Annotated in this window: 51 protein-coding genes, 1 pseudogene and 1 riboswitch (1 of these 53 only partly in view); of the genes and pseudogenes, 36 read left to right on the top strand and 16 right to left on the bottom strand. The window is 73.4% G+C overall.

Annotated features, from left to right (window positions below; genetic code table 11):
• A protein-coding gene (locus tag OP86_RS04355) for a glycosyltransferase family 4 protein (RefSeq protein ID WP_030257259.1) crosses the window boundary here: on the top strand, positions 1-577 show its 3' portion. 560 nt of this gene lie to the left of the window's left edge; the window shows 577 of its 1,137 coding nt (coding positions 561-1,137); its start codon lies beyond the left edge, outside the window; its stop codon occupies positions 575-577.
• A gap of 91 nt (positions 578-668) precedes the next feature.
• Here the strand turns inward: OP86_RS04355 and OP86_RS04350 are convergent, their stop codons facing one another.
• Positions 669-2,462 carry an AMP-dependent synthetase/ligase gene (locus OP86_RS04350; RefSeq protein WP_030257257.1) on the bottom strand — a complete coding sequence of 598 codons (1,794 nt, stop codon included), beginning with the start codon at positions 2,460-2,462 and terminating at the stop codon, positions 669-671.
• Positions 2,463-2,928: 466 nt separating this feature from the next.
• Here OP86_RS04350 and OP86_RS04345 point away from each other — a divergent pair, with 466 nt between their 5' ends.
• From OP86_RS04345 to OP86_RS04325, 5 genes are all read left to right on the top strand, one after another.
• Complete coding sequence (locus tag OP86_RS04345) at positions 2,929-3,363, top strand: SRPBCC family protein (protein ID WP_030060193.1); 435 nt, start codon at positions 2,929-2,931, stop codon at positions 3,361-3,363.
• 24 nt (positions 3,364-3,387) lie between these two features.
• Positions 3,388-4,560, top strand: coding sequence for an ArsA family ATPase (locus OP86_RS04340; protein ID WP_030060192.1), 1,173 nt, complete (start codon positions 3,388-3,390; stop codon positions 4,558-4,560).
• Between the two features lie 93 nt (positions 4,561-4,653).
• On the top strand, positions 4,654-5,142 hold the full coding sequence (locus OP86_RS04335) for a DUF5304 family protein (protein WP_051829669.1): 489 nt from the start codon (positions 4,654-4,656) through the stop codon (positions 5,140-5,142).
• Positions 5,143-5,334: 192 nt separating this feature from the next.
• On the top strand, positions 5,335-6,279 hold the full coding sequence (locus OP86_RS04330; RefSeq protein ID WP_030060190.1) for an ROK family glucokinase: 945 nt from the start codon (positions 5,335-5,337) through the stop codon (positions 6,277-6,279).
• 228 nt (positions 6,280-6,507) lie between these two features.
• Positions 6,508-7,314, top strand: a complete 807-nt coding sequence (locus OP86_RS04325; RefSeq protein ID WP_106973325.1) for an endonuclease/exonuclease/phosphatase family protein — start codon at positions 6,508-6,510, stop codon at positions 7,312-7,314.
• A gap of 39 nt (positions 7,315-7,353) precedes the next feature.
• On the opposite strand, the gene OP86_RS37375 is transcribed toward OP86_RS04325, so the two are convergent.
• Positions 7,354-8,097 carry a hypothetical protein gene (locus OP86_RS37375; RefSeq protein WP_051829668.1) on the bottom strand — a complete coding sequence of 248 codons (744 nt, stop codon included), beginning with the start codon at positions 8,095-8,097 and terminating at the stop codon, positions 7,354-7,356.
• Between the two features lie 10 nt (positions 8,098-8,107).
• The gene (locus tag OP86_RS04315) at positions 8,108-8,902 is read right to left on the bottom strand and encodes an alpha/beta hydrolase (protein ID WP_030060187.1); all 795 of its coding nucleotides are present in this window, start codon (positions 8,900-8,902) and stop codon (positions 8,108-8,110) included.
• Positions 8,903-9,078: 176 nt separating this feature from the next.
• Between OP86_RS04315 and OP86_RS04310 the strand changes: the two genes are divergently transcribed.
• From OP86_RS04310 to OP86_RS04300, 3 genes are read left to right on the top strand one after another with little or no spacing between them, the layout of a single operon-like run.
• Positions 9,079-9,915 (top strand): lysophospholipid acyltransferase family protein, encoded by an 837-nt coding sequence (locus OP86_RS04310; RefSeq protein ID WP_033330951.1) that lies wholly within the window; start codon positions 9,079-9,081, stop codon positions 9,913-9,915.
• A gap of 30 nt (positions 9,916-9,945) precedes the next feature.
• A complete protein-coding gene (macS, locus tag OP86_RS04305; protein WP_234434921.1) occupies positions 9,946-11,157 on the top strand; it encodes a MacS family sensor histidine kinase in 1,212 nt (403 codons plus the stop codon).
• Complete coding sequence (locus OP86_RS04300; RefSeq protein ID WP_030257252.1) at positions 11,157-11,837, top strand: response regulator; 681 nt, start codon at positions 11,157-11,159, stop codon at positions 11,835-11,837. Before macS ends, OP86_RS04300 begins: the two co-directional genes overlap by 1 nt.
• Before the next feature lie 48 nt (positions 11,838-11,885).
• Here OP86_RS04300 and OP86_RS32760 read toward each other — a convergent pair.
• A pseudogene (locus tag OP86_RS32760) lies at positions 11,886-13,791 on the bottom strand (anthranilate synthase family protein).
• A gap of 304 nt (positions 13,792-14,095) precedes the next feature.
• Here OP86_RS32760 and OP86_RS04290 point away from each other — a divergent pair.
• The gene (locus OP86_RS04290; RefSeq protein ID WP_030060182.1) at positions 14,096-15,445 is read left to right on the top strand and encodes a class II 3-deoxy-7-phosphoheptulonate synthase; all 1,350 of its coding nucleotides are present in this window, start codon (positions 14,096-14,098) and stop codon (positions 15,443-15,445) included.
• Between the two features lie 197 nt (positions 15,446-15,642).
• Positions 15,643-15,954 (top strand): (2Fe-2S)-binding protein, encoded by a 312-nt coding sequence (locus OP86_RS04285; protein ID WP_030060181.1) that lies wholly within the window; start codon positions 15,643-15,645, stop codon positions 15,952-15,954.
• A 4-nt stretch (positions 15,955-15,958) separates the two neighbouring features.
• Here OP86_RS04285 and bfr read toward each other — a convergent pair whose 3' ends face one another.
• Positions 15,959-16,438, bottom strand: coding sequence for a bacterioferritin (bfr, locus tag OP86_RS04280; protein ID WP_030060180.1), 480 nt, complete (start codon positions 16,436-16,438; stop codon positions 15,959-15,961).
• A 245-nt stretch (positions 16,439-16,683) separates the two neighbouring features.
• Between bfr and OP86_RS04275 the strand changes: the two genes are divergently transcribed.
• Positions 16,684-17,313, top strand: a complete 630-nt coding sequence (locus OP86_RS04275) for a sulfite oxidase-like oxidoreductase (protein ID WP_030060179.1) — start codon at positions 16,684-16,686, stop codon at positions 17,311-17,313.
• Between the two features lie 16 nt (positions 17,314-17,329).
• Here OP86_RS04275 and pknB read toward each other — a convergent pair whose 3' ends face one another.
• From pknB to thiO, 4 genes are all read right to left on the bottom strand, one after another.
• Positions 17,330-19,108 (bottom strand): Stk1 family PASTA domain-containing Ser/Thr kinase, encoded by a 1,779-nt coding sequence (gene pknB, locus OP86_RS04270; RefSeq protein ID WP_106973324.1) that lies wholly within the window; start codon positions 19,106-19,108, stop codon positions 17,330-17,332.
• A gap of 139 nt (positions 19,109-19,247) precedes the next feature.
• Positions 19,248-20,045 carry a thiazole synthase gene (locus OP86_RS04265; protein ID WP_030257246.1) on the bottom strand — a complete coding sequence of 266 codons (798 nt, stop codon included), beginning with the start codon at positions 20,043-20,045 and terminating at the stop codon, positions 19,248-19,250.
• A gap of 1 nt (position 20,046) precedes the next feature.
• Positions 20,047-20,256: a sulfur carrier protein ThiS gene (gene thiS, locus OP86_RS04260; RefSeq protein ID WP_030060176.1), complete on the bottom strand. Its 210-nt coding sequence runs from the start codon at positions 20,254-20,256 to the stop codon at positions 20,047-20,049.
• Positions 20,253-21,425, bottom strand: a complete 1,173-nt coding sequence (gene thiO, locus OP86_RS04255) for a glycine oxidase ThiO (protein ID WP_033330950.1) — start codon at positions 21,423-21,425, stop codon at positions 20,253-20,255. Before thiO ends, thiS begins: the two co-directional genes overlap by 4 nt.
• A gap of 3 nt (positions 21,426-21,428) precedes the next feature.
• Positions 21,429-21,541: riboswitch (TPP riboswitch) on the bottom strand.
• Between the two features lie 129 nt (positions 21,542-21,670).
• Between thiO and OP86_RS04250 the strand changes: the two genes are divergently transcribed.
• From OP86_RS04250 to thiE, 3 genes are read left to right on the top strand one after another with little or no spacing between them, the layout of a single operon-like run.
• Complete coding sequence (locus tag OP86_RS04250; protein WP_030257242.1) at positions 21,671-22,879, top strand: NAD(P)/FAD-dependent oxidoreductase; 1,209 nt, start codon at positions 21,671-21,673, stop codon at positions 22,877-22,879.
• A 42-nt stretch (positions 22,880-22,921) separates the two neighbouring features.
• The gene (locus OP86_RS04245) at positions 22,922-23,287 is read left to right on the top strand and encodes an Rv2175c family DNA-binding protein (RefSeq protein WP_030060172.1); all 366 of its coding nucleotides are present in this window, start codon (positions 22,922-22,924) and stop codon (positions 23,285-23,287) included.
• Positions 23,287-23,937 carry a thiamine phosphate synthase gene (thiE, locus tag OP86_RS04240; protein WP_030257238.1) on the top strand — a complete coding sequence of 217 codons (651 nt, stop codon included), beginning with the start codon at positions 23,287-23,289 and terminating at the stop codon, positions 23,935-23,937. The genes OP86_RS04245 and thiE overlap by 1 nt, the downstream gene beginning before the upstream one ends.
• A gap of 22 nt (positions 23,938-23,959) precedes the next feature.
• Here thiE and OP86_RS04235 read toward each other — a convergent pair whose 3' ends face one another.
• The gene (locus OP86_RS04235; protein ID WP_030257235.1) at positions 23,960-25,075 is read right to left on the bottom strand and encodes a polyprenyl synthetase family protein; all 1,116 of its coding nucleotides are present in this window, start codon (positions 25,073-25,075) and stop codon (positions 23,960-23,962) included.
• Between the two features lie 172 nt (positions 25,076-25,247).
• Between OP86_RS04235 and metF the strand changes: the two genes are divergently transcribed.
• Entirely contained in the window at positions 25,248-26,162 is a 915-nt protein-coding gene (metF, locus tag OP86_RS04230) for a methylenetetrahydrofolate reductase [NAD(P)H] (protein ID WP_030060169.1), read from the top strand.
• Positions 26,163-26,380: 218 nt separating this feature from the next.
• Positions 26,381-27,235: a hypothetical protein gene (locus tag OP86_RS36415; RefSeq protein ID WP_051829666.1), complete on the top strand. Its 855-nt coding sequence runs from the start codon at positions 26,381-26,383 to the stop codon at positions 27,233-27,235.
• Between the two features lie 22 nt (positions 27,236-27,257).
• Here OP86_RS36415 and OP86_RS04220 read toward each other — a convergent pair whose 3' ends face one another.
• Both OP86_RS04220 and OP86_RS04215 read right to left on the bottom strand, forming a co-directional pair.
• Entirely contained in the window at positions 27,258-28,751 is a 1,494-nt protein-coding gene (locus OP86_RS04220; RefSeq protein ID WP_030257232.1) for a phytoene desaturase family protein, read from the bottom strand.
• A 24-nt stretch (positions 28,752-28,775) separates the two neighbouring features.
• Positions 28,776-29,408 (bottom strand): DUF4126 domain-containing protein, encoded by a 633-nt coding sequence (locus OP86_RS04215; RefSeq protein WP_030060166.1) that lies wholly within the window; start codon positions 29,406-29,408, stop codon positions 28,776-28,778.
• A gap of 526 nt (positions 29,409-29,934) precedes the next feature.
• Here OP86_RS04215 and OP86_RS04210 point away from each other — a divergent pair.
• The 3 genes from OP86_RS04210 (at position 29,935) to OP86_RS04200 (ending at position 32,198) form a co-directional block, all read left to right on the top strand.
• Entirely contained in the window at positions 29,935-30,501 is a 567-nt protein-coding gene (locus OP86_RS04210) for an SAV_6107 family HEPN domain-containing protein (protein WP_157849661.1), read from the top strand.
• Between the two features lie 84 nt (positions 30,502-30,585).
• Positions 30,586-31,338 (top strand): methyltransferase domain-containing protein, encoded by a 753-nt coding sequence (locus tag OP86_RS04205; RefSeq protein WP_033330949.1) that lies wholly within the window; start codon positions 30,586-30,588, stop codon positions 31,336-31,338.
• Positions 31,339-31,808: 470 nt separating this feature from the next.
• Positions 31,809-32,198 (top strand): DUF3040 domain-containing protein, encoded by a 390-nt coding sequence (locus OP86_RS04200; RefSeq protein ID WP_030060163.1) that lies wholly within the window; start codon positions 31,809-31,811, stop codon positions 32,196-32,198.
• A 97-nt stretch (positions 32,199-32,295) separates the two neighbouring features.
• Here the strand turns inward: OP86_RS04200 and OP86_RS04195 are convergent, their stop codons facing one another.
• The 4 genes from OP86_RS04195 to OP86_RS04180 form a co-directional block, all read right to left on the bottom strand.
• Complete coding sequence (locus OP86_RS04195; RefSeq protein ID WP_030257227.1) at positions 32,296-34,725, bottom strand: transglutaminase TgpA family protein; 2,430 nt, start codon at positions 34,723-34,725, stop codon at positions 32,296-32,298.
• Positions 34,722-36,044, bottom strand: a complete 1,323-nt coding sequence (locus tag OP86_RS04190; protein ID WP_030257224.1) for a DUF58 domain-containing protein — start codon at positions 36,042-36,044, stop codon at positions 34,722-34,724. The genes OP86_RS04195 and OP86_RS04190 overlap by 4 nt, the downstream gene beginning before the upstream one ends.
• A gap of 1 nt (position 36,045) precedes the next feature.
• Positions 36,046-37,017 (bottom strand): AAA family ATPase, encoded by a 972-nt coding sequence (locus OP86_RS04185; RefSeq protein ID WP_033330965.1) that lies wholly within the window; start codon positions 37,015-37,017, stop codon positions 36,046-36,048.
• Between the two features lie 317 nt (positions 37,018-37,334).
• Entirely contained in the window at positions 37,335-37,877 is a 543-nt protein-coding gene (locus tag OP86_RS04180; RefSeq protein ID WP_030060158.1) for a beta-class carbonic anhydrase, read from the bottom strand.
• 539 nt (positions 37,878-38,416) lie between these two features.
• Here OP86_RS04180 and rsmH point away from each other — a divergent pair.
• The 16 genes from rsmH to OP86_RS04100 all read left to right on the top strand — a co-directional run bounded on the left by rsmH (position 38,417) and on the right by OP86_RS04100 (position 57,071).
• Complete coding sequence (gene rsmH, locus OP86_RS04175) at positions 38,417-39,391, top strand: 16S rRNA (cytosine(1402)-N(4))-methyltransferase RsmH (RefSeq protein ID WP_030257221.1); 975 nt, start codon at positions 38,417-38,419, stop codon at positions 39,389-39,391.
• A 156-nt stretch (positions 39,392-39,547) separates the two neighbouring features.
• Positions 39,548-40,048, top strand: coding sequence for a cell division protein FtsL (gene ftsL / locus OP86_RS37370; RefSeq protein WP_063832290.1), 501 nt, complete (start codon positions 39,548-39,550; stop codon positions 40,046-40,048).
• Positions 40,049-40,121: 73 nt separating this feature from the next.
• Positions 40,122-42,299 carry a peptidoglycan D,D-transpeptidase FtsI family protein gene (locus OP86_RS04165; RefSeq protein WP_078588660.1) on the top strand — a complete coding sequence of 726 codons (2,178 nt, stop codon included), beginning with the start codon at positions 40,122-40,124 and terminating at the stop codon, positions 42,297-42,299.
• Between the two features lie 6 nt (positions 42,300-42,305).
• Positions 42,306-43,958 carry a UDP-N-acetylmuramoyl-L-alanyl-D-glutamate--2,6-diaminopimelate ligase gene (locus OP86_RS04160; RefSeq protein WP_078588658.1) on the top strand — a complete coding sequence of 551 codons (1,653 nt, stop codon included), beginning with the start codon at positions 42,306-42,308 and terminating at the stop codon, positions 43,956-43,958.
• Complete coding sequence (locus OP86_RS04155; RefSeq protein WP_030060153.1) at positions 43,955-45,358, top strand: UDP-N-acetylmuramoyl-tripeptide--D-alanyl-D-alanine ligase; 1,404 nt, start codon at positions 43,955-43,957, stop codon at positions 45,356-45,358. Before OP86_RS04160 ends, OP86_RS04155 begins: the two co-directional genes overlap by 4 nt.
• Positions 45,355-46,419: a phospho-N-acetylmuramoyl-pentapeptide-transferase gene (gene mraY, locus OP86_RS04150; RefSeq protein WP_078588656.1), complete on the top strand. Its 1,065-nt coding sequence runs from the start codon at positions 45,355-45,357 to the stop codon at positions 46,417-46,419. The genes OP86_RS04155 and mraY overlap by 4 nt, the downstream gene beginning before the upstream one ends.
• Positions 46,416-47,906: a UDP-N-acetylmuramoyl-L-alanine--D-glutamate ligase gene (gene murD, locus OP86_RS04145; RefSeq protein WP_030257213.1), complete on the top strand. Its 1,491-nt coding sequence runs from the start codon at positions 46,416-46,418 to the stop codon at positions 47,904-47,906. The genes mraY and murD overlap by 4 nt, the downstream gene beginning before the upstream one ends.
• Positions 47,907-47,974: 68 nt before the next feature.
• On the top strand, positions 47,975-49,345 hold the full coding sequence (gene ftsW / locus OP86_RS04140; RefSeq protein WP_051829665.1) for a putative lipid II flippase FtsW: 1,371 nt from the start codon (positions 47,975-47,977) through the stop codon (positions 49,343-49,345).
• A gap of 6 nt (positions 49,346-49,351) precedes the next feature.
• A complete protein-coding gene (gene murG, locus OP86_RS04135; RefSeq protein ID WP_030060149.1) occupies positions 49,352-50,458 on the top strand; it encodes an undecaprenyldiphospho-muramoylpentapeptide beta-N-acetylglucosaminyltransferase in 1,107 nt (368 codons plus the stop codon).
• Positions 50,451-51,227: a cell division protein FtsQ/DivIB gene (locus tag OP86_RS04130; RefSeq protein WP_051829664.1), complete on the top strand. Its 777-nt coding sequence runs from the start codon at positions 50,451-50,453 to the stop codon at positions 51,225-51,227. Before murG ends, OP86_RS04130 begins: the two co-directional genes overlap by 8 nt.
• A 363-nt stretch (positions 51,228-51,590) precedes the next feature.
• A complete protein-coding gene (ftsZ, locus tag OP86_RS04125) occupies positions 51,591-52,826 on the top strand; it encodes a cell division protein FtsZ (RefSeq protein ID WP_030261099.1) in 1,236 nt (411 codons plus the stop codon).
• Complete coding sequence (gene pgeF, locus OP86_RS04120) at positions 52,823-53,554, top strand: peptidoglycan editing factor PgeF (RefSeq protein ID WP_030060146.1); 732 nt, start codon at positions 52,823-52,825, stop codon at positions 53,552-53,554. Before ftsZ ends, pgeF begins: the two co-directional genes overlap by 4 nt.
• Entirely contained in the window at positions 53,554-54,360 is an 807-nt protein-coding gene (locus OP86_RS04115; RefSeq protein WP_106973323.1) for a YggS family pyridoxal phosphate-dependent enzyme, read from the top strand. The genes pgeF and OP86_RS04115 overlap by 1 nt, the downstream gene beginning before the upstream one ends.
• Positions 54,361-54,670: 310 nt before the next feature.
• Positions 54,671-55,285 carry a cell division protein SepF gene (locus OP86_RS04110; RefSeq protein WP_030060144.1) on the top strand — a complete coding sequence of 205 codons (615 nt, stop codon included), beginning with the start codon at positions 54,671-54,673 and terminating at the stop codon, positions 55,283-55,285.
• A 98-nt stretch (positions 55,286-55,383) separates the two neighbouring features.
• On the top strand, positions 55,384-55,665 hold the full coding sequence (locus tag OP86_RS04105; protein WP_030060143.1) for a YggT family protein: 282 nt from the start codon (positions 55,384-55,386) through the stop codon (positions 55,663-55,665).
• A 59-nt stretch (positions 55,666-55,724) separates the two neighbouring features.
• Complete coding sequence (locus tag OP86_RS04100) at positions 55,725-57,071, top strand: DivIVA domain-containing protein (protein ID WP_030261095.1); 1,347 nt, start codon at positions 55,725-55,727, stop codon at positions 57,069-57,071.
• Positions 57,072-57,168 lie beyond the last annotated feature (97 nt).

Genomic DNA, 57,168 nt, shown 5'->3' with positions numbered 1-57,168 from the left:
CCGCCGGCTCGGGCTGGCGAACCGGCCGGTGGTGGTCTGCGTCTCCCGGCTGGTGCCGCGCAAGGGCCAGGACACCCTGATCGAGGCGATGCCGCAGATCCTGGCCGACGTGCCGGACACGGTGCTGCTGATCGTCGGCGGCGGCCCGTACCGGGCGGGCCTGGAGAAGCTGGCGGACGCCAAGGGCGTACGGGACTCGGTGCGGTTCACCGGCTCGGTGCCGTGGGAGGAACTGCCCGCCCACTACGGGGCCGGGGACGTCTTCGCGATGCCCTGCCGGACCAGGCGCGGGGGGCTGGACGTCGAGGGCCTGGGCATCGTCTACCTGGAGGCCTCGGCGACCGGCCTGCCGGTGGTCGCGGGGGACTCCGGCGGCGCGCCGGACGCGGTGCTGGAGGGCGAGACCGGGTACGTGGTGCCCGGCGGCTCGGCCGCGGCGGCCGCCGAGCGGATCGTCCGGCTGCTGCGCGACGAGGAGCTGCGCCGGCGCCTCGGCGAGGCCGGGCGGCGGTGGGTGGAGCGCTCCTGGCGCTGGGACCTGCTGGCCGGGCGGCTGACCTCGCTGCTGGCGGGCTGACGGAGCGGGCTGACGTCATGCCGGAAGGGCCCCGCCGTGCTCGGCGGGGCCCTTCCGGTACGGCGGCTTGCGGTACCTGCTTGCGGTACGGCTACTTCTGGTAGAGGGCCTCGACGTCGGCGGCGAAGTCCTTCAGCACGACGTTGCGCTTGAGCTTGAGCGAGGGCGTCAGGTAGCCGCTCTCCTCGGAGAACTCGACGTCCAGCAGGCGGAACTTCTTGACCGCCTCGGCGTGCGAGACGGCCGCGTTGCCGTCGTCCACCGCGGACTGCAGGGCGGCCAGCAGGTCCGGGTCCTGGGCGAGGTCGGCGACGGTGGCGCCGGCGGGCTTGCCGTTGAGCTCCTTCCACTTGGGGAAGAAGTCCGCGTCGATGGTGATCAGGCAGGCGACGAAGGGCTTGCGGTCGCCGACCACCATGACCTCGCCGACCAGGGCGTGGGCCCGGATCCGGTCCTCGATCACGGCCGGGGCGACGTTCTTGCCGCCGGCGGTGACGATGATCTCCTTCTTGCGGCCGGTGATGGTCAGATAGCCCTCGGAGTCCAGCGAGCCGAGGTCGCCGGTGGCGAACCAGCCGTCCCGGAGGGCGTCCGCGGTGGCCTGCGGGTTGTTCCAGTAGCCGGTGAAGATCTGCGGGCCCTTCAGCAGCACCTCGCCGTCCTCGGCGATCCGCACGGCCGAGCCGGGCAGCGGCTGGCCGACGGTGCCGATCTTCGGCTTGTCGTGCGGGTTGAAGGCGGTGGCCGCGCAGGTCTCCGTCAGGCCGTAGCCCTCCAGGACGGTGAAGCCGATGCCCCGGTAGAAGTGGCCGAGGCGCTCGCCGAGCGGGGCGCCGCCGGAGATGGCGTGGGTGGCCCGGCCGCCGAGGGCGGCGCGCAGCTTGCTGTAGACCAGCTTGTCGAAGACCGCGTGCTTGATCCGCAGGACCAGGCCCGCGCCGCCGGCGTCCAGCGCCCGGCTGTAGGCGATCGCCGTCTCGGCGGCCTTGTCGAAGATCTTGCCCTTGCCGTCGGCCTGGGCCTTGGCGCGGGCGGTGTTGTAGACCTTCTCGAAGACTCTCGGCACGCCCAGGATCAGCGTCGGCCGGAACGAGGCGAGTTCGGCCGTGACGTCCTTGACGTCCGAGACGTGGCCGAGCTTGATGGGGGCGATCGCGGCGGCGATCTCGGCGATCCGGCCGAGCACGTGCGCGAGCGGGAGGAACAGCAGGACGGAGCCCTCGCCGGTCCGGAACAGCGACTCCATCCGGGCCGTCACGTTTCCGAGCTCGGCGAGGAAGTTGCCGTGGGTCAGCTGACAGCCCTTGGGGCGGCCGGTGGTGCCCGAGGTGTAGACGATGGTGGCGATCGAGTCGGCCGTCGCCGTCGAGCGGCGCTCGTCGACGGTGGCGTCGGAGACCTGCTGCCCCGCCTCGGCCAGCGCGGCCAGGGCGCCCGCCTCGATCTGCCAGGTGTGCTGCAGCTCCGGCAGCCGCTCGCGGACCTGCTCGACCACCTCGGCGTGCTTGCCGGTCTCGGTGAGCACGGCCACCGCGCCGGAGTCGCCGAGGATCCACTCGACCTGCTCGGGGGAGGAGGTCTCGTACACCGGCACGGTGATCGCGCCGGCCGACCAGATCGCGAAGTCCAGCAGTGTCCACTCGTAGCGGGTCCGGGACATGATGCCCACTCGGTCGCCGGGGCGGATGCCGGCCGCGATCAGGCCTTTGGCGGCGGCCCGCACCTCGACCAGGAACTGGGCGGCGGTCAACTCCTGCCACTGGCCGTCCACCTTGCGGCTGAGCACCACGACGCCCGGGTGCCGGTCGGCGTTCTGGTGCACGAGGTCGGAGAGGTTACCGCCGCTCGGTACCTGGTAGAGGGCCGGAAGGCTGAAGTCGAGCAAGACTGCTCCTCGTTCGCGACGCTGCGGGACGGCAGGACGTTACTGCCCGGTAGGCAGCTTCGACCAGGGGGGTCGGCCCCGGTGTTCGAAGTGTCACACCCGGCCGGGTCCGACCAGGCCGTGACCAGGTCGTTCGAATGGCACCCTACGGCAGCGCCGCGGTGACCGGTCGGTAGCCCGCTGCTATTCGCCCGCTCGCCTCCGGGGCGCTCTGACCCGGTGCCGACGGTCGGCGCTCCCTCGCTCCTGCGTCGCTCCCTCGCGCTCTCCCTTTCGGCACCGGCGCGCCCCTTCGGCTCGGGGCGGGGACTCGCCGGCTCGCGGATGCCCGGGCTCGGGGCGGGGCGTCGGGTGCGGCCCGCGCCTTCGGGGGGACGGCCGGGCGCGATAGCCTGCTCCGGGCGGACCGGGCCGAGGGCGCCCCGGCCGGACCGGCAGGCAGAGGGACGACGCGGAGGGCCATTCCATGGCGGAGCACACCAGGTCGAGCATCACCATCGACGCGACCCCGGCCACGGTCATGGCCGTGATCGCCGACTTCGCCGCCTACCCGGCCTGGACCGGCGAGGTCAAGGAGATCGAGGTCCTGGAGACCGGCGAGGACGGCCGCGCCACCCAGGTCCGGCTGCTGCTCGACGCCGGCGCGATCCGCGACGAGCACGTCCTCGCGTACACCTGGGACGGCGACCGCGAGGTCGGCTGGACCCTCGTCCGCAGCCAGATGCTCCGCTCGCTGGACGGCTCGTACACCCTCGCCGCGCTGGCCGGCGGCCGCACCGAGGTCACCTACCAGCTCGCCGTGGACGTCAAGATCCCGATGCTCGGCATGATCAAGCGCAAGGCCGAGAAGGTCATCATCGACCGCGCCCTGAGCGGGCTGAAGAAGCGCGTCGAGGACTGACACCGCGGAACGGGGGCCGACGGCATGACGGCGACACGCACCATCCTGGTCAGCGGCGACGCGGGCGCACCCGCGGTGGCCGCCGGCACCGCCCTGCACGCCGCCCGGCGCGGCCATCGCACCTGGCTGCTGGCGGCCGACGACCCGCACCGCGCGCTGGACTCCGTCCTCGGCACCCGCCTGGAGCCCGAACCGCTGCAGTACGCCCCGGGCCTGACCGTCTCCCGGATCGACGAGCAGGCCGCGTTCCGCTACGCCGTCGGCGAGCTCACCGGCCGGCTCAAGCCCGCCCTCGACCTGCTCGGCGCCGAACAGCTCGACCCCGAGGAGCTCACCGCCCTCCCCGGCATCGCCCGGCTCGCCCTGCTGCGCGCCCTGCCCGCCGCCGACCAGGACGTCCTGGTCGTGCTCGCCCCGCCGCCCGCCGAGCTGATCGCCACCCTCGCCCTGCCCGAACAGCTGGCGCGCTACCTGGACCGCCTCGTCCCCGAGCAGCGGCAGGCCGCCCGGGCGCTGCGCCCGCTGCTGGCCGGGCTGGCCGGGGTCCCGATGCCCGCCGAGTGGCTGTACGAGGGACGCACCAAGGCCGCCGCGGCGCTCGCCGAGTCCGGCGCCGCGATCACCGACCCCGGCACCAGCGTCCGCCTGGTCGTCCCCGCCGACGGCCACCCGTACCGGGAACTGCGCCGGATCCGGGCCGGACTCGCGCTGTACGGGCACCGGCCGGACGCCGTGGTCGTGCACGGCGTGCTGCCCGAGGCCGCCGCCTCCTCGCCCGACCCCTGGCTGGCCGCGCTGGCCCGCCGCCGGGAGGAGGAGCTGGCCGGGCTCGCCGCCGCGACCGACGCCCCCGTCCTGGCCACCGGCCTGGCCGACGCCACCCTGGAGGCCGTCGCCGACAGCCTGTACGGGGACGGCCCGGGGCCCGAGCGGCTCGCCCCCGCGCCCTGGACGGTCGAGGACCGGCTCGCCGAGGACGGCCTGCTGGTCTGGCACCTCGACCTGCCCGGTGCCGACCGGGCCGAACTGGACCTGGTCCGCCGGGGCGACGACCTGGTGGTCGGGCTCGGCACCCACCGCCGGGTGCTCACCCTGCCCTCCGCGCTGCGCCGCTGCACGGTCGCCGGTGCGGGGCTGCTCGACGGGGTGCTCTCGGTGCGGTTCGCACCCGACCCTTCGCTCTGGCCGCAGGGCTGACGGGCCGTCTGGCCTTTCCGGGCCGTACCGGAAGTCGGGTAGCGTCGGGCCGGAGGGCCGCGGGGTGCGGCCACGGCTGAGGAGGCGCCCGCGATGACCAGCACCGACGACCGCACCGAGCCCGTCGACGACCGTACGGAGACCGCCGGGGACCGTACTGAGCCCGTCGGCGATCGTACGGAGGCGCGCGACGGGCAGGCGGGGGCTCAGGCTGACGGGCAGGCCCACCCGTTCGGGCCGGAGCTGGGCCCGCTGGTGGACGAGGTGCGCCGGTTCGCGGGCGCGCTCGGCGAGAAGGCCCAGGAGGCGAGTGCCACCACCCTGATCACCCTCTCCGGCCTGGCCGACCGCCTGCGCACCCAGCAGCCGGAGGTCTACACCCACCTCACCGCCGCCGGCTCCGGGATCGCCGCCGCGGGCGCCGAACTGCTGGCCGCCTACCGTGCCGCCGTGGCCGGGCACGAGCGCCGCTGGACCGCGGGGCAGGGGGCGGCCGCCGAGAAGATCGACCTCGACGGGCCCGAGGGGCCTGCGGGCTTCGCGGGTTCCGAGGGGCCTGACGAGCCGTCCGCCAAGCAGTGAAACCGTAACTTTCGGAGCGTGATCGCGTTGCTCTCGTACGTCACGAAGGAGGAGATTAGATAAGACTTTTGAAGTGTCCCGGCCCGGTTTTCCCAAAATTGTCTTCGGTTAATGTATGCGAGGCTGTGTACGGGGACAGGGTTGGGCGGTACCGTTCCGTCCAGCGGGAACGAGTGAATAGCTGAGGGACACATGGCTCTGACCATCGGCGTCGATGTCGGCGGGACCAAGATCGCGGCAGGCGTGGTCGACGAGGCGGGCGAGATCCTGGCCCGGACCAGGGTGCCCACCCCGGCCGACCCGCAGTGGGCGGTCGACGCCATCGCGCAGGCCGTGCGCGAGCTCAAGGAGCAGCACCCCGGCGTCACCGCGGTCGGCGTCGGAGCCCCCGGCTTCGTCGACAGCAACCGCTCCACGGTGATCTTCGCCCCCAACATCGACTGGGAGAACGAGCCGCTGCGCGGCCGGGTCGAGGAGCTCACCGGCCTGGACACCGTCGTCGAGAACGACGCCAACTGCGCCGCCTGGGCCGAGTTCCGCTTCGGCGCGGCCACCGACTACCAGGACATGGTGCTGATCACCGTCGGCACCGGCATCGGCGGCGGCATCGTGCTGGACGGCCGGCTGCACCGCGGCCGCTTCGGCGTGGCCGGCGAGATCGGCCACCTCAACATGGTCCCGGACGGCCTGGCCTGCGGCTGCGGCGGCAAGGGCTGCTGGGAGCAGTACGGCTCCGGGCGTGCGCTGCGCCGCTACGGCCGGGAGAAGGCCGCCGCCGACACGGTGCGCGGCCGCCGGATGCTGGAGCTCAACGACGGCGTCGCCGAGACCATCCGCGGCATCCACATCACCCAGGCCGCCGAGGAGGGCGATCCGCTCGCCCTGGAGTGCTACGCGGAGCTGGCCGACTGGCTCGGCCGCGGCATGGCCGACCTCGCCGCGCTGTTCGACCCGGGCGTCTTCGTGCTCGGCGGCGGCGTCTCCGACTCCGGCCGCCTGCTGCTCGACCCGGTCGCCAAGGCCTTCGAGCACTACCTGACCGGCGGTGTGCACCGCCCGCGCGCCGAGGTCGTCCTGGCCTCGATGGGCTCCGCCGCCGGCATCGTCGGCGCGGCGGACCTGGCCCGCGTGCCCTGATCCGCCTGCCCTGATCCACGCGCTCTGACCCCAGCCGTGTGACACCCCTCCAAGCCCGCCGGCGGCGGTGCGACCGGGCCCCGACCACTCCCGGACGCACCGCCGCCGTCGCACGTCCCGGCCCCGCCACGTACGGTCGGACCCAGTGAGGACCCAGTCAGGACCCAGTGAGGACGCCATCCGGCGACGGCGCTTCCGGCGGCCGCCGCCCAGGGGAGGACGAGGACCATGACCGCCGCGCCAGCCGACAGCGCGACCGCCGCCGCGCCCGTCGAACCGCCGCCGTCCGGCCCGCGCCGACTGCGGCTGCTCAGCTACAACATCCGCTCGCTGCGCGACGACCGGCGGGCGCTGGCCCGGGTGGTCCGGGCCTGTGCCCCCGACCTGGTCTGCATCCAGGAGTCACCGCGCTACTGGCGGCCCGAGGGGCAGGCCGGTTGGCTGGCCCGGAGCACCGGGACGGTCGTCCTGGCCGGTGGCGGCCGTACCGCGGCCGGTCCGCTGCTGCTCGGCCGGCCCGGCGCGGTGGAGGTGCTGGGGGTGTACGACCGGCTGCTGCCCAAGACCCGCGGCCTGCACGCCCGGGGCTTCGCCACCGCGCTGCTGCGGCTGCCGGGCGCGGCGCCGTTCACCGTCACCAGCTGCCACCTCAGCCTGGATCCCGAGGAGCGGTACGGGCAGTTCGAACTGCTGCCGGAGCAGCTGGGGATCGCCGAACACGGCATCGTGGCAGGGGACTTCAACGAGCACCCGGACGGTCCGGGCTGGCAGCTGCTGGCCTCCCGGCTGCAGGACGGCTACCCGACCGCGCCCTGGGGCGGCGAGTTCACCTCCGTACCGGAGCGCCCGTACCAGCGGATCGACGCCGTCTTCGCCACGCCCGGGATCACCGTCCTCGGCTGCGGGGTGCCGCACGGGCTGCCTGGCATCACCGACCCCGACCTCCGGGCCGCGACCGACCACCTGCCGGTGCTCGCCTTCCTCGAACTGCCCGAACGCGAAGCCCCCGAACCGCCCGAGCGCGAAGCCCCGTAACCGCCCGAACGTTGAAGCCCCCGAACCGCCGGACGAGCGCTAGACGACCGCGCCGTGGTCCGGGTCCTCCGGCTCGTCCTCGTCACGGTCCTTCATCCGGGCGACCAGGGTGACGAAGCCGCCGAGGAAGGCGGTGATCCCGACCCAGGCCGGCCAGCCGGAGATCTCCCGCCAGACCACCGCGTCGACCAGCAGCAGCGCGGGGCCGCCGAGCACGGCCAGCCAGGCGAACTTGGCGGTCACGTCGGCCTCGGGCAGCGGCGGGGGCTCCGGCGGGACGAAGTGGCCCTCGTCGGTGTCCTCAGCCAGCTCGAAGTCGCGCGGGCCCGATTCGGCGGCCGGCAGCACCGGCCGGCCGGAGCGGGGGCGGGGCTGCGGGGCGAGGTCGGAGAGGTCGTCCTGGTCGCCGCGGGTGCCGTCCTTGTAGCCGCCCTTGAGCTCGTTCTGGGCCCGGAGGTTCTCGACCTCCGGCCAGTTGGGGTTGTTGAGGTCGACCGGGTCGTCGAACTGGGCGACCAGGGCGGCGAAGATCTCGTCCTGTTCGGCCTGGCTGCGCTCGGGCGCGCGGCGCGGCCGGGGCTCGGCGGGGGCCTCCGGTGCGGTGGAGTCCTCGGCGTCGTCGGCGGGGTCCTGCGCGGGCGGGGGCGTCGTGGCGCCGCCCGCGCCGGTGCGGTCCGTCGGGGCTCCGCCCGGGGCAGCGGCGCCCGTGGCCCCGCCGTCCTTCGTCGCGCCGTCCTCGCGGGGAGCCTCGTCCCCGCCGCCCGCCGTGCTGCTCTCGTGCACTTCCGGCCCTTCAGCCATGGTGATCGTCGGATTCGACCCGGGTGGCGCCCGCCGAGTGTGCGGGAACCAGCCGTCGGATGAAGTCCTGGCCGGCCGCGAATATTTCCGCCGCGTCGTGGTCCAGCGTCGCGACGTGGAAGCTGCGCCGGCACAGCCGCTCCGTCACGTCGGTCGAGGATATCCGGGCCAGCACCAGTTCCGAGTTGGCCGGCGAGACGACGTGGTCCTGCGGGCTGTGGAAGAGCAGCACCGGCTGGGTCACCTCCGGCAGGCGGTGCTGGACCTCCCGCCACAGCCGGCTCAGCGACCAGGCGGCGTGCAGCGGCGTCCGGTCGTAGCCGACCTCGGTCGAGCCGGCCAGGGCGATGTCGTTCGCGATCCCGGGCAGGCTCGGGACGAGGTGGCGCAGCACCGGAAGCAGCACACTCGCGGGGGTGTCCGAGCGCACCGACGGGTTGACCAGCACCAGCCCGGAGACCGTCGGGCCGTGCAGCGCGGCGAGCCGCAGCGCCAGCGCGCCGCCCATCGACAGCGCGAAGACGAACACCTGCTCGCACTCGTCGGCGAGGGTCAACAGCTCGCGTTCGACCTCGGCGTACCAGTCCTCCCAACGGGTGAGCTGCATGTCCTGCCAGCGGGTGCCGTGCCCCGGCAGCAGCGGCAGCGACACCGTGTACCCGGCCGCGGCCAGGTCCTCGGCCCACGGCCGCAGCGACTGCGGCGACCCGGTGAAGCCGTGGCAGAGCAGCACGCCCACCGGTCCGCCGCGGTGGCGGTACGGTTCGGCACCGGGCAGCAACGGCATGGCGGGCTCCTTCGCGGGCGGGTGGCGCTGGGGGAGGGGACGCTGGAGGGGTGGCTGCGGGGATCCGCATCGTCCCACGCCCCGCGCCGGGCCGTACACCCCCTTCGGCGGGGCCGGGCGCAGCGGACGCCCACGGGGCATTAGGATCGACCGGTCCGCATAACAGGAGGCCCGGGTTGTTCTACCGACTGATGAAGATGATCGTCGCGCCACTGCTTCGGATCTTCTTCCGGCCGTGGATCGAGGGTGAGGAGAACATCCCGACCGAGGGTGCGGCGATCATCGCGAGCAACCACCTGTCCTTCTCGGACTCCTTCTTCTTCCCCGCGCTGATCAAGCGCCGGGTCACCTTCATCGCGAAGGCCGAGTACTTCAACACCCCCGGCCTCAAGGGCCGGCTGACCGCCGCCTTCTTCAAGGGCGTCGGCCAGCTGCCGGTGGACCGCTCGGGCGTGCGCGGCGCCGGTGAGGCCGCGATCCGCAGCGCCATCGCGGTGCTGGAGCGCGGCGAGCTGTTCGGCGTCTACCCCGAGGGCACCCGCTCGCCCGACGGCAAGCTGTACCGCGGCAAGGTCGGCGGTCTGGCCCGCGTCGCGCTGGCCACCGGCGCCCCGGTGATCCCGGTCGCCATGATCGACACCGAGAAGGTGCAGCCGCCCGGCCAGGTCGTCCCGAACTTCGGCATCCGCCCCGGCATCCGGATCGGCCGCCCGCTGGACTTCTCCCGCTACCACGGCATGGAGAACGACCGCTTCATCCTCCGTTCGGTGACGGACGAGGTGATGTACGAGATCATGCGGCTCTCCGGCCAGGAGTACGTGGACATCTACGCGACCGCCGCCAAGCGGCAGATCTCGGACGAGAAGAAGAAGGCCGACGCCGAGCGCCGTGCGGCGGCCAAGGCGGAGAAGGCCGAGGCCGCCGAAGCCGAGAAGGCGGAGAAGGCGGCCGCGGCCGAGGCGGAGAAGGCGGAGAAGGCCGCTGAGGCGGACAAGGAGTCCGGCTCGGCCTGACGGCCCGGCCGGGCCCGGGGGAGGGGCGGGATGACGCACGGCGACAGAGCCGGCGCGGTGGGAGGAACGGTGGCGGCCGGCGGCATGTCCGTCGAACTCCCGCTGTGGAAGGCCATCTCCTACTTCCGGGTGCTGGCCCTGATCTACGCCCTGCTGCGGTACTTCAACTCGTACCTGCACTTCCTGCACCCCGTCGCCGGCTGGATCTTCCTCGGCGCGCTCACCCTCTGGACCCTCGCCACCACCCGGGCCTTCGCCAACCCGCAGCGCTGCACCTGGTACGTCCTGGGCGTCGACCTCGCCCTCGTCGTCACCGGCGTCGTGATGAGCGGTATGACCGACGCCCCGGCCCGGATCAGCCACGGCGCGCCCACCCTGCCGACCATCTGGGCCGCCGGCACGGTGCTCGGCTGCGCCGCGAAGGGCGGCTGGCGCCCGGCGGCGGCCTCGGGCTCGGTGATCGGCGTCGCCAACATCCTCGGCCACGGCGGGCCGACCGGCGACAACATCCACAACATCGTGCTGCTGATGGTGGCCGGGTGCGCGATCGGCTACGTGATCGAGCTGGCCCGGGCCAGCGAGGCCACGCTCACCCGGGCGCTGCAGGTCGAGGCGGCCACCCGGGAGCGCGAGCGGCTCTCCCGCGACATCCACGACGGTGTGCTGCAGGTGCTCGCGCTGGTCCAGCGGCGCGGCGCGGAGCTGGGCGAGGGGACGGTCGGCGCCGGCGGCGGGGCCGGTTTCGCCGAGCTGGGGCGGCTGGCCGGCGAGCAGGAGCGAGCGCTGCGGACCCTGATGACCGGCGGGCCGATCCCGGCCCAGCGCCTGCCGGAGCCCGACGCCGCCGAGCCGCGCGACCTCACCGCGCTGCTGTGCCCGTACGCCGACGAGCGGATCACGCTCTCCGCCCCCGGCACCCCGGTGCTGCTGCCCGGACCGGCCGCGGGCGAGCTCGCCGCGGCGGTCGGCGCGGCCGTCGACAACGTCCGCCGGCACGCCGGTGAGGAGGCCAGGGCCTGGATCCTGGTCGAGGACGAGCCGGAGGCCGTCACGGTCAGCATCCGCGACGACGGCCCCGGGTTCGCCCCCGGCCGGCTCGGCGAGGCTGAGCGGGCGGGCCGGCTGGGCGTCTCCCAGTCCATCCGCGGCCGGCTGCTGGACCTCGGCGGCACGGCCGAGCTGTACTCGGCGCCCGGCGAGGGCGTCGAGGTCGAACTGCGCGTCCCGAGAAAAGGTGCTTGATGACGGATCAGCCGACCACCGACCGGCCGGTGCGGGTGATGGTGGTGGACGACCACCCGATGTGGCGGGACGCCGTCTCGCGCGACCTCGCCGAGGCCGGGCTGGACGTGGTGGCCACGGCGGGCGACGGCGAGGAGGCCGTCCGCCGCGCCCGGGCCTGCTCGCCGCAGGTCGTCGTGCTGGACCTCAACCTGCCCGGCCTGCCCGGCGCCGAGGTGTGCCGTCAGGTGGTCGCGCACGACCCGGCGGTGCGGGTGCTGGTGCTGTCGGCCAGCGGGGAGCACCAGGACGTGCTGGAGGCGGTGAAGTCCGGCGCGACCGGGTACCTGGTGAAGTCGGCCGGCCGGGAGGAGCTGCTGGACGCGGTGCGGCGCACGGCCGTCGGCGACGCGGTGTTCACCCCGGGCCTGGCCGGCCTGGTGCTCGGCGAGTTCCGCCGGCTGGCGGCCGAGCCGGCCCCCGCCTCGGCGCCGGCCGCCCCGCAGCTGACCGCCCGGGAGACGGAGGTGCTGCGGCTGGTGGCCAAGGGCCTGTCGTACCGTCAGATCGCCGACCGGCTGGTGCTGTCGCACCGCACGGTGCAGAACCACGTGCAGAACACGCTGGGGAAGCTGCAGCTGCACAACCGGGTGGAGCTGGTCCGGTACGCGATCGAGCAGGGCCTGGACGACGAGATCTGACGGGCCCCGGGCGGGGTGGGCCACCCCGCCCGGGACGCCGCCGACTGCTCAGCGCCGGACGGGCGAAGCCTCGCGCAGCAGCTCCGCCACGATGTCCACGCCCTCGCGGGTGAGCACCGACTCGGGGTGGAACTGGAGGCCCGCGAAGCCGGCCCCGCGCAGGGCGTGGACGTCACCGGTCACGGCGTCCCGGGCGACCTCGACGCCCTCGGCGGCGAGCCGGGCCGCGTCGGCCTCCGAGCAGCGCGCGGTGAAGGTGTTGTAGAAGCCGACCGTCCGCTTGGTGCCGAACAGGTCGATGCTCTCCTGCGCCCCCTGGTACGGGACGGGCTTGCGGCCGAGCGACAGCCCGAGTTCGGCGGAGAGCAGCTGGTGGCTGAGGCAGACCGCGAGCAGCGGCGCGGTGCGGGCGCCGGAGCGGACGGCGGCCAGGGAGTCCGCGACGATCGGCCGCAGCAGGGCCATCTTGGGGTCGTCGGCGAGCGCCGGGTCGCCGGGCCCGGGGCCGAGCACCAGCGGGCCGCGGTGCGCCGCGACCAGCTCGCGCAGGCCCGGCGCGTCGTAGCGGACCACCGTCACCTGGTGGCCGAGCGAGCCGAGCAGGTGGGAGAGCATCGAGGTGAAGGTGTCCTCGCCGTCCACGACCAGGGTCGGCTCGGCCTCGGTGATCCGGGTCGACGTCTGCATCCGCAGCCAGAACGGTGCGAGGCCGGCCCGGCGGGCGTCGAGGGCGGCCTGGACCCGGTGGTCGTCGGCGAGCCGCGGGCCGGGAGCCGATCGCGGTGAGCACCCCGGCGGCCTTGGCGTGCGTCTCGGCGACCTCGGACTCCGGGACGGAGTGGCGCACCAGCGTGGCGCCGACCCGGACGACCAGCCGGCCGGTGGCCGGGTCGATGTCGGCGGTGCGGATGCAGATCGGAGAGTCCATCAGCTGCCCGCCGCTGGCGGAGCGTCCGATCAGCGCGAGCGCGCCGGAGTAGTAGCCGCGCCCGGTCGGCTCGTAGCGGCGGATGACCCGGGTGGCGTTCTCGACCGGGCTGCCGGTGACGGTGGCGGCGAACATCGTCTCGCGGAGCACCTCGCGCACGTCCAGCGAGGTGCGCCCGCGCAGCTCGTACTCGGTGTGGGCGAGGTGGGACATCTCCTTGAGGCGGGGCCCGAGCACCTGGCCGCCGAGGTCGCCGACCGTGCACATCATCTTGAGTTCCTCGTCCACGACCATGGTCAGCTCCTCCAACTCCTTGGGGTCGTGGAGGAAGTCGAGCAGCGAGTCGATGTCGGAGCCGCCCGCCGGATAGCGGTAGGTGCCGGAGATCGGGTTCATCACGACGGTGCCGCCGCTCTGGCGGACGTGCACCTCGGGGGAGGCGCCGACCAGCACCCGGTCGCCGGTGTGCACCAGGAAGGTCCAGTACGCGCCGCGCTCCTGCTCCAGCAGCCGCCGGAAGAGCGTCAGCGCGAGCTCGGGCGAGAAGTCTTCGAGTGTGGCGTGGAAGTCGCGCCGGATCACGAAGTTGGCGCCCTCGCCGTTGCCGATCTCCTCCTCGATCACCCGGCGGACGATCGAGGCGTACGAATCGTCGTCCACGTCGAACGCGCCACCGGCAAGGGCGACCGGCAACTGTGGCAGGAGGGAGAGGAATTCGGCCAAGGGGAGGACGTGCTGTTCGGCCACCGAAAGGGCCTGCAGCGGGGTGCCGTCGTCGTGTGTCTCGAAACCGCGCTCGCGGATCTGTCGGTACGGGACGAGCGCGAGCAGGTCGTGCACGGGGGTGCCGCCGGCCGGGACGCCGCTGCGCACCGGGAGGTCGGCGAGGTGCTCGTAGCTGTCGACGGTGCCCACCAGTACCTCGACGGTGTCCGGGGCGAGACGCGGGGTGCGGCGGTGCAGCAGGGCGAATGCGGGCGCGTTCGGGGAGGTGAGACGGGTGAGCAGGTCGGCGGTCGTGGTCACGGTTACGGCTTCCTTCCGAATGGCTGGACGAGGGCTGTGCTCGATCCGCTCCGGGAGGGCCGTCTGCTCGGATGCCGACGGCCGCCCCTCAGGGCGGCCGTCGTGTTCGCTTCAGGAACGCGCGATCGGTGGGCCACCCTCGGGGGAGGCCCACCACCAGGAGGAGTTGTGGTGCGCGTGCATGAGTTCGAGAGTAGCGGATCATGTGGGACTGGTGAGGCCGATCACGTCAGATGTCCGAGATGCGTCTCACCCATCGGGCAATGGTCACGATTCGTCCGTGTCACCCCGTAGCCTTGGCGGTGTGACCGCTACGACTGAGACATCGAGGGCTGCCCACTCCTGGCAGTCCCTGCCCGCGGCGCAGCAGCCTGAGTGGCCGGACCAAGAGGCTCTGCGCAAGACCCTTGCCGAGCTCGCCTCCTATCCGCCGCTCGTCTTCGCCGGTGAGTGCGACCAGCTGCGCGCCCGGCTCGGAGCCGTGGCACGCGGGGAGGCGTTCCTCCTCCAGGGTGGTGACTGTGCCGAGGCCTTCGACGGTGTTTCGGCGGAGCACATCCGCAACAAGCTGAAGACCCTGCTGCAGATGGCCGCCGTGCTGACGTACGCGGCCTCGGTGCCGGTGGTGAAGGTCGGCCGCATCGCCGGTCAGTACTCCAAGCCGCGCTCCAAGTCGACCGAGACCCGCGACGGCGTGACCCTGCCGGTCTACCGCGGCGACTCGGTGAACGGCTTCGAGTTCACCCCCGAGTCCCGCATCCCGGACCCGGAGCGCCTGAAGCGGATGTACAACGCGTCCGCCGCGACGCTCAACCTGGTGCGCGCCTTCACCACCGGTGGCTACGCCGACCTGCGTCAGGTGCACGCCTGGAACCAGGACTTCGTGCGCAACTCGCCGGCCGGCCAGCGCTACGAGCAGCTCGCCCGGGAGATCGACAACGCCCTGGCGTTCATGAGCGCCTGTGGCGTGGTGCCGGAGGAGTTCAAGGCGGTCGAGTTCTTCTCCTCGCACGAGGCGCTGGTGCTCGACTACGAGACCGCGCTGACCCGCGTGGACTCGCGCACCGGCGAGCTGTACGACGTCTCCGGCCACATGGTGTGGATCGGCGAGCGCACCCGGCAGCTGGACCACGCGCACATCGAGTTCGCCTCGAAGATCCGCAACCCGATCGGCGTCAAGCTCGGCCCGACCACCTCGGTGGACGACGCGCTGGCCCTGATCGAGAAGCTGGACCCGGAGCGCGAGCCCGGCCGCCTGACCTTCATCACCCGGATGGGTGCGGGCAAGGTCCGCGAGCACCTGCCCACCCTGCTGGAGAAGGTCACCGCCTCCGGCGCCAAGCCGGTGTGGATCTGCGACCCGATGCACGGCAACACCTTCGAGGCCTCCAGCGGGCACAAGACCCGTCGCTTCGACGACGTCCTGGACGAGGTCAAGGGCTTCTTCGAGGTGCACCGCGCGCTCGGCACCCACCCGGGCGGCATCCACGTGGAGCTGACCGGCGACGACGTCACCGAGTGCGTCGGCGGCGGCGACGAGGTCCTGGTGGACGACCTGCACCAGCGCTACGAGACGGCCTGCGACCCGCGGCTCAACCGCAGCCAGTCGCTGGACCTGGCGTTCCTGGTGGCGGAGATGTACCGGGGGCAGTGAGCCCCGGGCGATACCCGCCCCCCCGGGCGGTGCCGGCCCTCAAGCAGGGTCGAATGTGACGAAGGCCCCTCCGGATTCGGGATTCCCGAGCCCGGAGGGGCTTTTTCGCACCCGGATCGCCGGGTAAGGTGAGGCTTAGTGAACTAAGGCAAGCCTTAGTCAAGATCCACTCCGCTTCACCCCCGGGAGATTCCGCGATGTACGTGTGCATGTGCCATGCGGTCACCGAGGACCAGGTGAAGAAGGCGATCGACGGGGGTGCCAACACCCCGCGCCAGATAGCGAAGGGCTGCAAGGCCGGCACCGACTGCGGGTCCTGCGTGCGCCGGATCCAGGCGCTGCTCGGCGAGCACGGCGCCCGGCCCTGCCCGACCGCCCGGCTGGCCGCGAAGCTCGGCCTGGCCGACCCGGAGCCGCAGACCGCGCCCGCGGCCCCGGCCGCTCCGGCGCTGCCGGTGGTCCGGGCCACGGCCCCGATCGCCCCGGTGGTCCCGCTGCGCGTGGCCTGAGCCCTCAGGACTCCGGCTGCTCGATGAGCTGGGCGAGGTAGAGCGCCTCACCGAGCTTGTCCAGCAGCTCCAGCTGGGTGTCGAGGTAGTCGATGTGGTGCTCCTCGTCGGCCAGGATGTCCTCGAAGATGTTCGCCGAGGTGACGTCGTTCTTGGCCCGCATCACCACGATCCCGCGCTTGAGCCGGTCGATCGCCTCGACCTCGACCTGGCGGTCGGCCTCGAACATCTCCTGGACGGTCTGGCCGATCCGGACGTGGAACAGCCGCTGGTAGTTGGGCAGCCCCTCCAGGAACAGGATCCGGTCGGTGAGCGTCTCGGCGTGCTTCATCTCGTCGAAGGACTCGTGCCGGGTGTACTTGGCGAGCTTCGTCCAGCCGAAGTTCTCCTGCATCTTGGCGTGCAGGAAGTACTGGTTGATCGCGGTCAGCTCGGCGGTGAGCTGTTCGTTGAGGAACTCGATGACCTCGGGATCGCCCTGCATGGCGGTGCCTCCTGCGCTCGTCCTGCGATGGGTGCTGCGCTGCGATGGGTGCTGCGCTGCGCATCCTGGCACCGCGCTGGGAAGAATTTCCAGTAAGTTCACACTCACTAGGACATGTGTCGGAATATCCGATTTGGGTGGAACTCCGATGGTGGGCGATCGACCGTTGGTCCGTACGGGCGGGGCGTGAATCAGCCCAAAGGGGCGCGCGTCGGCGCTCGTCCGCCGTCTGTCACCATGGATCCATGGGTCAGTCCAGAAACGAACCGCTTCCGCCGTCTGACCCGAGGCTCCCCCCGGGCCAGCGCGCGCAGCGTGGCTGGCCCGCCCTGCACTACGGGCCGGTGCCCCGCTTCAAGCCGCTGACCTGGGACCTCCAGGTGTTCGGCGCCACCGCCTCGGCGGAGAAGCACAGCTTCGACTTCGAGGCCTTCAGTGCCCTGCCGCGCACCACCGTCGTCGCGGACCTGCACTGCGTCACCAAGTTCTCCGTGCTCGGCAACGAATGGACGGGCGTCCCGGCCGCCGCTGTGCTCGACCTGGTGCCCCCGGCACCCGGCGTCACCCACGTGATGGTCTGGGCCGAGTACGGCTACAGCGCCAACCTGCGGCTGGCCGACTTCGCCGACCCGCACACCCTGCTCGCCACCCACCGCAACGGCGAGGCGCTGACCGCCGAGCACGGCTTCCCCGTCCGGCTGGTCGTGCCCCGGCTGTACGCCTGGAAGGGCCCCAAGTGGGTCCGCGCGGTGGAGTACATGCGGGCCGACCGGCGCGGCTTCTGGGAGGAACGCGGCTACCACAACCTCGCCGACCCCTGGCGCGAGCAGCGCTACTCCTACCAGGAGGAGCCCGGCGACGGGCCGCTGCGCTGAACCGGCGCGGACGGCCTCAGAACAGCGAGAACTTCACCGTCACCGTGCTGCGCTGCGGCCGCCGCTCGCCGGCCGCCGGGGACTGGCCGGAGGCCTTGACCGCGCCGAACACGTCCCAGCCGCTGGTCTGCATGGTGAAGCCCGCCGCCTGCAGCGCCTTCTGCGCCTCGTCCTTGGTCATCCCGGAGACGTCCGGCACCGGCACCATGCCCTTGCTGACCACCAGCGAGACCGCCGCGTTCTCCTGCAGCAGCTGCCCGGCCGCCGGCGAGCTGCTGATCACCGAGCCCTCCGGCACGCCGTCGTTGTAGGTCTCCGTCACCCCGCCCTTGGTCAGGGAGGCGCCGGCCAGGGCCGCGGCGGCGTCGGCGGCGCTCTTGCCGGTGAGGTCCGGCACCGCGATCCGCTTGGGGCCCTTGGACACCGTCACGGTGATGCTGTCGCTCCGGCGGGTGCGTGCGCCCACCCCGGGGTCGGTGGAGATCACCTGGCCGGACGGGACGGACTCGCTGAACGCCTCGACGAACCTGCCGTGCAGGCCCTGCGTGTCCAGGATCCGCTGCGCCTCGGCCCGGTCCTTGCCGAGCACGCCGGGCACCGAGCCGTACAGCCCCTCGGAGAGCCCGTAGGTGGCGCCGCCGACCGCCAGCACCAGGGCGGTCAGCGCGGCGGCCCAGATCAGCGGCTTGCGGGGGAGGCGGCGCAGCAGGCCCGGCCGGCGTTTGCGGGCCGGGGCCGGTTCGTCGTACGGGCGCGGCTCGGTGAGCAGCTGGTCCATCAGCTCCGGCGGCACGTCCAGCACGCTGGTGCGCTCCGGCGGCGGGGCGTCGCCGGGCCGCGGCAGCGGCTGGATCACCGAGGTCGGCTCGCTGGTCGGGTACTGCGGGCTGGGCCGGGTGGAGGCCGGCGGCTCGGCGTCCAGCTCCTCCGGGCCCAGGGTGCGGCGGAGCCGCTGGAGGGCGGCGAGCAGTTCGACCGCGTCGTACGGGCGGGCGTCGGCGGTCCGGGCACAGGCTGCGGCCACGATCGCGTCCAGCTCGGGGCCGACGGCGGGGGCGACCAGAGAGGGGGCGGGGACGTTCTCGTGCAGGTGCTTGTACATGACCTGGACGGGGTTGTCGCCGGTGTGCGGGCGGCGGCCGGTCAGCATCTCGTACAGCAGGATGCCGGCCGCGTAGACGTCGACCCGCTGGTCGGTCGGGGCGTCCGGGAGGATCTGCTCGGGCGCCAGGTAGGAGACGGTGCCCATGACCGTGCCGCCGGTGGCGGTGCTGGTGGACGTGGGTGCGCCGTCGGCGGTGCCGAGCACCCGGACCAGGCCGAAGTCGGCGACCTTGACCAGGCCGCCCTCGGTGATCAGCACGTTCTCCGGCTTGACGTCGCGGTGGACCAGCCCGGCCCGGTGGGCGGCGCCGAGGGCGGCGAGCACCGGCTCCAGGACGTCCAGCGCGGCCCGGACGGAGAGCGCGCCGCGGTCGCGCAGCAGGTCGCGCAGGGTGCGGCCGGGCACGTACTCCATGGCGAGGAAAACGTTTCCGCCGTCCGCGCCCTGGTCGAAGACGTTCACCACGTTGGGGTGGGTGAGCTTGGCGACCGCCTTGGCCTCGCGGATGAAGCGGGCGGTGAAGCCCTCGTCGCCGGCCAGCGAGGGGTGCATCACCTTGAGGGCGACCACCCGGTCCAGCCGGGTGTCGGTGGCCCGGTAGACGGTGGACATCCCGCCGGTCGCGATGCGCTGCTCGACCCGGTACCGGTTGTCGAGCAGCGCGCCGATCAGGGGGTCGTGCAATGCCATGTCCACCCGGCGAGTCTAGTGCCGGGCCGGGCGGCCGGACCCTGAGGACAGTGCCCCGGGGCCCGGCTGTGCCCTGCTTGTGACACGGGCCGCGGGCTACGGGCTACGGGCTACGGGCTACGGGCCGCGGGCTACGGGATCAGAACGCCGGCCGCTCCCGGGTGTCCAGGTCGGCCCGGCCGGCCATCGCCGAGGAGGCCTCGGCGTGGAAGCGGCGCGGGATGCGGCCGGCCCGCTGGGCGAGCCGGCCCGCCTCGGCGGCGTGCCGCATCGCCTCGGCCATCAGCACCGGGTCCTGAGCCCTGGTCACCGCGGAGGCGAGCATCACCGCGGAGCAGCCCAGCTCCATCGCCAGCGCGACGTCGGAGGCGGTGCCGGCGCCCGCGTCCAGGATGACCGGGACGCCCGCGCTCTCCACGATCAGCTGGAAGTTGTGCGGGTTGCGGATGCCGAGGCCGGAGCCGATCGGCGAGCCCAGCGGCATGATCGCGGCGCAGCCGACGTCCTCCAACTTGCGGGCCAGCACCGGGTCGTCGTTGGTGTACGGCAGCACCGTGAAGCCGTCGTCGACCAGGGTCTCGGCGGCGTCCAGCAGCTCGATCGGGTCCGGCAGGAGGGTCCGTTCGTCGGCGATCACCTCCAGCTTCACCCAGTCGGTGCCGAGTGCCTCGCGGGCCAGCCGGGCGGTCAACACGGCCTCGCCGGCGGTGAAGCAGCCGGCCGTGTTGGGGAGCACGCGGATGCCGTTGCGGGTCAGCACGTCCAGGACGGAGCCCTGGGTGGTGGCGTCGACCCGGCGCATCGCGACGGTGGTCAGCTCGGTGCCGGAGGCGAGCAGCGCGCGCTCCAGGACCTCCAGGCTCGGCGCGCCGCCGGTGCCCATGATCAGCCGGGAGGAGAAGCTCGCCCCGGCGATGGTCAGCAGGTCGTCAGCCATCTCAGCCTCCCTGCACGGCGGTCAGGATCTCGATCCGGTCGCCCGCCGACAGCGGGGTGTCGGACCACGAACTGCGCGGCACCACGGCCTCGTTGAGCGCCGCGGCGACGCCGCTGTTGGCGGCGCTGACGGTCGCCACCACCTCGGCGAGGGTGGACGTGCCGGGCACCTGGCGGGGCACGCCGTTGACGGTCAGTGCGATCTCGGTCATGCGGAGGCCTTCGTGGTGGAGCGGTCGGGGGAGAACCGGGTGGGGGTGAACGGCTGTGCTAGGTCCGGGAGTTCGCCGGTGGCCAGGTACTCGGAGACCAGGTCGGCCGTCACCGGGGTGAGCAGGACGCCGTTGCGGTAGTGGCCGGTGGCGGCGACCAGGCCGGGCAGTGCGGTCGGGCCGAGCAGCGGGGCGTTGTCGGGTGAGCCGGGGCGCAGGCCCGCCGAGGTCTCCACCAGTGGGAGTTCGGTGATGCCCGGGACCAACTCGTGGGCGTCGCGCAGGAGTTCGTACACCCCGCCGGCGGTGACGGTGGTGTCGTAGCCCTGTTCCTCGGTGGTCGCGCCGATCACCAGCTCGCCGTTCTCCCGGGGCACCAGGTAGAGGTGCTGGCCACGCACCACGGCACGGACGTTGCGGGAGAGGAACGGCCGGTAGGCGTCGGGGATCCGCAGGCGCAGGATCTGCCCCTTCACCGGGCGGATCGCGGGCAGCACGCCCTCGGGCAGGCCGGCCAGCCGGTGGCTGTGCGGGCCGGCGGCGAGGACGATCCGGTCGGCGGCCACGGTCTCCCCGGTGCCCAGGCGGGCGCCGGTCGCGCGGCCGTCCTCGACCAGCAGCTCGACGGCCTCGGCGCGGTGGATCAGGACCCCGGCGCGTTCGCAGGCGAGGAGCAGCGCGCGGAGCATCCGGCGGCCGTCCACCTGGTGGTCGTCCGCGACGTGCAGGGCGCCGCGCACACCGGGCGCGAGCATCGGCTCCAGCCTGCGGGCCTCCCGGCCGGTCAGCCAGGTCGAGTCCAGGCCCAGCCGCCGGTGGAAGGCGTGCAGTTCGCGCAGTTCCTCGCGGTCGTCGGAGTCCAGCGCGACGGCGATCGTGCCGCACCAGCGGTAGCCGGTGTCCTGGCCGCCGCTCGCCTCGGTGAGCTCGGCGGCGAAGTCCGCGTAGCGCTCGTTGGAGGCCATGCCGAGGCGCAGCAGCGGCTCCTCGCCGTACTGGAGCTCGGTGACCGGGGCGAGCATCCCGGCCGCGACCTGGCCCGCCCCGCCGCCGGGGGACGGGTCGACCACGGCGGTCCGCAGCCCGCGCTGCGCGGCCCGCCAGGCGACGGCGAGGCCGATGATGCCCCCGCCGATCACCAGGACGTCGGTGCGGGCGTCCGATTGCACGCGTGTCAAAGCTGCTCTTCTCCCTTCGCCGGTATGACCCGGATCAGGTTCGGACGGTCGCAGGCCGTGCCAGCCCGCCTCTCAGCCCGGTTCGCCGGGCTCCCGTGATGGTGTCCCCACCATAACGCCGGGGCCGGGCCCGGCCGAAGGCCCGTACGAGGGGCGGACGGGAGGGAGGGGAGCGGAGAGCGTCGGCCCGTACGAAGGGTGGACGGGCCCCGGGCGGCGGTGTGGTGCTGAGTACAGTGACGGGCGTGGCAGAGCTGAGCGGAACGGATCAGGTGGTCGTCGTCGGAGCCGGGCTGGCCGGGGCGCAGTGCGTCCTGAAGCTGCGGCAGGGCGGCTGGCGGGGGCGGATCGTACTGGTCGGCGAGGAGCCGCACGCGCCGTACGACCGGCCGCCGCTCTCCAAGGACGTGCTGCTCGGCAAGAGCGACAGCACCACCCTGGACATCGACTACGCGAACCTCGGCATCGAGGTGCTCACCGGGCGCCGCGCCACCGGCCTCACCCCCGGCGTGCTGCACACCGACGGCGGCGACCTGCCGTACGGCTCGCTGGTGATCGCCACCGGCGCCGTCCCGCGCGCCCTGCCCGGCGCCGAGCGCGCGCACCTGCTGCACACCCTGGACGACGCCCTGGCGCTGCGCGCGCTGCTGCGCCCCGGGCTGCGGCTGGTGCTGGTCGGCGCGGGCTGGATCGGCGCCGAGGTGTCCACCGCCGCCCGCGAGGCGGGCTGCGAGGTGACCGTGGTCGAGGCGGGCCCGGCACCGCTGCCCGGCGCGCTGCCGACCGCGGTCGGCTCGGCGATGGCCGCCTGGTACGCCGAGGCCGGTGTCGACCTGCGCTGCGGGGTCGGCGTGGCCGCCGTCGAGCCCGGTGCGGTGCTGCTGGCCGACGGCTCGCACCTGCCCGCCGACGAGGTGGTGGTCGGCATCGGCGCCCGGCCTGCGACCGGCTGGCTGGCCGGCTCCGGCGTCGAACTGGACACGACCGGCGCCGTCCTGGTGGACGGGCGGCTGCGCACCGGCCTGCCCGGTGTCTTCGCGGCGGGCGACTGCGTCAGCTACCCCTCCGCCCGGGCCGGCGCCCGGCTGGCCGTCCAGCACTGGGACCACGCGCTGCAGTCCGGTGAGGCGGTGGCCGCCGCCGTCCTCGGCGCGGACGCGCCGCCGTACGACCCGGTGCCGTACTTCTGGTCGGAGCAGTTCGGGCGGATGGTCCAGTACGCCGGCCGGCACGCGGAGGGCGACGAGCTGCTGTGGCGCGGCAGCCCGCAGGACGCCTCCTGGGCGGTGCTCTGGCTGCGCGGCGGGGTGCCGAGCGCGCTGCTGACCGTGGACCGGCCGCGCGACCTCACCCAGGGGCGGAAGCTGATCGAGCGCGGGGCGGTGCTGGACCCGGCCCGCGCGGCGGACCCCGCGGTGCCGCTGAAGTCGGCCGTCGCGGGGTAGTGCCTGGTGCGCGGCGGGCTGCGGAGGTGGCAGTCTGGTGGCGTGAGTGAGATCGAAAGCAACATTGAATCCCTGGTCACCGAGTGGATGTACCTGCCCGACATTTCGGAGCAGTGGGGGGTCCGGGTCACCGAGGTGCGTGACCTGGTCAAGAACGGCGGCCTGATCGCCGTCCGGCGGGGCCCGAACAAGTCGCTGCAGGTCCCGGCGGCGTTCATCGACGGGCAGGGGCTGGTCAAGCACCTGTCCGGCACCCTGACCGTCCTGCGGGACTGCGGGTACAACGACGTGGAGATCCTGGAGTGGCTCTTCACCGAGGACCCGTCGCTGCCCGGCAGCCCGATCCAGGCGCTGCGGGAGAACCGCGGCACCGAGGTCAAGCGCCGCGCCCAGGCGATGCTGATCTGATGGCGGCGGACACGCTGCGCGAGCGGCTGGCCGACGCCCGGCTCTACCTGTGCACCGACGCGCGCCGGGAGCAGGGCGACCTCGCCGAGTTCCTGGACGCGGCGCTGGCGGGCGGCGTGGACATCGTCCAGCTGCGCGACAAGGGCCTGGAGGCCAAGCAGGAACTGGAGGCGCTGGAGGTCTTCGCCGACGCCTGCCGCCGCCACGGCAAGCTGCTGGCCGTCAACGACCGCGCCGACGTCGCCCACGCGGCCCGGCCGGACGTGCTGCACCTCGGCCAGGACGACCTGCCGGTGCCGGCCGCCCGGGCGATCCTGGGCGAGGACGTCCTGATCGGCCGGTCCTGCCACGCCGAGTCCGAGGTGGACGCGGCGGTCGCCGAGCCCGGGGTGGACTACTTCTGCACCGGCCCGGTCTGGCCGACCCCGACCAAGCCGGGCCGCCCGGCGCCGGGCCTCGGCCTGGTGTCGTACGCGGCGAAGCAGGCCACCGACCGGCCGTGGTTCGCCATCGGCGGGATCGACCTCGGCAACCTGGACGAGGTGCTGGCCGCCGGTGCCCGCCGGATCGTCGTGGTCCGGGCCATCACCGCTGCGGAGGACCCGCGGGCGGCCGCCGCCGAGCTGTCCCGGCGCGTGCGGTCCAGCTGACCCCCCGGGCCGCCGCCGTCCCTCAGTACTTGCGGACGGTGGCGGCCTCGGCCAGGGCCAGCAGCACCCGGCGGGCCCGCTCGTCCACCAGCGGCGCCGCCTCCAGCGCGGCCAGCGACTGCCGCATCAGCTCCTCGATCCGGTGTTCCACCAGCTCGGGCGCGCCGCTGCGGGCGACCAGCTCGCGCAGCCCGGCAACCTCCTCGGGCGCCAGGTCCGGCGCGCCGAGCCGCTCGTCCAGGTGCCGGGCGTCGGCGGCCGACAGGCCCCGCATCGCGTGCGCGACCAGCAGGGTGCGCTTGCCCTCGCGCAGGTCGTCGCCGGCCGGCTTGCCGGTGACGGCCGGGTCCCCGAAGACGCCGAGCAGGTCGTCCCGCAGCTGGAAGGCCTCGCCCAGCGGGAGCCCGAACGCCCCGAAGGCCTCGACCAGCTCCGGTCCGGCGCCCGCCAGCAGCGCGCCGACCTGCAGCGGTCGCTCGATCGTGTACTTCGCCGACTTGTAGTGCAGCACGGTCTGCGCCCGGTCCAGCGCGCCCTCGTCCGTCGAGTCGCCGGCCACCGGCTCCAGCACGTCCAGGTACTGGCCGAGCATGACCTCGGTGCGCATCAGGTCGAACACCGGCTTGGCGGCCAGCACCGCGGCCGGCTCCAGGCCCGAGCGCAGGAACAGCTCGTCGCACCAGATCAGCAGCAGGTCGCCGAGCAGGACGGCGGCCGAGGCGCCGTACTGCTCGCGGTCGCCGCGCCAGCCGCTGTCGCGGTGCAGCGCCTCGAAGCGGCGGTGGATCGAGGGCAGGCCGCGGCGGGTGTCGCTGCGGTCCATCAGGTCGTCGTGCACCAGGGCGCTCGCCTGGAGCAGCTCCAGGGCGGCCGCCGCGTTGGCGATCCCCTCGCCGCCCGCCCCCTCGGCCGGGCCGCCGGCGCCGCGCCAGCCCCAGTAGCAGAAGGCCGGGCGCAGCCGCTTGCCGCCGTCCAGCAGGAAGTCGCGCAGCGCGTCGGCGGCCGGGACCAGCTGGGGCGAGATCGCGCCGAGCATCGCGGACTGGCCGTCCATGAACGCGGCGAGCGCGGCGTTGACACGTGTGCGGACGTCCTCCACGTCAATGGGGTTGGCCGGCCGGGTGCTGGACGAGGTCACGATGGGGCTCCGCTGGTTCTCTGGGGTGCAGCAAGCGTAGCGGGGCGGCTGGGAACGGGTGTGCGAGCGGCCCCGGGAGTCGCCCCGGCTCAAGCGGAATGCCGTCCGTCACTTGTCTCAATCCGTGGAATACGGTTGTCCGGCCTCCGCGGAGGCCGGATAGCCTGCCAGCATGGCACTCGGTATCGCTTCCACGAGAACGGATCGCGCACTGACGGTCCGCGACCTCCTGGCGGCCGGCAAGCGCTCCTTCTCCTTCGAGTTCATGCCGCCGCGCAGCGAGGTCGGCGAGCAGAAACTCTGGGACGCCATCCGCCGACTCGAACCGCTGGACCCCAACTTCGTCTGCATGACGTACGGCGCCGGCGGCTCCTCGCGCGAGCGAACCGTCAACATGGTCGGCCGGATCGCGACCGAGACCACGCTGACCCCGGTCGCCCACCTGACCGCCGTGGACCACTCGATCGCGGAGCTGCGCAACATCATCGGCCAGTACGCCGACCAGGGCGTGCGCAACGTCCTCGCCGTCCGGGGCGACCCGCCCGGCGACCCGATGGGCGAGTGGGTCAAGCACCCCGACGGCGTCACCTACGCCTACGAGCTGGTGGAGCTGATCAAGGGCATCGGCGACTTCTGCGTGGGCGTCGCGGCCTCGCCGAACATGCACCCGCGGTCGACCGACTGGGACGAGGACATCCGGCACTTCGTGGCGAAGATCCGCTCCGGGGCCGACTACGCGATCACCCAGATGTTCTTCGAGGTGGACGACTACCTGCGGCTGCGCGACCGGGTGACCGCCGCGGGCTGCGAGACGCCGATCATCCCGGAGATCATGCCGGTGACCAACGCCAAGCAGCTGGAGCGCTTCCCGCAGCTCAGCGGCGCGCCCTTCCCCGCCGACCTGGAGGCCCGCCTGCGGGCGGCCATCGACGACCCGGCGGCGCTGCGGGCCGTCGGCATGGAGCACGCCACGGCGATGGCCGAACGCCTCCTCGCCGAGGGCGCGCCCGGCCTGCACTTCATCACGCTGAACCACTCGACGGCGACGCTGGAGATCTACCAGAACCTGGGCCTGCACCGGCCCTAGGTACGGCCTGCGGCCTGCGGGTGCTCCCTTCCCTGACCGCCCTGCCCGCGCCGGGTGTTCACGAGCCCGTCACCGTCCCGACGGTGACGGGCTCGGTCGTGTGCGGCCGGTGCCGGGTGGGCGGGAACGCGATGCGGTACCCCGGCCGTTGAACCGGTACAGTCGCCGCACACGCGCGGCGTCCTCGCGCGGGCACGCGACTGAGAGGTAGCAGGCGGATGGGCATCGGATACCTGCTGCTGTACGTCGCGTTGGCGGTGGTGGCCCTCTGGCTGGTCGCCGAGGTGCTGCTGCAGAACCGGGCACCGCTGCACTGGCGGGTACTGGCCCTGGCCGGCTTCCTGGGCGTGGCCGCCGGGATGAGCCTCGGATCGGTCGTGGTGATCGGGGCCGGCGCGGCGCTGTTCGCCGTCGGCCAGGCCTTCGTCACCCTCTCGGTCAAGCGCGGCTACCGGAACGGCTGGTCCCTGCGGAAGGCCGACGGCAGCCTGCCCGGCCCGCTCGCCAAGGTGCCGCTGCTCGGCGCCCTGACCGGCGGCGCGGCCGCGGTGGCGGCCGTCGCGGTCGCCGAGGAGCGGATCGGCGAGGTCAGCGCCGTCGAGGAGCCCCCGGCCGCCCAGCCGGTGCACGAGGAGGTGCCGGAGGTCGAGCAGACCGCGGCCTTCGAGATGCAGGAGCTCGCCCAGGACGGCGTCTACGCCTCCTCGTACTACGAGCAGCAGCCGCAGCAGCAGCCCCAGGACCCGTACGCCGCCGCCTACCAGGGCGGCTACGACCAGCAGCAGTGGCAGACCCAGCAGCAGCCCGCCGTCGCCTACGACCAGTCCTACGGCGGCTACCCGCAGCAGAGCCCGCAGCAGCAGGACCCGTACGGCGGCTACGTGCAGCAGCAGGACCACTACGCGGGCTACCAGCAGGAGCAGCAGCTCCAGCAGGCGGCCTGGGACCCGAACGCCCAGCAGCACCAGCAGTGGCAGCCCCAGCCCGACCCGCACACCCAGGGCATCCCGCAGCAGCCGGCGTACGACCAGAACTACGGCTACCAGCAGCAGAACACCTGGCACCAGGGCTGACCCGGGCCCCCGGCGGCCCCGGCTACGCCGGGCCGACCAGGTTGGCCGCGATGCAGGCCGACATGCCGACGCGGGCGAGCCCGCCGCCGGGGTGGGCGGTGCCGCCGACGAGGTAGAGGCCGGGCACGGGGGACTCGTTGGCGGTCTTCAGCCAGTCGCCGTCGGCTCCGGCGAGGACCGGCAGCGCGACCGAGCCGCCGAGGGCGCCGGTCTCCCGGCGGGTGTCCTCCGGGGTGCGCACGACCCGCCACAGCACCCGCTCGCGCAGGCCGAGCCCGGCCGCGTCGACGTGGGCGAGCAGCGCGTCGGCGTAACGCTCGGCGACGCCGGGGGCGGTCCAGTCGACCCCGCCCTGGGCGGGCACGGTCGCGGTCAGCACCACGCTCTCGTGCGCGTCGTCGGGGCGCAGCGCCGGGTCGTCCGGGCGCAGCACCTGCACGGTGGGGCGCTCGCAGAGCGGGGCGTCGAGGGTCAGGGCGCGCTCCTCGGCGGCGAGGTCGGCCGCGTGCACCACCGTGCGGTGCGCGGTGCCCTCCGGCCGCGGGCCGCGCAGGGCGAGCAGCAGGGTGAAGCGGCCCGGCGCCCCGGACGGCCGCCACGCCGCGGCCGGCCGGCCCGGCCACTCGGCCAGCCCGCCGCCGAACAGCGCGTCGGCGTCCATCGCCGAGACCACCAGGTCCGCGTCGATCCGGCCGCCCGCCGTCTCCACACCGCACGCCTGGCCGTCCTCGACGACGATCCGGGTGACGGGCGTGTCGAAGCGGAACCCGACCTTGCGCAGCTCGCACCGCCGGTACACCGCCTCCGCCAGGGCCCGCAGGCCGCCCCGGACGTACCAGACGCCGAAGGACTGCTCCATGTACGGCAGCACGGTGGCCCCGGCGGGGGCCCGGCCGGGCACGAAGCCGTACCGGACCGCGGGCTCGTACAGCAGGGCGGTCAGCCCCGGGTGGCCGTCCAGCCGGCGGGCCGCCACGTCGCGCAGGGTCCACGGGGCGGGGCGGCGCAGCCGGGCCAGGCCGGTGCGCGGCGGGACGGGGTACGGGTCGGTGCCCAGGAACGCGCGGTCGGCCGGGAGCGGCTCTTCGAGCAGCGGGCGGCGGGTGGCCTCCCAGACCGTCCGGCCCTGGTTCATCACCTCGCTCCAGCGGGCGCCGGAGCCGGTGCCGAAGGCCGTGTCCAGGGCCTGGCTGACGCCGCCGCGGGAGGCGTTGGGCAGGGTGACGACGGTGCCGTCGGGGAAGACGTGCCGGCTCTCCGGCTCGACCGGGGCCAGCTCGACCAGCTGCTCCAGCGGCTCCTTGCCGGTCTTCAGCGCGAGGTCGCGGTAGACGGCCGGGAGGGCGAGCAGCCCGGGCCCGGTGTCGAAGGCGAAACCGTCCCGCTCGTACCGGCCGACCATGCCCCCGTACGTGCCGCCCGCCTCGCAGACCGTCACCCGGTGGCCGAGGGTCGCCAGCCGGGAGGCCGCCGCGAGCCCGCTCATTCCTGCGCCGATGATGACGATCCGTGCCATGGCACCCGATCCTAGGGCCCGTCTCTAGGGCTGCCGCGCGTACACGTTCTCCGCCGGCCGGGCGGTTCCCGCGGCCCGGGCGGCCTTGCGTTCGCGGCGGCGGGCCCGGAAGGCGCGGATCTTGCTGATCGCCAGCCAGACCAGCAGCAGGCCGACGGCCAGGACCACGGCGGCGATCGAGGCGGCCAGCCAGGGGTGGAAGATCGCCAGGGTGACCAGGCCGGCCACCGAGAGGTCCTCCGCCATGCTGACCACGATGTTGCTGGCCGGTTCGGGGGAGGTGTTGACGGCCATCCGCAGCGAGGCCTTCACCAGGTGGCTGACCAGCGCGGTGGTGCCACCCATCGCCCCGGCCGCGACCTCGCTGAGCGAGCCGGGGTCGTTGCTCGCGATCAGCACGCCGACGGTGGCGCCGGCGATCGGCCGGATCACGGTGTGCACCACGTCCCAGACGCTGTCCACGTACGGGATCTTGTCTGCCACCGCCTCCAGCGCGAACAGCACGGCGGCCGCGATCAGCACGTCCGTGCGCTCCAGCGCGTGCGGCACCGACTGCGCGTCGGCGAACCTGCCCAACAGGCCGAGCAGCAGCACCACCGCGTACGCGTTGATGCCGCTGGCCAGTCCGCTGGTGAAGATCAGCGGCAGGATCGTCATGGCCTCCCCCTTCCTCGCAGAACCCGGGCCGGTTCCGCCCGGCCCCGCCGTACCGTACCGGCACCCGGGACGCCGCGCGCACCCGTCCCGGTTCCGGGACCGGGGGACTGAGTACGGATACTCAGATGCACGGTTGAGTACGACAGCGGATGGCCTGCGACCTGCGGAGACGGGAGAGTAGTGGCACCCGGGAGGGCGGCGCGTCGGGCGCGGCCCACTCGGGTGGCGGATCCGTGAAGGATCCGCGACGGGGCTGGTCACGGTCCCCGCACCGCCGACACGGGGCGGCGGAGCGGGCCGGGGGAGACCGGCCACGGGGGGAGTTCGCCACCGCCGCCCACGGGGGGAACGGCGGAGCGACGGCACACGGCGGCGGCGCGGTCCGGGGGAGGGCCCGCGCCCGCCGCCGCTTTGCATTCCCGGCGGAACGGCCGAGCGGCCGTCCCGGCCGATTGTCAGTGGTGCCGTTCACGATGGAGGGGCACGGACCACCCGGTCCGCGCGCTGCCTCGGAACGGGGGAGACCATGACCATCAGCCATCCTGAGCCCGTCACCGCCCGCCTCCACTCCGCCGCCCTGCCGCACGCCCCGGGCCCGTCCGGTGGTCGCCCCGCCGGAGCGGACGTCCACCCCGTGCTGCGCCGGGTCGCCGCGCCGCCGGCCGCCCTCGACCTGCTCGCCGACGCGCACCGCACCCTCGCCCGGGCCCGCGCCCTGGAGGACCCGCTGGAGCGCTACGCCACCGCCCACCTGGCCGCGCTGCGCACGGTGGCGGCCGTCCTGGCGGTGCGCGGCCGCCCGGAGAAGAGCCCCCGCCGTCGCAAGGCCATCCGCAGCGCCTGGGAGGTGCTGCCCGAGGTCGCCCCGGAGCTCGCCGAGTGGGCGCTCTACTACGGTGCCGGGGCGCGCCGCAGGGCCGCCGCCGAGGCCGGGATCCGGGGCGCCGCGTCGGCCCGCGACGCCGACGACCTGATCCGCAACTCCGCCCTGTTCCTGCGCCTGGTCGAGCGGCTGCTGGGCCTGCGGGCGGTCCCGCCCGCGCCGCGACTGCCGCTGGACGGCGACGGCCCGCCCGGCGGGGCGCGGATATAGGGCCCGTCAGGCTCAGGACGCAGGGCCGTCAGGCATAAGGTGGGGGGCATCCTGATCGAATCGCACGTGCCGAGGAGCCCGACCTTGTACCCGACGCGTCCCCGCAGCGCCCTGCGTACCGCCGTGGTGTGGGAGGTGGTGCGGGCGGCCCTGGAGAAGCGGGCCGCCGAGCTGGACCAGCCGGTGCTCGACGTGGTCGACACCGGCGGCGGCACCGGAAACTTCGCCGTGCCGGTGGCCAAGCTCGGCCACCGGGTCACCGTGGTCGACCCCAGCCCGGACGCCCTGTTCGCCCTGGAGCGCCGGGCCGCCGAGGCCGGCGTGACGGACCTGGTGCGGGCCGTCCAGGGCGACACCCAGACCCTGCCCGAGCTGGTCGCCCCCGGCAGCGTGGACGCGGTGCTCTGCCACGGCGTGCTGGAGGTCGTGGACGACCCGGCCGAGGCGCTCGGCAGCCTGGCCGGCACCCTGCGCAAGGGCGGCCTGGTCAGCCTGCTGGCCGCCAACCGCAACGGTGCCGTGCTGGCCCGCGCGCTGGCCGGCCACTTCAACGAGGCCCGGACGGTGCTCTCCGCCGCCGACGGCCGCTGGGGCGACCAGGACCCGATGCCGCGCCGCTTCACCGGCGAGGAGCTGGGCCGGCTGGCCGAGGCCGCGGGCCTGCGGGTGGAGTCGGTGCACGGCATCCGGGTCTTCGCCGACCTCGTCCCCGGCGTCCTGGTGGACACCGAGCCGGGCGCGCTGGAGGCGCTGCTGAAGCTGGAGGAGGCCGCCGCCGGGCAGCCCGACTTCCACGCGGTGGCGACCCAGCTGCACCTGCTGGCCACGCTGGCCTGAACCGTCCGCCCGGACATCTTCGCGAGGCCTTCGCGAAACCTTCCGCCGCCGTACGGTTCGCACGCCGTACGGCGGCGGTTCGCGTTGCGTACCGCGGCCGGTTCCCCGGGCGGGCCGGCCGCCCGGCACCCGGCCGGTTTCCGTTCGCCGGGGGCGAAGGTCCCCAGGTCCGGACCGATTCCATTCGATCGGGCACTTGTCCGGGGCGTGGCGCGTTGACACCGGTGCGGCCGTGCCCGCCGGAAGTGGCCCGTCCCACGCGGCGCAGACCACTCCGTAACGGGCTCACGGACCGTATGATCTGGGTAAAGCCGGAAAGCATGACAGCCGGATGCGTGGGGCATATGGACGACACGGGCCGGGGCCCCCGCACAGGCGTCCGACCGTGTGCCCCATGGCTGATTGGACTTGCCTCCCCGACCGGGGTGGGCGGACCGGTCGCACCCGCGACCGACGAGTAGGAGGACTCCGTGCCGCTCTCGGAGCACGAGCAGCGACTGCTCGACCAGATGGAGCGAGCGCTGTATGCCGAAGATCCCAAATTCGCGTCGGCGCTTGAGGGAACCGGGCTGCGCACCTACACCCGCCGGCGGGTCTACCTGGCCGTCGCCGGCTTCGTGGTGGGGATCGGCCTGCTGATGGGCGGCATGGTCGTCCCGGACCAGATCTGGGTCAGCGTCGTGGGCTTCCTGGTGATGCTCGGGTGCGCGGTGTTCGCCGTGACCGGCTGGCGCCGCGGGCCCGCGAGCCAGGGCTCCGGGCCCCGTACGGCCGCCGCCCCGCGCCGCAAGGCCGGGATGATGGACCGGGTCGAGCAGCGCTGGCAGCGCCGCCGGGACGAGCAGACCGGCGGCTTCTGAGCCGCGGTCGCTCCGGAAGCCGGAATCCAGAGCCAAGACGCCGGGGGCGGGCAGTCGATCGACTGCCCGCCCCTGGCGTCCGTGTGTCCGGCCCCGGTCAGGACTCCGGGGCGTCCGGCTTGGGCCGCCGGGTGAAGACCCGCCGCACCGGCGCGCAGACCGCCTCGACCGCCCGGCCCACAGCGGTGCCGACGGCCGCCCTGGCCGCCCGTACGGCGTCGGAGATCCGCCACCACAGCTGCGCGGAGGACGGCGGCAGCAGCAGCGCCCGGGCCCGCCCGGCCCGGCCGGCGTTCGCCCGCAGGCCGCGCCGGGCGGTCTGGACGTCGGCGGCCAGCGGCGCCGTGGTCAGCTGCCCGGGCGGGGCGTAGAGCACCCGCTCGGTGGCCAGCGCCAGTCGGCCGGCGGCGGCCGCCGAGTCCGCGTCCAGGGCCGCCTTCTCGGTGATCCGTCGTGCGGCCGAGCGCGGGGTGCGTGACTCGTCCGGGGGAATTCCGAGGTCCCAGGCGGAGTCGATCAGCTCGTCCCAGGCGGCCAGCACCTGGGCGTCGGTCAGTTCCGCCGGGCCGTCCCCGCCGGGCCTGCGCCGCCCGCTCCGGCCGAGCCGGCGACGGCGCACGGCCGTGCGCCAGAACATCGGGAGGAGCAGCAGCGCGATCACCGCCAGCACCGCGGCGAGGGTGCCGAGCACCTGCGCGGACAGCAGCCAGGACTCCTCGGCGGCGTTTGCGACGGCCTTGCCCTTGGGGCCGCAGTCGCCCAGCTGGCGCTGCTTCGCGGTGCAGTCCGAGCTGGCGGACGGCGCCGGGGCGGCCGAGGCGGACTGCGGGGCGGCGGTCGCCTGCTGGGTCGGCGCGGTGGTCGGGGCGCTGGACGCCTCGGTGTAGCGGGTCGGGATGCCGCGGCTCGGGGTCGGCTCGAAGCGCAGCCAGCCGTAGCCGCTGAAGTACAGCTCGGGCCAGGCGTGGTACATCCGGCCGGTGACCGAGTAGACGCTGCCGCCCTTGTTGTCGCCGGGGGTGAAGCCGACGGCGACCCGGGCCGGGATCTTCAGCACCCGGGCCATCGCCGCCATGGTGGAGGCGTAGTGCACGCAGAAGCCCCGGCGGTCGCGCAGGAAGACCGCGATCGCGTTGCTGCCGGTGCCGGCGGAGACGCTGGTGTCGTACTTGAAGTCCGGGCCGGTGAACCAGTTCACCAGCGCCATCGCCCGGTCGTAGTCGTTCTGCGCGCCGGAGGTGACCGACCTGGCCTGCTCGGAGACCACGGAGGGCAGGTCGGACGGGACGGCGGTGTAGTGCTCCCGGACGCTCGACGGTGCGGCGCCTGCCTGGCGCAGCTCGTTGGCGGTGGGCCGCAGGTCCAGGGCGCTGACGTGGTACCGCAGGCCGCGGATCGCCTTGTCGTTGGCCGGGACGACGGTGCGGGTCAGCGGGTCGAGCCGCCAGTCGCCCCGGTTGGGGACCTGGACGGTGGCCGCCGGGTAGGGCATCGGCAGCCAGCTGTTCTCCAGGTCGCTGACCTGGAAGTCGCCCTCGATCCGGGGGACGTTGGCGTTGTGCAGGCCCTCGGGGGGAGGCAGCGTCGTCGGGAGGTCGCTGACCGTGGTGCTGGCGAGCTTCCAGTTGGTGCCGTCGAACTGGTCCAGCGAACCGGTCCGCAGGTAGACCTGGTCGGCCAGCGTGCTGTCCAGGGTGTAGCTGAGCAGCTCGGCGTCGGTGGGCTTGGTGATCGCGGCCTCCAGGCTGACCAGCGGGTCGAGGCTGGTCGCCACGCTCCCGCCGCGCCCCGTGCCGCCCGAGCCGCCGGAGCCCGAGTGCAGCAGTCCGCCGCCCCACTGCGGCAGGACCGCCGGGAGCAGCATCGCCACGGCCAGGGCCAGGATGCCGACCTGCTGGCCGCCCGGGCTGACCGACTCCGATTTCACCATGCCGCGCGCGCCGCCGCGGAAGATCCGGCCCCAGCGGGACACCCTGTCCTGGCCCTCGACGAACAGCAGCAGCAGGTAGCCGGCCGCGGCGACGGCGAACCAGAGCCAGCTGCCGTGGTCCCCGGCGAGGCCGTTGCCGATCGAGTAGAGCGCCAGCAGCGGCAGACCGGCCAGCGCCGCCCGGCGGTAGGTCACCGCGACGGTGTCCACCGCGACGGCGATCAGGCCGACCGCGGAGACCAGGATCAGCCGCAGCCCGGGGGTGGGCGGCGCGGGGATCGCGTACTGCTGGATGTCGTCCAGTCCGGAGGCGAAGACCTGGTCCAGGACCCGCATCGTGGACGGCCCGGGCAGCATCCCGCCGGCACCGGCGAAGCCGAGCAGCATCAGCAGGAGCAGCACCAGCAGCTGCCCGATCGGCACCGTCCAGCGGTACAGCGGGGAGCGGCGCAGGCCCGCGCCGACCGCGGCGAGCACGACGATCACCAGGACGGCGTGGGTCAGCCAGCTGCGTGAGGTCAGCAGCGGCAGCATGCAGAGCGAGGCGAGGGACGTGGCCAGCGCCGAGTACAGGGTCAGTTTGGCCCGGGTGGTCACGCGCCGGCCTCTTCTCGGTTGGGGGCGGTCGTCTTGGCGCCTTCGACGGCCCGCCACAGGGCCGGCAGGGAGTCGCCGGCGCGCACCGGGATCACCGTCCAGCCGGCCTCGCGCAGCTTTCGGACCCGGGCCCGGACCTCGTCGCCGCCGGTGTTCGGGGCGAGCATCCGCAGGCCGGCCCAGGTGCCGGTGTCCAGCAGGAAGGCGATCGCGCCGCCGGTGCGGCTGCGCAGCCGGCCCAGCCGGGCGGTCTGGGTGTCGTCCAGCTCGCCGAGGACGGCGACCAGCAGGCCCTCGCCGCCGGTGCGCAGCGGCTCCTCGGCGCGGGAGAGCGTGCCGCCGTCGGACAGGTCGGCGACCGCGAGGGCGTCCAGGATCAGCCCGGAGGTGTCGGCGGCGCTGTTGCTGCCGCCCGCGCCGGGGCCGGGCACCGCCAGGCCGGTGTCGGTGAGCAGCTGGGTCTGGTAGCCGCGCTCCAGCAGGTGCGCGGCGACGGAGGCGGCGCAGCTGACCGCCCACTCGAAGGAGGAGGCGGGGCCGCTGCCGCGGTGGCCGATCTCGCGGGTGTCCAGCAGGACGGTGGCCCGGGCCCGCTGCGGCTGCTCCTCGCGGCGCACCATCAGCTCGCCGTACTTGGCGGTGGAGCGCCAGTGCACCCGGCGCAGGTCGTCGCCCGGCCGGTACTCGCGCAGGATCACGTCGTCGTCGCCGGCCAGCGCCAGGGTGCGGCTGTGGCTCTCGCCCTGGCCGAGCCACTCGCCGCTGAGCCGGACGTGCGGCAGGGCCTGGATCTGCGGGACGACGGTGAGGACGTCGGAGGCGGTGAAGGCGCGGGTCACCTCGCACATCCCGAACGGGTCGGACAACCGCAGCTGCAGCGGGCCGAGCGGGTAGCGGCCGCGCAGGTCGGAGCGGACCCGGTAGGAGACCTCGCGGTGGCCGCGCGGCTCGACCCGGTCCAGTACGAAGCGCGGCCGCGGCCCGAGCACGTACGGGACCTTGTCCTCCAGGAGGAGCAGCCCGGTGGGCACCCGGGAGACGTTGTCGAGCCGCAGGTGGACCCGGGCCTCCTGGCCGGCGATCGCCCGGCGCGGGCTGAGCCGGCGGCCGCTGGCCACCCGGTAGCGGGTGTTGGCGACCACCACGACGGCGACCAGCGGCAGCGCGGCGAGCAGCACGCCGACGCGCAGCAGCGCGTCCTGGCCGAGCAGGTAGGCGCAGCCCACCGCGGTGATCCCGGCGGCGAGGAAGGAGCGGCCCCGGGTGGTGAGGCCGCGGAATCCGGCCCGCAGTCCCGATGCTGAGTCGGACTGGGCCACCTCAGCCCCTCCGGACGGCCGGGCCGCCCTGCGGGCGCGGCAGCGGCAGCCGGGCGACCAGGTCGGTCACGATCTGCTCGGAGGTGCGGCGGCTGAGCTGGGTCTCGGCGGTCGGCATCAGCCGGTGCGCGAGGACGGGGACGGCGAGGCGCTGGACGTCGTCCGGGGTGACGTAGTCGCGCCCGTCCAGCGCGGCGGCGGCGCGGGCGGCCCGGACCAGGTGCAGGGTGGCGCGCGGCGAGGCGCCCAGGCGCAGCTCGTGGCTGGTGCGGGTCGCGCCGACCAGGTCGACGGCGTAGCGGCGGACCGGGTCGGCGATGTGCACGGTGCGGACGAGGTCGATCAGCTTGAGGATGTCGGCGGCGTGCGCGACGGGCTGCAGGTCCTCCAGCGGGCTGGCGCCGGAGTGCACGTCCAGCATCGCGAGCTCGGCCTCGGGGCTGGGGTAGCCGATCGAGATCCGGGCCATGAAGCGGTCGCGCTGGGCCTCGGGGAGGGGGTAGGTGCCCTCCATCTCGACCGGGTTCTGGGTGGCCACGACCATGAACGGCGAGGGCAACTCGTAGCTGGTGCCGTCGATGGTGACCTGGCGCTCCTCCATGGACTCCAGCAGCGCGGACTGGGTCTTGGGCGAGGCGCGGTTGATCTCGTCGCCGACCACGATCTGGGCGAAGATCGCGCCCGGGCGGAACTCGAAGTCGCGCCGCTGCTGGTCGTAGATGTTGGTGCCGGTGACGTCCGAGGGCAGCAGGTCGGGCGTGAACTGGATGCGGCGCACGGTGCAGTCGACGGACCGGGCCAGCGCCTTGGCCAGCATGGTCTTGCCGACGCCGGGGACGTCCTCCAGCAGCAGGTGGCCCTCGGCGAGCAGGACGGTCAGGGCGATCCGGACGGCCTCCGGCTTGCCCTCGATCACGCTCTCGATGTTGGCGCGGACGCGGTCCACGACCGCCGCGAGCTCGGGGAGTCCGATCGGCTGGTACCCGTCCGTCCTCCGCTCGCCCCCTGCGGGACCGCCGAGACCGGCCTGATCGTTGTAGCTCGTCACCCGTTTACGCTCCCTGGCACCCTGTGCCCGCCCCGTCCCGAGGCCGGACCCCACCCCATGCTTGACGCGGCCGTCCCGGGGACGGTTCCGATGGAGGATCCGGCGTCGGGGAGGCGGCCTGCGGCCCGGCCGCCCCAGGTGGTTCGGGGTCCGACCGGCAGCCGCATTGTCCCCCGTGCGGTGGCCAGAAGTCACCATTCGGCCGTCGCCGAATGCCCGGGAGGGGCCGGCCGGGGCCGGGGCTACTTGATCTCGCGCAGCAGGCCGGTGTGGACGTCGAAGACGAAGCCGCGGACGTCGTCGGTGTGCAGCAGGAAGGGGGAGGTGCGCACGCGCTGCATGGACTGGCGGACGTCGCCGTCCAGGTCGACGAAGGCCTCCACCGCCCACTGCGGGCGCTGGCCCACTTCCAGCTCCAGCTCGCGGCGGAAGTCCTCGGTGAGGCCGAGCAGACCGCAGCCGGTGTGGTGGATGAGCGCGATCGAGCGGGTGCCGAGGGCGCGCTGGCTGATGGTCAGGGACCGGATGGTGTCGTCGGTGACGACGCCGCCGGCGTTGCGGATGACGTGCGCGTCGCCGAGTTCGAGGCCGAGCGCCGCGAACAGGTCGAGGCGGGCGTCCATGCAGGCCACCACGGCGATCTTCTGCACCGGGCGGGCGTCCATGCCGCCGTCCTGGAAGGTCACCGCGTACTCGCGGTTGGCCGAGACGAAGCGGTCGATGATGGTGGGGCGGGCGGAGTCGGCAGCGGCGGTCGGCGTGGGCCGGTCGGGAGTCACTGTCATGGCGGCGACGTTAGTGGGATTCCGGCCTCCGCGGTGGGGCGGAGAGCTACAGAACGAGCCGCTGTGATCGAGCGCATAGCCACAACGGGACGGTTTGTCCCGGCTGCTCCCGAGGTGGTCCGTACGCGGTCGCGGGATGGGGGGCGCGCGGCGGCTGCCGTGGGCCCCCGGATCGGACCGCCGCAGGGCCACCCCGACGGCCGCGACCTGCGACGATCCGTACCGCCGCCCGGGTGGTGCGCCGGAGCGGACCATTGACTGGCGAGGCCCGCGCGATAGAGTTTGCGGCGCAGTGGAGCACACCCGCCGGAGCCCGTCAACCGGGCGTTCCCGGCCGGTGCGGCCCGGTCGACGCGGTCCGTGGCCTCCACCCGCTCCGTGCCACCTGGCGCACCTTCCCCGGCGCCGGGCGGTCACGATCTTCCCCTTGAGCGGGCGGGGACCACGGGCCGCTTCGTCGTGCCGGGGGGCGGTGGGCGAGAATGGTCGCAGCTCCCGGACGTCGGGCTGCTCCGCACCGAGGAAGGGCGCCGTCGCGCATGACCACCAACGAACCGGGCCCCAAGCACGTCCCGGTGATGCTGCAGCGGTGCATGGACGCACTGGCTCCGGCGATCTCGCGTCCCGGTGCTGTGGTGGTGGACGCCACGCTCGGCCTCGGCGGGCACAGCGAGGCGCTGCTCACCCAGTTCCCCGAGGTCCGGCTGGTCGCGGTGGACCGTGACCCGCAGGCGCTGAAGCTGTCGGGCGAGCGGCTGGCCCCGTTCGGCGACCGGGCCACCCTGGTGCACGCCGTGTACGACGAGATCCCCGAGGTGCTGGAGCGCCTGGGCATCGACCGGGTGGACGGCGTCCTGTTCGACCTCGGCGTCTCCTCGATGCAGCTGGACGAGGCGGACCGCGGCTTCGCGTACGCCCAGGACGCGCCGCTGGACATGCGGATGGACCAGACCCGCGGGATCAGCGCGGCGGAGGTGCTGAACACCTACAGCCACGGCGAGCTGGCCCGGATCCTCAAGTTCTACGGCGAGGAGCGGTTCGCCGGGAAGATCGCCTCGGTGATCGTGCGGGAGCGGGCGAAGGAACCGTTCACCACGAGCGCGCGTCTGGTCGAGTTGGTGCGCAACGCGATTCCGGCGGCGACCCGCCGCACCGGCGGGAACCCGGCCAAGCGGACGTTCCAGGCGCTGCGGATCGAGGTCAACGGCGAGCTGGAGGTCCTGGACCGGGCGATCCCCGGGGCGCTGGACGTCCTCACGATCGGCGGTCGGATGGTCGTGATGTCGTACCAGTCGCTGGAGGACCGCCTGGTGAAGCAGTACTTCGCTGCCGGGGCGACCAACACCGCCCCGCCGGGGCTGCCGTTCATCCCGGAGGAGCACCAGCCCTGGCTCAAACTGATCACCCGCGGTGCCGAGCTGGCCACCGAGGAGGAGATCGAGGAGAACCGGCGTGCCGCGCCCGTACGGCTGCGGGTGGCGGAGAGGATCAGGGACCGAAGCAAGCGGGGCTGACGAACCGGCCCGGCGGGGTCCGAAGGGCGGAGGAAGGCAGTGGGGCCGGTGGCCGGTGAGGTCCGGGCGGGGCGGGGAGGACTCCCCGGACAGGGCAGGGCACGCATCACGGTCCGGCCGGGGAAGCGCCCGGTCCGGGGGCGCACGCCGTTCGCGGTGCTCATCGTGGCCCTGCTCGCGGCGGGGCTGTTCGGGCTGCTGGCGCTGAACACGGCGCTCAACGAGGGCTCCTTCGAGCTGTCCCGGCTGCAGAAGCAGACCACCAAGGCGACCGACGAGCAGCAGAGCCTGCAGCACGAGATCGACAAGAGCTCGGCGCCGGACGCGCTGGCCAGGCGGGCCGCCGAACTGGGCATGGTCCCGGCCGGCGGGATGGCCTTCCTGGACGTACCGAACGGCGGCAAGGTGGTCGGCACCCCGGGCCCGGCGCAGGACAGCCCGCCCGTCAAGCGTTCGACGGCCGAGCCGTGGCCGACGAAGACCGCGCCCACGCCGAGCGCCCCTCAGCCGGGCGCCGGGCAGTCGCCGGCTCCGCAGAGCGCACCGACCGCACCGACGACGCCGACGACGCCGACCACGGCGGCCTCGGCCGGCGACTCGGTGATCCAGCTCAACCCGGCCTCGCCGGCCCAGTCGAACGGGGGTGCGGGTCGATGAGCGAGTGGAACGCGCGGACCATCGAGGGAAGCGCATCGTGCGCAGCGCCTGCCGAGCGCGGCGAGGTGGTCGCATGAGCACGCCTCGTCAGCCCTCCGGGGGATCCGGCTCCGGCAGCAGCCGCCGCCCGGCACCCCGGGGCGCCGCGCCGCGCGCCCAGTCCGGCAAGGGACAGCCCACCCAGGGGCAGCCGGCCAAGGGCCAGCCGACCCGCAGCCAGTCGGCCAAGGCGCAGCCCGCCAAGACCGCCGCCGTCCGTACCCCGCGTGCGCCGCAGCCGCGCCGCCCCGAGGAGCGTCCGGCGGCCCGCAGCCAGGCGGCGGTGCGGCCGCGCCCGAAGACCCGCCCGGCGCTGCGCCCCAAGGCGCTCAAGCTGGCCGAGCCGAAGCGCCGCCTGCGGGTGATCACCGTGGCGATGTCGCTGGTGTTCTCGGTGTTCGCCGGCCGCCTCGTCCAGCTCCAGCTGGTGGACTCCGACGCGCTGGCCGCCGACGCCAACAACAACCGCTACATGAACATCCCGATCACCGCCGAGCGCGGCTCGATAGCGTCCGCGGACGGCGTGGCGCTGGCCGCCACCGTCGACGCGTACGACATCACCGCCGACCCGGCGATGTTCACCCCGGAGGCGACCGGCATCCCGGACGCGCCGGAGCAGGCGGCCGCGCTGCTGTCGCCGATCCTCGGGCTGCCCAAGGAGAGGATCGCCGCCGACCTGCACACCCCCAAGACCCGCTACAAGCGGCTCGCCGCCCAGCAGACCCCGGCCGCCAAGAACCAGATCAGCGACCTCAAGGCGAGCCTGGAGAAGCAGGCCGGCTCGCGGGCCTGCCAGCTGCAGAAGAAGCTGCTGGGCAAGCCCGCCGACCAGGGCGGGCGCGCCCGGGTGGACAACGAGTGCGCCAACCCGCTGGCCGGGGTGTTCAACCGGGAGACCCAGAAGCGCGTCTACCCCGCCGGCGGGCTGGCCGCCAACCTGGTCGGCTTCGTCAACGGGGAGGGCGCGGGCGCAGGGGGGCTCGAACTGCAGTACCAGCAGCAGCTGGCCGGCAAGGACGGCCACAGCAGCTACGCCCAGGCGGGCGGGCGGCTGGTGCCCACCGCCGGCGGCTCGATGGACCCGGCCGTGGCCGGCAGCGACGTCAAGCTGACCATCAACCGGGACATCCAGTGGGCCGCCCAGCGGGCGATCACCGACCAGGTGGCCAACTCCGGCGCGGAGAAGGGCTACGTCGTGGTCCAGGACGTGAAGACCGGCCAGGTCCTCGCGATGGCCACCGCGCCCGGCTTCAACCCGAACGACCTGAGCCTGTCCAAGCAGGCCCAGCTGGGCAACCCCGCGCTGGTCGACGCGTACGAACCGGGCAGCACCGCCAAGCTGATGAGCCTGGCCGCCGTGCTGGACTCCGGCAAGGCCAACTGGGACACCAAGGTCACCGTGCCGAACCGGCTGGTGCGCGCCGGCCAGCAGTTCAAGGACGACGTCGAGCACGGCGACTGGTACCTCACCCTGGCCGGGGTGCTGGCCAAGTCCTCCAACATCGGCACCATCGAGGCGGTCGAGACCCTCGGCGACGGCAACCAGCTGCAGGCGAACAAGGTGCTGGACGGCTACATGCGCAAGTTCGGCGTCGCCCGGCCGACCGGCCTGAACTTCCCCGGGGAGACCCCGGGGATGCTCAAGAAGCCGGAGGACCTCGTCGCCTCGGAGAAGTACAACATCTCCTTCGGCCAGGGCCCGCTGCAGATGAACGCCCTCCAGGCCACCTCGGTCTACTCGACCATCGCCAACGGCGGGGTGCGGGTGGCGCCGAGCGTCGTCCAGGGCGTCACCGGCCCGGACGGCAAGTACAGCCCGACCCCGGCGGGCGAGCAGACCCGGGTGGTCAGCCCGGAGACCGCCAAGACCCTCACGTCGATGCTGGAATCGGTCGTCGACGACGAGCAGGGCACCGGCGGCAAGGCCGCCATCCCCGGCTACCGGGTCGCCGGCAAGACCGGCACCGCCAACCGGGGGGCCGCCAACGGCGTCGGCTACGACGGCTACACCGCCTCCTTCATCGGCTTCGCCCCCGCCGACGCCCCCCGGGTCACCGTCTCCTGCACCCTCCAGGGGCCGGTCAACGGCCACTTCGGCGGCCAGCTGTGCGGCCCGGTGTTCAAGCAGGTGATGGAGTTCACCCTGAAGACCCTGCAGGTCCCGCCGAGTGGCAGCCAGGCGCCCAACCTGCCCGTCGACTGGAAGCCGTGAGCGAGGATGAGCAACGAGCGGGGCGGGCCGGACGACGGCGCGGCGAAGGGCCGGTTTGGCCCTGGACACCCTTCGGCGGATAGCCTTCCCGCCGTGCCGAAACCCGATCAAACCACCGTGAGTCCGCCCCGCCCGACCGGGACCACCGCTCTGCCGCTCGCCGAACTGGCCCGCCAGCTGGGCCTGGCGCCCGTCGAGGGCGGTGCCGTGAGCGGCGTCACCCACGACTCCCGCGCGGTCCGCCCGGGCGACGTGTACGTGGCCTTCCCGGGCGCCAACCACCACGGCGCGGCCTTCTCGGCCAAGGCCGCGCAGGCCGGCGCGGTGGCCGTGCTCACCGACCCGGCCGGCGCCGAGCTGGCGGCCGACACCGGCCTGCCGCTGCTGGTCGTCGACCGGCCGCGGGCCCGGATGGGCGAGCTGGCCGCGATCGTCTACGGCCGCCCCTCCGAGCGGCTGCTGATGATCGGGCTGACCGGCACCAACGGCAAGACCACCACCTCGTACCTGGTCGAGGGCGGTCTGCGCGGCGCCGGGCGCAGCCCCGGCGTGATCGGCACCGTCGAGATGCGGGTCGGCGAGGAGCGGATCAAGAGCGAGCGCACCACCCCCGAGGCCACCGACCTGCACGCGATCCTCGGCGTGATGGCCGAGCGCGGCGCCGACGCGGTGACCATGGAGGTCTCCAGCCACGCCCTGGTCTTCGGCCGCACCGACGGCGTCGCGTACGACGTCGCGCTGTTCAACAACCTCACGCCCGAGCACCTCGACTTCCACCCGGACATGGAGGACTACTTCCAGGCGAAGGCCCGGCTCTTCCAGCCCGGGAAGTCCCGCCACGGCGTGGTCAACCTGGACGACGAGTACGGCCGCCGGCTCGCCGCCGAGGCCAAGATCCCGGTGACGACCTTCTCCGCCGTCGGCGCCCCGGAGGCCGACTGGCGGGCCGTGGACGTCCAGCTCGGCCCGGTCGGCTCCACCTTCCGGGTGCTCGGCCCGGACGGCGCCGAAGCCGATGCCTCGGTGCCGCTGCCCGGCCCCTTCAACGTCGCCAACGCGCTTGCCGCGATCACCACGCTGGTCGCCGCCGGGCTGCCGCTGGAGCGTGCCGTGGCCGGCGTGGCCGCCGTCCCCGGTGTGCCGGGCCGGCTGGAGCGGGTGGACGCCGGACAGCCGTTCGTGGCCGTCGTCGACTACGCGCACAAGCCGGACGCCCTGCGGGCCGTCCTCGGCTCGCTGCGCGAGGTCACCAAGGGCCGGCTGCACGTCGTCGTCGGCTGCGGCGGCGACCGCGACCCGCACAAGCGCGGCCCGATGGGCGACATCGCCGCCCGCCTCGCCGACACCGCCCTGCTGACCAGCGACAACCCGCGCAGCGAGGACCCGCTGGCGATCCTCGCCAGCATGCTGACCGGCGCCGCCGCGGTGCCCGAGGCCGAGCGCGGGGCCGTCCTGGTCGTCCCCGACCGGGCCGAGGCGATCCAGCTCGCGGTCGCCCGCGCCCAGGCGGGGGACACCGTGCTGGTGGCCGGCAAGGGCCACGAGCTCGGCCAGTACGTACGAGACGAGATCCGCCCCTTCGACGACCGGGAGGTGCTGCGCGAGTCCATCGCGCGGACCACGGCCGCGCGGGGCGACCGAGGAGTAGAGCAGCAGTGATCGCACTGACCCTCGCCGAGGTGGCCGCCGCAGTCGGGGGCACCCTGGACGGCGCCGACCCGGACGCCCTGGTCACCGGCCCGGTCGAGGTCGACTCGCGGAAGGTGAGCCCCGGCGGCCTGTTCGCGGCCTTCGTCGGCGAGCACGTGGACGGCCACGCGTACGCGGCCACCGCGGTCGAGGCCGGCGCCGTCGCGGTGCTGGCCTCCCGCCCGGTCGGCGTGCCCGCCGTCCTGGTCGACAGTGTGGTGGAGGCGCTCGGCAGGCTGGCCCGTACCGTGGTCGCCCGTGCCGAGGGCACCGCCGTGGTCGCGCTGACCGGCTCGGCCGGCAAGACCAGCACCAAGGACCTGATCGCCCAGCTGCTCCAGCGCCACGGCGAGACCGTCTACCCGCCCGGCTCGCTCAACAACGAGATCGGCCACCCGATGACCGCGCTGCGGGTCGAGGCCGACACCCGGCACCTGGTCATGGAGATGGGCGCCCGGCACAAGGGCGACATCGAGTACCTCACCTCGATCACCCCGCCCAGGGTCGGCGTGGTGCTGAACGTCGGCACCGCCCACGTCGGCGAGTTCGGCTCCCAGGAGGCGATCGCCGAGGCCAAGGGCGAACTCGTCGAGGCGCTGCCCGCCGACGGGGCCGCGATCCTCAACGCGGACGACCGGCTGGTGCGCGCGATGGCCTCCCGCACCAGGGCGAAGGTGGTCCTGTTCGGGGAGTCCCCGGACGCCCACGTCCGGGCGACGGACGTTCGCCTGGACGCCACCGGACGGCCATCCTTCACGCTCACCACCCCAGCCGGTTCCGCGCCCGTGCAGCTGCGCCTGTACGGTGAGCACCACGTCTCGAACGCCCTCGCCGCCGCCGCGGTGGCGGTGGAGCTCGGGATGTCCGTCGACGACACCGCCGCAGCCCTGGGCGAGGCGGGTGCGCTGTCCCGCTGGCGCATGGAGGTCGTCGACCGGGCCGATGGTGTCACCGTCGTCAACGACGCCTACAACGCGAACCCCGACTCGATGCGGGCCGCGCTGCGGGCGCTGGTCTCGATGGGCGGCCGGGGCCCGGAGCGCCGCCGTACCTGGGCGGTGCTCGGCGAGATGCGGGAGCTCGGCGAGGAGAGCCTGGCCGAGCACGACGCCATCGGGCGGCTCGCCGTCCGGCTGGACGTCACCAAGCTGGTGGCGGTCGGCGGACGCGAGGCGGCCTGCATGGAACTCGGCGCGAGGAACGAAGGTTCGTGGGGTGAGGAGTCGGTGCTGGTGTCCGACGCGGACGCGGCGGTCGAGTTGCTGCGCAGTCAGCTGCGACCGGGGGATGTGGTCCTGGTGAAGGCATCCCGTTCGGTGGGGCTGGAAAAGGTGGCCGAGGCGCTCCTGGCGGACGGTGCTGCCCGATGATGAAGCAGATCCTCATCTCCGGGATGATCGGCCTGATCCTCTCGCTGGTCGGCACGCCCGCCCTGATCAAGCTGCTCGCCCGGCAGGGCTACGGCCAGTACATCCGCGACGACGGGCCGAAGGCGCACCACAGCAAGAAGGGCACGCCCACCATGGGCGGCATCGCCTTCATCCTGGCGACCCTGATCGCGTACTTCGGCACCAAGGCGATAACGGGCGAGCCCCCGACCGCCTCGGGGCTGCTGGTGCTCTTCCTGACCACGGGCCTCGGCCTGGTCGGCTTCCTGGACGACTACATCAAGGTGGTCAAGCGCCGCTCGCTGGGCCTGCGGGCCAAGGCGAAGCTGGCCGGCCAGTCCATCGTCGGCCTCGTCTTCGCGGTCCTGGCGCTGCAGTTCCACGACGACCGCGGGCTCAGCCCGGCCTCCCAGTCGCTGTCCTTCGTGCGCGACTTCAAGTGGTCGATCGGCCCGGTGCTGTTCGTCATCTTCGCGTACTTCATGATCGCGGCGACCTCGAACGGCGTGAACCTGACGGACGGTCTGGACGGCCTCGCCACCGGCGCCTCGGTGATGGCCTTCGGCGCCTACACCTTCATCGGCGTGTGGGAGTACGGGCAGAGCTGCGCCTACTTCCTCTCCGCCACCAACGCCTGCTACGACGTCCGCGATCCGCTGGACCTCGCGGTGGTCGCGGCCGCGCTGATGGGCTCCTGCTTCGGCTTCCTCTGGTGGAACACCTCGCCCGCCAAGATCTTCATGGGTGACACCGGCTCGCTCGCCCTCGGCGGCGCGCTGGCCGGTCTGGCGATCTGCTCCCGCACCGAGCTGCTGCTCATCCTGCTCGGCGGCCTCTTCATGATCATCACCCTGTCGGTGATCATCCAGGTCGGCTCCTTCCGGATGACCGGCAAGCGCGTCTTCAAGATGGCGCCACTGCAGCACCACTTCGAACTCAAGGGCTGGAGCGAAGTCCTGGTCGTGGTCCGCTTCTGGATCATCCAGGGCCTGTGCGTGGCCGTCGGCCTCGGCCTCTTCTACGCGGGATACCGAACCGGATGACGAACCCCGACTTCTCGAACCTGCCCGTGGTGGTCGCCGGCCTCGGCGTCTCGGGCATCAGCGCCGCACGCGTCCTGAACGGGCTCGGCGCCCGCGTCACCGTGGTCGACGGCGGCAGCGGGCCGGGCCTGGCGGCCCGGGCCGCCGAGCTGGAGGCGCAGGGCGTCGCCGTGCGCCTCGGCGACGGCGCGAGCCTGCCCGAGGGCACCGAACTGATCGTCACCTCGCCCGGCTGGGCGCCGGACAGCCCGCTGTTCGCCGCCGCCGCGGCGGCCGGGGTGCCGGTCTGGGGCGACGTCGAGCTCGCCTGGCGGCTGCGCAAGCCGCTGCCGGGCACCGACGAGCCCGCCCCCTGGCTGGCCGTCACCGGCACCAACGGCAAGACCACCACCGTCCAGATGCTCGCCTCGATCCTCACCGCCGCCGGCAAGCGCACCGCCGCCGTCGGCAACGTCGGGGTCTCGGTGCTGGACGCGGTGCTCGCCGAGGAGCCGTACGACGTGCTCGCCGTCGAGCTCTCCAGCTACCAGCTGCACTGGGCGCCCTCGCTGCGGCCGTACGCGGCGGCCGTGCTCAACCTGGCCCCCGACCACCTCGACTGGCACGGCTCGATGGAGGCGTACGCCGCCGACAAGGGCCGGATCTACCAGGGCAACGTCGTCGCCTGCGTGTACAACCTGGCCGACCCGGCCACCGAGGCGCTGGTCCGCGAGGCCGACGTCGAGGAGGGCTGCCGGGCGATCGGTTTCGGGCTCGGCGCGCCGAGCCCGTCGAACTTCGGCGTGGTGGACGGGCTGCTGGTGGACCGGGCCTTCGTCGAGGACCGGGCCAAGAACGCGGCCGAGCTGGGCGCCGTCGAGGACGTGAGCCCACCCGTCGCCCACCACCACCCTTCTGAGGAAGGCGCTACGCGCCGCCGCCCTGCTGCCCCGCACAACATCGCCAACGCGCTCGCCGCGGCGGCGCTGGCCCGGGCGTACGGCGTCGATCCGAAGGCCGTCCGGGAGGGCCTGCGGGCCTTCCGCCCGGACGCCCACCGGATCGCCGAGGTCGGGACGGTCCGCGAGGTCGCGTACATCGACGACTCCAAGGCCACCAACACCCACGCCGCGGCCGCCTCGCTGGCCGCCTACCGGCCGATCGTCTGGATCGCCGGGGGCCTGGCCAAGGGCGCGACCTTCGACGACCTGGTCCAGGGCGCGGCCGAGCGGCTGCGCGCGGTCGTGCTGATCGGCGAGGACCGGGCGCTGATCCGCGAGGCGCTGGAGCGACACGCTCCGGATGTGCCGGTGATCGAGGCGGCCGAGGGCCAGACTGGCGCGGTGGCGATGACCGAGGTCGTCCGCACGGCCGCGTCGCTCGCCCGATCGGGTGACACGGTGCTGCTGGCCCCGGCCTGCGCCTCGATGGACATGTTCACCAACTACGGCGAGCGCGGCGACCTGTTCGCCGCGGCCGTCCGGGAGCTGGCGGGCCTCGGCGAGTGAGCTGAAGGGCCGCGGGCCCCGAGCGGCCCGGAGGCGAACGAGCCGCAGTTGAAGGAGAGCGGGGAGCGGTGGCGGGGCAGGGCAGGGCGGATTCCGGCGTTGGGAAGCAGGACGCCGCCGAGCCGTGGCGAGTGATCTCCGCCACCACGACCAAGTACAAGTCGGCCGGTCCGCTGGCCCGCGTCCAGGCCCTCCGGGCCCGGGTGCGGTACTGGCTGGACCGGCCGCTCACGCCGTACCTGCTGGTCGTCGGCAGCACGCTGCTGCTGGTCGTGCTCGGCCTGATGATGGTCTTCTCGGCCTCGCAGATCCTCGCCCTGAACCAGCACCACGCGGCCCAGTACTACTTCCTCAAGCAGCTGATCGCGGCCATCCTCGGCCTCGTCCTGCTGATCGGTTTCGCCTCCGTCCCCGTCGCGGTGCTGCGGGTGATCGTCTACCCGGTGATGATCGGGGTGATCGGCGCGCTCACGCTGGTCGCGGTGCCCGGTATCGGGGTGCGGATCAACGGCAACCAGAACTGGCTGGATTTCGGCTTCTTCCAGTTCCAGCCGTCCGAGTTCGCCAAGCTCGCGCTGGTGCTCTGGGGCGCCGACCTGCTCGCCCGCAAGCAGAAGGCGGGCACCCTGAACTCGTGGAAGCACCTGCTGGTGCCGCTGGTACCGGGCGCCCTGCTGCTGCTCGCGCTGATCATGTTCGGCGGCGACATGGGCACGTCGATGATCCTGGTGGCCATGGTGTTCGCGCTGCTCTGGATGGTCGGCGCGCCGCTGCGACTGTTCGTGGCCACCCTGGGGGTGGCGGTGGTGGTCTGCACCGCCCTGGTCGTCACCGTCCCGCACCGGGCGGAGCGCCTCGGCTGCATCGGCGTCACCAAGCTCGACCCCGAGGGCGCCTGCTTCCAGGCCCTGCACGGCGTCTTCGCGTTCGCGAACGGCGGCGGCTTCGGCACCGGCCTCGGCGCCGGCGTGGAGAAATGGGGCCAGCTGCCCGAGGCGCACACCGACTTCATCTTCGCCGCGACCGGCGAGGAACTGGGCCTGGTGGGGACGCTGTCGGTGATCGGTCTCTTCGCGGCACTAGGCTACGCGGGTATCCGTGTGGCCATCGGTACGAAGGATTCCTTCGTCAGGTACGCCGCGGGAGCCGCCACCACCTGGATCATGGCGCAGGCCATGATCAACCTGGGGTCGGCGCTGGGACTGCTGCCCATCGCGGGCGTCCCGCTCCCGCTGTTCTCCTACGGCGGTTCCGCCATGCTGTCGGCCATGTCCGCGATCGGTGTGCTGCTGTGCCTGGCACGCAGCACCTCGGGCGCGAAGGCGGCCCTGGCCGCCCGGAGCAAGAACTCCCGGATCAGGAAGCGACTGGCCCGGGTGCTGCCACGACGACGAACCACAGCGCGCCCGGCCCCCGGGCCGGCACGCAGGGAGCGGTGAATTTCGGTGCATGTCGTACTCGCCGGCGGGGGGACCGCCGGTCACATCGAGCCGGCCATGGCCCTCGCGGACGCACTCCGCAGGCACGACCCGTCCATCGGGATCACCGCCCTGGGCACCGAGCGTGGTCTGGAGACCCGGCTGGTACCCGAACGCGGCTACCAGCTGGAGCTCATCCCGGCCGTTCCGCTGCCCCGCAAGCCCACCCCGGAGCTGATCACCGTCCCCGGCCGGCTGCGCGGCACCGTCCGGGCCGCCCAGGAGATCATCGAGCGGGTCAACGCGGACGCCGTGGTCGGCTTCGGCGGCTACGTCGCGATGCCCGCCTACCTGGCCGCCAAGCGGGCCGGCGTGCCGATCGTGGTGCACGAGGCGAACGCCCGCCCGGGCCTGGCCAACAAGATCGGCGCCCGCTACAGCGACTTCGTGGCCGTCTCCACGCCCGACAGCAAGCTGCGCGACTCCCGGTACATCGGCATCCCGCTGCGCCGGACCATCGCCACCCTGGACCGCAACGCGGCCCGCCCGGAGGCCCGGCACTACTTCGGCCTCGACCAGCGGCTGCCCACCCTGCTGGTCTCCGGCGGCTCCCAGGGCGCGCGCCGGCTCAACGAGGTGGTCACCGCGATCGCTCCGCGGCTCCAGCAGTACGGCGTGCAGATCCTGCACGCCGTCGGCCCGAAGAACGAGCTGCCGCAGGTCGCGGACGTCCCCGGGATGCCGCCGTACCGCCCGGTGCCGTACCTCGACCGGATGGACCTCGCGTACGCGGCGGCCGACATGATGCTCTGCCGGGCCGGCGCCATGACGGTGGCCGAGCTGGCGGCCGTCGGCCTGCCCGGGGCCTTCGTCCCGCTGCCGATCGGCAACGGCGAGCAGCGGCTGAACGCCCAGCCGATGGTCAAGGCCGGCGGTGGCCTGCTGGTGGACGACGCCGAGCTGACCCCGGACTGGGTGCTGCAGAACGTGCTGCCGGTGCTCACCGACCCGCAGCGGCTGTGGGACATGAGCCGGGCGGCCGCCGAGTTCGGCCGCCGGGACGCCGACGACCTGCTGGTCGGCATGGTCTACGAGGCCATCCAGGCCCACCGCGGCGGTCGCCGCCGTGGCTGACGGCCGGCTCGCCGACCCTCTGGAGGAGGAGCTGGAGGGCGAGGAGTCCGCTCCCCGCCTCCGGCTCTCCCGGCGGGGCATCGTGGTGCTGAGCGTGCTCGGCGCCGTGGTGGTGGGCGGGCTGGCCTGGCTGGTGTTCCTCTCGTCGGTCCTGGACGTGCGCAGCGTCGCCGTCCAGGGCACGACCGACGACAAGCTGACGGGGGCCCAGGTCCGCGACGCGATCGGCGGGCTCGGCGACGGCCCGCTGGCCCGGGTGGACCTGGACGTCGTCCGGCACCGGGTGGAGGCGATCCCCCGGGTGGCGAAGGCCGAGGTGTGGCGCGGCTGGCCGCACACCCTGCAGGTGAAGGTCGTCGAGCGCAGGGCGGTGGCCGCCGTCAAGGGGGAGGACGGCCAGTTCACCCAGGTGGATGCCGGGGGCGTGAGCTTCGCCACCGAGGCGGCCCCGCCGGAGGGCGTGCCGGTGGTGGAACTGCGGCTCAGTCAGCAGGCGAATGACGTGGACGGTGTGATTTCCCGTCCGCAGCTGGTGCAGGGCGCGGTGGCGGTGGCCGCCGGGCTCCCGCCGGAGGTCGCAAAACGGGCCGGGGCGGTGCTGGTGCATTCGTACGACGACATCGAGCTGCAGCTCAGCGGGGGTGCGACGGTGCGCTGGGGGAGCCCGGAGCAGAACGACCGCAAGGCCCGGGTACTGATGGCGCTGATGAATCAGAAGGGTACGAACTTCGACGTGACCGCACCGGAGGCGCCGGCGGTGTCGGGATGATCCGGTAGGTTCTGTGCCTGAGGGAGGGGTTGACGCCTCGAAGTGTCGGCCCGACCCTTGGTGGTCACCCCGGTTTCATATGCCGGCCGATGATCACATAGGCTCAAAAGAAAAAGGGAAGCTCGGCGTGTTCGTTGAAACGCGTGCCCGGGGCGACCTAGTGTCCTGTGTCACCAGACTGTGTCCCTTGGTGATGTGACGGAGGCACAGGACTAACCCTAAAGGTCAAGTTTAGGGTTGGGGTCGGCGGTCGGCATTTCGGACATTCAGTCAGAAACCAGGCTCCCTACCCATCGACATCCGTCGGAACGGACCCTCGCCGGGCCGGGCCGACCCGGAAATTCGAGGCGAGAGGCCTTCGACGTGGCAGCACCGCAGAACTACCTCGCAGTCATCAAGGTCGTCGGAATCGGCGGCGGTGGTGTCAACGCCATCAACCGGATGATCGAGGTCGGTCTCAAGGGCGTCGAGTTCATCGCGATCAACACCGATGCGCAGGCCCTCCTCATGAGCGACGCCGACGTCAAGCTCGATGTGGGCCGTGAACTCACCCGGGGCCTCGGCGCCGGCGCCAACCCCGAGGTGGGCCGCAAGGCCGCCGAGGACCACCGCGAGGAGATCGAGGAGGTCCTCAAGGGGGCCGACATGGTCTTCGTGACCGCCGGTGAAGGCGGTGGCACGGGCACGGGCGGCGCGCCCGTCGTCGCCAACATCGCGCGCTCGCTGGGCGCCCTGACCATCGGCGTGGTCACCCGCCCCTTCACCTTCGAGGGCCGGCGCCGGGCCAACCAGGCCGAGGACGGCATCGCGAGCCTGCGCGAAGAGGTCGACACCCTCATCGTGATCCCCAACGACCGGCTGCTGTCCATTTCGGACCGCCAGGTCAGCGTGCTCGACGCGTTCCGCTCGGCCGACCAGGTCCTGCTCTCCGGTGTCCAGGGCATCACCGACCTGATCACCACCCCGGGCCTGATCAACCTCGACTTCGCCGACGTGAAGTCCGTCATGTCGGACGCCGGCTCGGCGCTCATGGGCATCGGCTCGGCCCGCGGCGAGGACCGCGCCAAGGCCGCCGCCGTGATGGCGATCTCCTCGCCGCTGCTGGAGGCCTCGATCGACGGCGCCCGTGGCGTGCTGCTCTCCATCTCGGGCGGCTCCGACCTCGGCCTGTTCGAGATCAACGAGTCGGCCCAGCTGGTCAGCGAGGCCGCCCACCCCGAGGCCAACATCATCTTCGGTGCGGTCATCGACGACGCGCTCGGCGACGAGGTCCGGGTCACCGTCATCGCGGCCGGCTTCGACGGCGGGCAGCCGCCGGCGATCGTCCGCGACCCGGTGGTCAAGTCGACCGCCCCGGAGCGCCCGGCCACGCCGCCGGCCGCCCCGGACCGCCCGGCCGGCCGGCCGTCGTACGGGAGCATCGGCTCGGTGACGTCCCGTTCGGAGGGGGAGACCTCGGCCGCCGCGCCGAGCCGCTCGGCCGAGACCTCGGCCACCACGACCGCCGCCGCCCCGGTGCCGCCGCAGGTGCAGCCCGTCCGGCAGCCCTACGTGGAGAGCCCGGCCGAGGAACTCGACGTCCCGGACTTCCTTAAGTGATCGATCACGCGGTACACGCGGGTGCTCACTTCGCCTTCACCGACCGGTGGGGCGGGGTGAGCACTTCGCCGTACGGGGAGCTCAACCTCGGCGGCGCGGTGGGGGACGACCCGGAGGCCGTCCGGGAGAACCGGGCGCTCGCCGCCCGGGAGCTGGGGCTCGAACCGGCCGACGTGGTGTGGATGAACCAGGTGCACGGCGCCGAGGTCGCCGTGGTGACGGAGCGCCAGCCGCCGGGGGAGGCCCCGACGGTGGACGCGGTGGTCACCGACCGGCCGCTCGCGCTGGCGGTGCTGACCGCCGACTGCACGCCGGTACTGCTGGCCGACCCGGTGGCGGGCGTGGTGGGCGCGGCCCACGCGGGCCGGCCCGGGCTGGCGGCCGGAGTGGTGCCCGCGGTCGTCCGGGCCATGGTGGAACTGGGGGCGGAGCCGGGACGGATCGTCGCGGCCACCGGGCCCGCGGTCTGCGGCAGCTGCTACGAGGTGCCGGCCGAACTGCGCGCCGAGGTCGCCGCCGTGGTGCCGGCGGCGTTCGCCGAGACCTCCTGGGGGACGCCGGCCCTGGACGTGCCGGAGGGAGTCGCGGCCCAGCTGGCCGCGGCGGGGGTCAGCGAGCCGGTGCGGTCACCGGTCTGCACCCTCGAATCCGCCGATCACTACTCCTATCGCCGCGAGCAGCGCACGGGCCGGCTCGCGAGCTATGTCTGGTTGGGCTCTGATCACTGATGACGAACGACATCTTCGGACCGTTCCCGGGCAGGACCGCCGGTGTTCCCGACCGGAGCTGGCTGGCCACGCTGACCGACGGCCAGCGGGCCCGGTACGAGGAGCTCGGGACCAACCTCGACGTGGTCGAGCGCCGGATCGTGGACGCCTGTGCGGCCGCCGGACGGCCGCGGGACGAGGTCACCCTGATCGTCGTCACCAAGACCTACCCCGCCGAGGACAGCGCGCTGCTGGCCGGGCTCGGTGTGACGGACGTCGCGGAGAACCGCGACCAGGACGCCGCACCCAAGGCGGAGCAGTGCAGAAACCTTCCTCTTGACTGGCACTTCGTCGGACAGCTGCAGACCAACAAGGTCCGCTCGGTCGTCCGGTACGCGAACCACGTGCACTCGGTGGACCGGCTGCGGTTGGTCGAGTCCCTCTCCGCGGCGGTGCTCAAGTCGGAGCGCCCGGAGCTGGGTTGCCTGGTGCAGGTGGCGCTGGACAAGGCGCACGGGGAGGGCGCGCACCGGGCCGGGGTCGCGCCGGAGGACGTCGCGCCACTGGCCGACGCGATCGCCGACACGCCCGGGCTGCGGCTGGACGGTGTGATGACCGTCGCTCCGCTGGCCGGGCCGCTGGCCGGCGACCCGGTCCGGGCCTTCGATCGGCTGGCGGAAATCGCAAGCGCCGTACGGACGGCCCATCCTGCTGCCACCATGGTCTCCGCAGGGATGAGCGGCGACCTTGAGCAGGCGATTGCCGCCGGGGCGACACATGTGCGCGTCGGAACGGCGGTACTCGGAGTGAGGTCACCCCTCAGGTAACGTCACCGGGTAAGTAGATCAGACTGCAGGACAAAATAGGACAGAATCTAGCAGCTCCCCGGAGCGCTAGCGAACCGTGGATCGCAGCTCCGCGGCCCCCACCCCACGAACCCTGACAGGCCGTCGGCCTGACGCGCCGTCGTGGAGGGACCGCGGAATCCGCTGGGCGGGGCCGTACGGCCCGGGCCACCCGGAGACGGAGCCGGTCCGCACGGAGCGAGCGAAGCAGGCGACCACCGGAAGGGGCGCGGCTTCGCGAAGCAGCCACCGAGCGCCCAGCGAGGTGGCCATGAGCGGAGGAGACAGGAGCATGGCCGGCGCAATGCGCAAGATGGCGGTCTACCTCGGCCTCGTGGAGGACGAGACGTACGACGGCCAGGGGTACGACCCCGACGACGACTACGACGCGGACCCCGAGCCGATCCGGACCGGGCAGCGGACCGAGGACATTCCCCGGCCGGCCGCCGCGGCCGCCGCCACGCCCGCCCCGGTCTCCTCGATCACTCCGCAGCCGGTGCCGGCGGCGGTGCCGATCCGACAGGAGACCCCGAGGATGGCCCCCGTGTCGTCCATCACACCCGAACGCCGCCACAACCTGGAGAAGAGCGCCCCGGTGATCATGCCCAAGGTAGTGAACGAACGAGAGCCCTACCGCATCACCACGCTGCACCCCCGGACCTACAACGAGGCCCGTACCATCGGGGAACAGTTCCGCGGCGGGACCCCTGTGATCATGAATCTGACCGAGATGGACGACACCGACGCGAAGCGGCTCGTAGACTTCGCCGCTGGACTCGTCTTCGGTCTGCACGGCAGTATCGAGCGCGTGACACAGAAGGTGTTCCTGCTGTCGCCTGCTAACGTCGATGTCACGGCGGAGGACAAGGCTCGGATCGCCGAGGGTGGGTTCTTCAACCAGAGCTGACCCGGCCACGACTTTACGTGTGGATCTGATCAACAGTGGTTGGCGACAGGTGACGAGCGGCGGGCCCCAGGGCCCGGGACCGGGGAGAGGGAAACGCGATGGACATCGTGTGGGCGGTGCTCTACTACGCCCTGACCGTCTTCCTGGTGTTCCTGCTCGTGCGGCTGGTCATGGACTGGGTCTTCCAGTTCGCGCGTTCGTGGCGGCCCGGCAAGGCCATGGTCCTGGTCCTGGAGGCCACGTACACTGTCACGGATCCGCCGCTCAAGCTTCTTCGGCGGCTCATCCCGCCGTTGCGTTTCGGGGGCGTGGCGCTCGACCTGTCCTTCTTCGTACTGATGATCATTGTGTATGTCCTGATCTCGCTTGTGCACCCCTAGTCGTAGGTGAGCGATGCGACAGGATGCCGGTGTGCCGACGATCACGTTGAGGTGAAGAGATGCCATTGACCCCCGAGGACGTTCGGAACAAGCAGTTCACGACCGTCCGCCTGCGTGAAGGCTATGACGAGGACGAGGTCGATGCCTTCCTCGACGAGGTCGAGGCGGAGCTGACCCGCCTCCTCCGGGAGAACGAGGACCTGCGCGCCAAGCTGGCCGCCGCGACTCGTGCCGCCGCGCAGAACCAGGCCAACCTGCGCAAGGAACCGCAGCAGGACGCCCCCCGCCAGGGCGGCGCCCCGGTTCCGGCCGCCATATCCGGCCCGCCGATCCCCGGCCAGCAGGGCCCGGGCGGCCCGCAGCAGATGGGCCCCGGTGGTCCGCAGCAGATGGGTCCGGGCGGTCCGCAGCAGCAGATGGGCCACGGCGGCCCGCAGCAGCAGATGGGCAACCAGCCCCTCGGCCTGCCCGCCGGCTCCGCCCCGCAGCTCCCGGCCGGCGGCCCGCAGCAGCAGATGAACCAGACCATGGGCGGCCAGCAGCAGCTGGTCCAGCCGATGGGCGGTCAGATGCTGCAGCCCATGGGCGGCCCCGGTGGCCCGCAGCCGATGGGCAACCCGATGGGCCAGGGCATGGGCCAGCAGCAGATGCAGCAGATGGGTGGCCCCATGGGCGGCCCGCAGCAGATGGGCGGCCCCATGGGCGGCCCGATGCAGCAGCAGGGCCCCGGCGGCGACAGCGCCGCCCGCGTGCTCGCGCTCGCCCAGCAGACCGCCGACCAGGCGATCTCCGAGGCCCGTTCCGAGGCCAACAAGATCGTCGGCGAGGCGCGCAGCCGGGCCGAGGGCCTGGAGCGCGACGCCCGTGCCAAGGCCGACGCCCTGGAGCGGGACGCGCAGGAGAAGCACCGCGTCGCGATGGGGTCGCTGGAGTCCGCGCGGGCCACGCTGGAGCGCAAGGTCGAGGACCTGCGGGCGTTCGAGCGTGAGTACCGCACGCGCCTGAAGTCGTACCTGGAGACCCAGCTGCGCCAGCTGGAGTCGCAGGCCGACGACTCGCTCGCCCCGCCGCGGATCCCCGCCACCGCGTCGCTGCCGCCGGCGGCCTCGTCGATGGCGCCGGCCGGTGCCGGTGCGATGAGCTCCGGTGCGCCGTCCTTCGGTGGGAACCAGCCGTCGTTCGGGGGCAGCTCGCCGTCGTTCGGTGGGCAGAGCTCCTTCGGTGGGAACTCCTCGGCGCCGAGCTTCGGCGGGCAGCCGAACGGCGGCAACAGCGGGGCTCCGCAGATGCAGCCGGCCGGGATGACCCAGCCGATGGCGGCCGTCCGTCCGCAGCCGCCGCAGCCGATGCAGCAGGCTCCGGCGCCGATGCGGGGCTTCCTGATCGACGAGGACGGCGACAACTGAGGTTGTAGCAGGGCCTTTTGAGGGCGTCCCCTTTCTGACCTTCGGGTCGGGGAGGGGGCGCTCTTTTTGTGTTCGGGGGAGGGGCCCGATTGGGGGG

The organism is Streptomyces novaecaesareae (assembly GCF_000716875.1).
In the GTDB taxonomy this organism is placed as follows: Bacteria; Actinomycetota; Actinomycetes; order Streptomycetales; family Streptomycetaceae; genus Kitasatospora; species Kitasatospora novaecaesareae.
Note: the sequence above shows the minus strand (reverse complement) of the source record. Positions and strands in the feature narration are given on the sequence as shown.

Coding starts and splice junctions, on each gene's coding strand:
- OP86_RS04345 (WP_030060193.1), top strand. CDS start 2,929: ATGGCGGAGCACACCAGGTCGAGCATCACCATCGACGCGACCCCGGCC.
- OP86_RS04340 (WP_030060192.1), top strand. CDS start 3,388: ATGACGGCGACACGCACCATCCTGGTCAGCGGCGACGCGGGCGCACCC.
- OP86_RS04335 (WP_051829669.1), top strand. CDS start 4,654: ATGACCAGCACCGACGACCGCACCGAGCCCGTCGACGACCGTACGGAG.
- OP86_RS04330 (WP_030060190.1), top strand. CDS start 5,335: ATGGCTCTGACCATCGGCGTCGATGTCGGCGGGACCAAGATCGCGGCA.
- OP86_RS04325 (WP_106973325.1), top strand. CDS start 6,508: ATGACCGCCGCGCCAGCCGACAGCGCGACCGCCGCCGCGCCCGTCGAA.
- OP86_RS04315 (WP_030060187.1), bottom strand. CDS start 8,902: ATGCCGTTGCTGCCCGGTGCCGAACCGTACCGCCACCGCGGCGGACCG.
- macS (WP_234434921.1), top strand. CDS start 9,946: ATGACGCACGGCGACAGAGCCGGCGCGGTGGGAGGAACGGTGGCGGCC.
- OP86_RS04300 (WP_030257252.1), top strand. CDS start 11,157: ATGACGGATCAGCCGACCACCGACCGGCCGGTGCGGGTGATGGTGGTG.
- OP86_RS04285 (WP_030060181.1), top strand. CDS start 15,643: ATGTACGTGTGCATGTGCCATGCGGTCACCGAGGACCAGGTGAAGAAG.
- bfr (WP_030060180.1), bottom strand. CDS start 16,438: ATGCAGGGCGATCCCGAGGTCATCGAGTTCCTCAACGAACAGCTCACC.
- OP86_RS04275 (WP_030060179.1), top strand. CDS start 16,684: ATGGGTCAGTCCAGAAACGAACCGCTTCCGCCGTCTGACCCGAGGCTC.
- pknB (WP_106973324.1), bottom strand. CDS start 19,108: ATGGCATTGCACGACCCCCTGATCGGCGCGCTGCTCGACAACCGGTAC.
- OP86_RS04265 (WP_030257246.1), bottom strand. CDS start 20,045: ATGGCTGACGACCTGCTGACCATCGCCGGGGCGAGCTTCTCCTCCCGG.
- thiS (WP_030060176.1), bottom strand. CDS start 20,256: ATGACCGAGATCGCACTGACCGTCAACGGCGTGCCCCGCCAGGTGCCC.
- thiE (WP_030257238.1), top strand. CDS start 23,287: ATGGCGGCGGACACGCTGCGCGAGCGGCTGGCCGACGCCCGGCTCTAC.
- metF (WP_030060169.1), top strand. CDS start 25,248: ATGGCACTCGGTATCGCTTCCACGAGAACGGATCGCGCACTGACGGTC.
- OP86_RS36415 (WP_051829666.1), top strand. CDS start 26,381: ATGGGCATCGGATACCTGCTGCTGTACGTCGCGTTGGCGGTGGTGGCC.
- OP86_RS04220 (WP_030257232.1), bottom strand. CDS start 28,751: ATGGCACGGATCGTCATCATCGGCGCAGGAATGAGCGGGCTCGCGGCG.
- OP86_RS04215 (WP_030060166.1), bottom strand. CDS start 29,408: ATGACGATCCTGCCGCTGATCTTCACCAGCGGACTGGCCAGCGGCATC.
- OP86_RS04210 (WP_157849661.1), top strand. CDS start 29,935: ATGACCATCAGCCATCCTGAGCCCGTCACCGCCCGCCTCCACTCCGCC.
- OP86_RS04180 (WP_030060158.1), bottom strand. CDS start 37,877: ATGACAGTGACTCCCGACCGGCCCACGCCGACCGCCGCTGCCGACTCC.
- rsmH (WP_030257221.1), top strand. CDS start 38,417: ATGACCACCAACGAACCGGGCCCCAAGCACGTCCCGGTGATGCTGCAG.
- OP86_RS04165 (WP_078588660.1), top strand. CDS start 40,122: ATGAGCACGCCTCGTCAGCCCTCCGGGGGATCCGGCTCCGGCAGCAGC.
- OP86_RS04160 (WP_078588658.1), top strand. CDS start 42,306: ATGAGCAACGAGCGGGGCGGGCCGGACGACGGCGCGGCGAAGGGCCGG.
- mraY (WP_078588656.1), top strand. CDS start 45,355: ATGATGAAGCAGATCCTCATCTCCGGGATGATCGGCCTGATCCTCTCG.
- murD (WP_030257213.1), top strand. CDS start 46,416: ATGACGAACCCCGACTTCTCGAACCTGCCCGTGGTGGTCGCCGGCCTC.
- OP86_RS04115 (WP_106973323.1), top strand. CDS start 53,554: ATGACGAACGACATCTTCGGACCGTTCCCGGGCAGGACCGCCGGTGTT.
- OP86_RS04110 (WP_030060144.1), top strand. CDS start 54,671: ATGGCCGGCGCAATGCGCAAGATGGCGGTCTACCTCGGCCTCGTGGAG.
- OP86_RS04105 (WP_030060143.1), top strand. CDS start 55,384: ATGGACATCGTGTGGGCGGTGCTCTACTACGCCCTGACCGTCTTCCTG.
- OP86_RS04100 (WP_030261095.1), top strand. CDS start 55,725: ATGCCATTGACCCCCGAGGACGTTCGGAACAAGCAGTTCACGACCGTC.